Here is a 55950-nt window from a genome sequence, read left to right on the forward strand (position 1 = left end):
GGGGGCGGGGGGTGTGGGGGGGGGCGCGCGCCCGCGGGGGGGGGCCGCCCCCCGCGGGGGGGGGCCGGGCCGGGGGGGGTGCGGCGCCGCCCCCCCCCGGGACGGGGGAGGGGCCGTCGGGGGACGAGCCGCTCCCCCCGGGCGAGGACGGGGCCCGCGCGTCCGGGCCGCAGTCAGGGGGACGCGTGCGGCCCGGACCCCGCAGCGGTGTCCTGTCCCTCACCCACCGGTTTCCTGCCAGAACCGGTGGGATCGCCTCCCATCCTTTGCCGGGAACGCCTGCGCGGACAGCGGCAAAGGGCCCGGACCGGAGGGTCATTGGTCCATAAAGTCCGGGTGAGTGCCCTCGTGCGACCGGTTAGACTCACCCGACTTCGCAGGACCGGTTGGGGAGGCCGACACCGCTCATGGAGACCAAGAAGATGATCACGGGAGGGCTCGTGGTGTTCGTGCTCTTCGTGATCATCACCCAGCCGGTCAAGGCGGCCGACATCGTCAAAATAGGCTTCCAGGGCATCTCCGACGCCGCGCACGGCATAGGTGCGTTCATGACCGAACTGGTGAGCTGAACCCGTACGCTGATGCGGTTTCCGGACTAACCGGCCCCCCACTCCGACGGGTGGGGGGTTTTGCGTTCCCCGTCCTCGTGGCGCCCACATCCCGAACGCCCCATTATGCCCAACTTGCCCTCAACACGGCGATATACGGTGCTTGCACACAGTGCACATGTCTTGTGATGCTATGACCGCTTTTGACGGATGAGTTGACTTGAAGGGGTGGCGTGACCGTGTCGGCCAGTACGGCGCCTCAGGTGCCGCCCCAGCAGGACGCCCCCGAGGAGCCCCCTGCGCCCGCGAGACCGCAGAGCCGGGGCGCGGACACCCGGGCCCTCACCCAAGTCCTGTTCGGGCAGCTGAAGGGCCTGCAGCCCGGCAGCAGCGAGTACGACCGGGTGCGCGGGGCCCTCATCGAGGCCAACCTCCCGCTCGTGCGGTACGCGGCCGCCCGCTTCCGCAGCCGCAACGAGCCCATGGAGGACGTGGTCCAGGTCGGCACCATCGGTCTGATCAACGCGATCGACCGGTTCGACCCGGACCGGGGCGTGCAGTTCCCCACCTTCGCCATGCCGACCGTGGTCGGCGAGATCAAACGGTACTTCCGCGACAACGTGCGCACCGTCCACGTGCCGCGCCGGCTCCACGAGCTGTGGGTCCAGGTGAACGCGGCCACCGAGGACCTCACCACCCTGCACGGCCGCACCCCGACCACGCCCGAGATCGCCGAGCGGCTCCGGATCAGCGAGGAGGAGGTGCTGTCCTGCATCGAGGCGGGGCGCAGCTACCACGCGACCTCGCTGGAGGCCGCCCAGGAGGGCGACGGCCTGCCGGGGCTGCTGGACCGGCTCGGGTACGAGGACCCCGAGCTGGCCGGGGTCGAGCACCGCGACCTCGTACGCCATCTCCTCGTACAGCTGCCGGAGCGCGAACAGCGGATCCTCCTCCTGCGGTACTACAGCAATCTGACGCAGTCGCAGATCAGTGCCGAGCTCGGCGTCTCCCAGATGCACGTGTCGCGGCTGCTCGCCCGCAGCTTCGCCCGACTCCGATCCGCAAACAGGATCGAGGCGTAACCGGATCGGGTGGAGATCGGCGGACGGTTTCCCGACAGAACCGGCTCATTCCGCTCTATCGCTGGAGTTATATGTCGACTTGGCGCTACAGCGCGTTGCCGACATGTGACATTCTGCTGGAAGCGCGTTTGCCGCAGCCCCGGCGCCGGTATTCAGGTGGAGGCTGCGTTCCTCCGACGGACGCGCCGTACGCGACCGTCCGCGACCTCAAGGGGGTGGCATGTCCGCAGACCAGGGCAGCTCCAAGGTGCTCACGCTCGTCAAGAGCGAGGCACCGGCCGTGTCCGAGCACTCGGAAGCCATCGACACCCGCACCCTCTCCCGCTCCCTCTTCCAGCGCCTCGCCGCCCTGGACGCGGACAGCCCCGAACGGGCGTACGTGCGCGACACCCTGATCGAGCTGAACCTGCCCCTGGTGCGGTACGCAGCCGCCCGCTTCCGCAGCCGCAACGAGCCCATGGAGGACATCGTCCAGGTCGGCACGATCGGCCTGATCAAGGCGATCGACCGGTTCGACTGCGACCGCGGCGTAGAGTTCCCCACCTTCGCGATGCCGACCGTCGTCGGCGAGATCAAGCGGTTCTTCCGGGACACCTCCTGGTCCGTGCGCGTCCCGCGGCGCCTCCAGGAGCTGCGCCTCGCGCTCACCAAGGCCAGCGACGAGCTCGCCCAGAAGCTCGACCGCTCGCCGACCGTGTCCGAACTCGCCGCGGTGCTCGGAGTGTCGGAGGAGGACGTGGTCGACGGGCTCGCCGTCGGCAACGCCTACACCGCCTCCTCGCTCGACTCCCCCTCGCCCGAGGACGAGGGCGGCGACGGCTCCCTCGCGGACCGCCTCGGCTACGAGGACAGCGCGCTCGAAGGCGTCGAGTACCGCGAGTCGTTGAAGCCCCTGCTCGCCAAACTCCCTGCGCGCGAACGGCAGATCATCATGCTGCGGTTCTTCGCCAACATGACGCAGTCGCAGATCGGCGAAGAGGTCGGCATCTCCCAGATGCACGTCTCCCGCCTGTTGACCCGCACCCTCGCACAGCTGCGCGTCGGCCTGATCGGCGACTAGGCCAGCCGATCGGCGACCCGGTCGCTCCCTCGGCGACCTGACCGGCGGGACGGCACGACGGCCCTGCGCCGCAGGGGTTCCGATTTGACGTATCGTCAGCAACACTGCGGCGATGCGCCCGGGACACCGCCGCAGGGCCGCGCTGCTCGCCGCCCTGTCCTTCTGTACGGCCGCCGCAGCCCTGACCGGCTGCGGCGGTGCGCCACGCGACGGCCACACGGCCGCAGGGCCCGTGGCCCCGGGCCCCGAGCGGCGCCCCGGCGACCACGTGCCCCCGCAGGGGCCGGTGGAGTTCCAGCAGCTCGGCGGCCCGGCAGTGGCGGCCGGATCCGCCCCCTCCGCCGGTACGCCGCCCACCACCCCGGATGCTCAGACCCCGGCCGGCTCCGGCCGGAGCGGAGCCACGGCCCCCTCGGGCGGCGTCCCGCCCTCGGGCCCGAACCCCCGGCCGGGCGGCCACGACCCCACCGCCCCCGGCACCCCCGACGGCTCGGGCACACCGGGCACACCCGGATCGCCCGGTCCCGCGCCGGGCACCACCCCAGGAGCCCCGGCGACTCCGACGCCCGGGATCCCACCCGCGTCCACCCCCGCTCAGCTGGTGCTGAGCGCCCCCGTGCGGGCGCCGGCGGCGGACCGCTGGTGCGAGCGCGTGACCGTGGGCATCGCCAACACCGGTACGACAGCGGCGCGTTCGGGTGCGATCACCTTCGAGACGCACGTCATCGGCGCCCTCGGCATCGACTGGGCCACCCTCACCACCAGCCAGCCGCTACCGACGCCCCTGACCGGCGGAACGGCGCGGACGCAGACCTACACGGTGTGCGTCGAGTCCTGGCGGGTCCCGCTGGGGATGCACGTGGAGACCCGCAAGGTCACCGCCACCTGGAGCTGACCGGCAACGAAGGCGGTCCACGCGCTCGCCCTCCACGGGCCGGCGACCCGCCCCTGCGTGCAGCGGCCGGGTCCCGGTCCCGGGACCCTGGCGGGTTTTCCGATTCCTTTACCGCCCTCCCCCGTCGATTCATTTGCCTGTAGCAACCAACCTCTCCTACGGTTGCCTGAGGCAACGAGATGAGGGGGATCCCGGTGACCACGCAGCCGGCCGCGGACCGCGACACCCGCTACGAGGAACTGGCCCGCCGGCTCACCGGCGTCGGCGCGGTCAAACGGGAACTCGCCCGCCACCTCCCCCCGGACTGCCCACCGGGGTCCGCGGCCGTCCTCACCCTGATCGACCGCCACGGCGACATGCGGCTCAGCCGGCTCGCCGACCTCATGGCGATCGACATCTCGGTCACCAGCCGCCACGTCGCCCACGTCGCCGACCGCGGGTGGATCACCCGCGACGCCGACCCGGGAGACGGCCGCTGCCGCATCCTGCGGCTCACCCCGGCCGGCTCCGCTTTCCTGGCCCAGGCCTCCGCCCGGTACACCGACGCGCTCGAACGGGCCCTGGCCGACTGGTCCGCGCACGACATCGACGTACTCAACGGCCTGCTGGCCCGGCTCCGGTCGAGCTTCCGGACAGTCGAGCTCCCAGACGAAGGGACCCCATGACCACCACCACACCCTCCGGGGTGCGGGGAGGCGACCCGCCGCAGACCTCCTCCGGCGGCGCTCCCCCGCCCGCCCCCTCGCCCTCCCCGGCGCCCGCGCCCGCGTCCGCGTCCCCAGCCGCGCCCATGACCCACCCGCAGATCATGAAGGCGCTGTCCGGGCTGATGCTCGGCATGTTCGTGGCGATCCTGTCGTCCACGATCGTCTCCAACGCCCTACCCCAGATCATCAGCGACCTCGGCGGCACCCAGTCCTCGTACACCTGGGTCATCACCGCGGCCCTGCTGTCGATGACCGCGGCCACCCCGCTGTGGGGCAAGCTGTCCGACCTCTTCAGCAAGAAGCTGCTGGTCCAGGTCTCCCTGGTCATCTACGTGCTCGGGTCCGTCGTCGCGGGTCTGGCGCAGAACACCGGCACGCTCATCGCTTGCCGCGTGGTCCAGGGCATCGGCGTCGGCGGCCTGTCCGCGCTCGCCCAGATCGTGATGGCCGCGATGATCTCCCCGCGCGAACGCGGCCGCTACAGCGGCTACCTCGGCGCGGTCTTCGCCGTCGCCACCGTCGGCGGCCCCCTGCTCGGCGGTGTCATCACCGACACCGAGTGGCTGGGCTGGCGCTGGTGCTTCTACGTGGGCGTGCCCTTCGCCGTCATCGCCCTGGTCGTCCTGCAGAAGACGCTCCGCCTCCCGGTGGTCCGCCGCGACGTCGAGGTCGACTGGCTCGGCGCCTTCCTGATCAGCGGCGCCGTCTCGCTGCTGCTGATCTGGGTCACGCAGGCCGGCGACTCCTACGCCTGGGTCTCCTGGACGACCCTGGCCATGACCGGCGGCGCCGTCGTCCTGGGCCTGCTCTTCCTCCTCGTCGAGTCCCGGGCGAGCGACCCGATCATCCCGCTGCACCTGTTCCGCAACACGACCATCAGCCTCGCCTCCGCGGCCTCGTTGTTCGTCGGCATCGCGATGTTCTCGGGCACGGTCTTCTTCGGCCAGTTCTTCCAGCTGGCCCGCGGCGAGTCCCCCACGATGTCCGGGATCCTCACCATTCCGATGATCGGCGGCCTCTTCGTCTCCTCCACCGTTTCCGGCCGGGTGATCACCAGGACCGGCCGGTGGAAGGCCTGGCTCGTCTCCGGCGGCGTGCTCCTGACCGCCGGCATGGGGCTGCTGGGCTCCCTGCGGTACGACACTCCGTACTGGCGGATCGCCGTCTGCATGGCGCTGACCGGTCTCGGCCTCGGCATGATGATGCAGAACCTGGTCCTCGCCACGCAGAACCAGGTGGCCCCCGAGGACCTCGGCGCGGCCAGCTCCGTCGTCACCTTCTTCCGCTCGCTCGGCGGTGCCGTGGGCGTCTCGGCCCTCGGCGCGCTGATGGCCCACCGCGTCACCCACTACGTTCAGGACGGCCTGGCCCCGCTCGGCCCGAAGGCGGCCGCGCTGGGCCACGGCGGCACCGCCGGGCGCGCGATCCCCGACCTCGGCGGACTGCCTGCGCCGCTGCGCGAAGTCATCGAGTCCGCGTACGGGCACGGCGTCGGCGACGTCTTCCTCTATGCTGCGCCCTCCGCGCTCCTCGCACTGCTGCTGGTGGTCCGCATCAAGGAGGTCGCCCTGAAGTCGAAGCCGTCGGCACACACCCCGCCGGCCTCCTCCGCGCAGTAGCCGGGCCGCACCCCGGTACCCTGCCCGGCCCCCCTACGGGGCCGGCTCGGCGACGGCCTTCGCCTCGATCCCCGCGATCAGTACGTCGAGGGCGAGGCCGAAGTCCCCGTCGGGCACCCGCCGGGCCGTGCCCCCGCAGCCGTGCAGGAACTGCCACACCGCCAGATGGGCCCCGGTGCGGCCCGAATCGGCGAGGCCGGTGGCGTCGAGCAGGCGCTGCAGGGCCGCGTCGAAGGCGCGGGCGTGCGGCCCGATGTTCGGGTACGCGGCCGCCAGCGGCGCCACCCACGGGTGCTCCGCGAGCAGCCGGCGGTACCCGCAGGCCAGCAGCCGCAGCCGGCCGGACCAACCCTCGCGCGCCGTGTCCGCGGGCCCGCCGGTAGGGAGCGGGAGTTCGCCCAGGGCCCGGTCCAGGGCGAGTTCGAGGAGGTCGTGCTTGGTGTCGACGTACCAGTACAGGGACATCGCGGTGACCCCGAGATCGGCCGCGAGCCGCCGCATGGAGAACCGGGCCAGCCCCTCGGTGTCGAGCAGCCGCACGGTGGCCCCGGTGATCCGCTCCCGGTCGAGCCCGAACGCACCCTCACCACCACTACGGCGTCTGCCGGGTGCGGCAGGACGGGCGGACAGCCACACGCTGGTCCGGGCATTGCCGGCATCGGCCGCGGTCGCCATGGAGGCACCCTCCTCACAACAGCTGGATCAGCCCGGAATGCCCGGTCCGCCCCCTTGATGCTAGAGGGTGCCCCTCGTGTTCGGGCACGTTCGGCCGCGTTGGCCGCGGTCGGACACGGTCAGGACGTGGCGGACGGGGCACTCAGGGGAGCGGTCAGGTCGTAGAAGACGGCCCCGGTGATGGTGACGGGCCGGAAGTTCTCCTTCACCCAGGTTTCGATCGCGCTGCTGGTGGAGCCGCCCGGGCCGCCGCGCACGCCCGTACCGCCGCGCATGCCCGGGCCGCCGCGCATGCCCGGGCCCTCGCCGCCCGCGCCTTCGCCCGATGCGATGAAGTAGTGCACCTTACCGGCCTTCACGTACTCCTGGAACGCGGCGAGCGTCGGCGACGGATCGCTGCCGTTGAACCCGCCGATCGGCATCACCGGCTCCCCCGAGGCGAGTTGGTAGCTCGCCGCGTTCTGCGCGCCGATGGCCGCCGCCGCCCACGTGTACCGGTCCGCGTCCTTGCGCAGGGCGGCCGTGGCCTCCTGGCTCACCTTGGTGCCGCCCAGCAGGCCGCCCATGCCGCCGCCCCCACCGGGCGCGCCCGGTGCACCCGGGGCGCCACCGGTGTTCCGCCCGCCGCGGGCGTCCCGCCCGTCGCTGCCGCCGCCGCTCCCGCCGCGTTGACCGTCCTGACCGTCCTGACCGTCCTGACCGCCCGGGCCGCCCGGGCCGCCGGGGAAGGCCTGGCCGCCGCCCGGCATGCCCTGCGGCACGGCGCCCTGCGGGCCGCCGCGGAGTCCGCCGCCCATCGGGCCGGCGCCCGGCGGGAGTTCACCGCCCCCGAAGGGCCGCATGCCCGCCCCCGCCCGGGCACCCTGCACCGCAGGACCGGCCGTCACGATCGAGCCGGCGTGCCCGGCGTCCACCGTGGTCAGGCAGTAGGCGAGGGGGCCGGCCAGGGCCGCGCCCAGGCCCAGCGCCGCCGCGCCGAGCGCCGTCCGGCGGCCGAGCCGCGCCCCGAGGAGCAGCCCCGCCGCCGCGGCCAGACCGGCCCCGAGTACGGCCCAGCGCAGCCACGGCAGGTAGTCGGGGGAGCGCCCGAGCAGGACGTACGACCACCAGGCGGTCAGGGCGAGGGTCCCGGACAAGGTGAGCGCGGCGGGCGTGCCGCCCCGCTCCTCCCACAGCACGGCCACGCCCATGCCGACCAGCGCGGCCACGAACGGTGCCAGCGCCACCGTGTAGTACTCGTGGAAGATGCCCTGCATCCAGCTGAACACCGCGGCGGTGATCAGCAGTGCGCCGCCCCAGGCCAGGAACGCCGCGCGGGCCATGCCGTCGATCGTGTCCGCCGCCCGGCCCGCACGCCAGGTGATCACCAGCCCGGCGATCAGCATGATCAGGGCCGCCGGGAGCAGCCAGGAGATCTGTCCGCCGACGGTGGCGGAGAACAGCCGGTCGATGCCGGTCTCCCCCCAGCCGCCCCCGCCGCCGGGGCGTCCGCCGACGCTGCCCGTCTCGTTGCCGTTGATCCGGCCGAGGCCGTTGTAGCCGAGGGTCAGCTCCAGGAAGGAGTTGTTCTGCGAGCCGCCGATGTACGGGCGGGAGGACGCCGGCCACAGCTCGACGATGGCCACCCACCAACCACCGGCCGCGACCATGGCGGCCCCGGCGAGCAGCAGCTGGCCCAGCCGGCGGCGCAGCCGGGTGGGCGCGCAGACGGCGTACACGAGGACGAGAGGCGGCAGGATCACGAAGGCCTGCAGCGTCTTCGTCAGGAAGGCGAGGCCGATCACCGTACCTGCGGCGACCAGCCAGGTGGTGCGTGCGCCGTCGAGGGCGCGCAGGACGCAGTAGACGGTGACGGTGAGCAGCAGGGTCAGCAGTGCATCCGGGTTGTTGAAGCGGAACATCAGCGCCGCGACCGGGGTGAGGGCGAAGACCGAGCCGGCGATGAGTGCTGCTGCGGGGCCGAAGTGGCGGCGTACCGCGGCGTACAGCACGGCGGTCGTGGCGACGCCCATCACGGCCTGGGGTACGAGGATCTGCCAGCTGCCCAGCCCGAACAGGCGCACGGACAGGGCCATCGGCCACAGGGCGGCCGGCGGCTTGTCCACGGTGATGGAGTTCCCGGCGTCGGAGGAGCCGAAGAAGAAGGCCTTCCAGCTTTCGCTGCCCGCCTGGACGGCCGCGGAGTAGAAGGAGTTGGCGTACCCGGAGGCGCCGAGGTTCCACAGCAGCAGGACGGCGGTGGCCAGCAGCAGGGCGGTGAGGGCGGGAAGCTCCCAGCGCGGGCGGGGCAAGGCCCCGGGGCGGGCGCCGGATCCGGGTTCGGAGCCGGTCGCCGGGGCGGTGCGGGGCGGGGCGGGGGCCCGCTCGGGGAACGGGGAGCCCATGGGCGGTACGGCGGTGGTCATCGGATGTCGTCCTTGGCAGCAGGGGTGCGCCGTTCGGGGAAGACCCAGGCGCGGAAGAGCAGGAACCGCAGTACGGTCGCGGCGAGGTTGGCCGTGATCAGAACGGCCAGTTCGGTGCCGTGGCCGGGATCGGCAGTCGCCGCCCCGAGGGCGGCCAGGGAGCCGCTGGTCAGGGCGAGGCCGACGGCGAACACCACCAGGCCCTGGGCTTGGTGGCGCACGGCCCGCGCCCGCCCGCGGACGCCGAAGGTGAGACGGCGGTTGGCGGCGGTGTTGGCGACGGCGGACAGCAGCAGCGCCGCCGCGTTGGCGAGCTGCGGCCCGGCCCCGAGCCGGAACAGGGAGTACAGCGCGAGGTAGCAGAGGGTGGACAGCACCCCGACGGTGCAGAAGCCCAGCAGCTGGCGGGCCAGCCCGCGCGGTACCCCGGGCAGGGCGCTGCGGTCGCGCGGGTCGTCGCCGAAGGGCCGGGCGAGCCGGTCGAGCGGCAGCGCGCCGAGGGCCAGGGCCCGGCCCACCCGCCAGACGCCCTTGAGGTCCTGCACCGCGGTCCGGACGATGTGGACCGTGGAGTCCGGGTCGTCCACCCAGTCGACCGGCACCTCGTGGATCCGCAGCCCCGCCCGTTCGGCGAGGACCAGCATCTCGGTGTCGAAGAACCAGTCCGTGTCCTGCACGAGCGGCAGCAGCCGCTCGGCGACCTCCCTGCGGATCGCCTTGAAACCGCACTGGGCGTCGCTGAAGCGGGCCGCGAGGGAGGAGCGCAGCAGCAGGTTGTAGGCGCGGGAGACGAACTCCCGTTTGGCGCCGCGCACCACGCGGGAGGAGCGGGCCAGCCGGGTGCCGATGGCGAGGTCGGAGTGGCCCGAGATCAGTGGGGCGACCAGCGGCAGCACCGCATTGAGGTCGGTGGACAGGTCGACGTCCATGTACGCGAGGACGGGGGCCTCGGAGCGGGACCAGACGGTGCGCAGGGCGCGGCCGCGGCCCTTCTCCTCCAGCCGGGTGCTGCGCACCCCGTCCAGGCCGCCGGCCAGACCGGACGCCACCTCAGGGGTGCGGTCGGTGCTGGCGTTGTCGGCGATCGTAATGCGGAAGGGGTACGGGAAGGTGCGGGTGAGGTGGTCGTGGAGTCGGCGCACGCACGGCCCCAGGTCCTCCTCCTCGTTGAAGACCGGGATCACCACGTCTAGTACGGGCTCGCCGGGCACGGGCGCGAGGTGCGCCCGTGCCGGGAGGGCGCCGGTGGAGGTGTCGGTTGGCATGGTCCGAGCCTCGCGGCGCGGGCTGTCACCGCTGTGTGGTGAGCCTGTGCCCTGTCTGTGAATGCGTCGGGCGGTCCGCGGCGGAGCCCGCCGGGCCATGAGCCGAGAGGTCCGCCGGGACGGAGGCCGCCGGGACGAACGCCGAGGAGTCGGCCCCGATGCCTGCGGGGGACGCCTCCCGGGCGAGCGGGAGCCGGACCTCGAAGCAGGTCCGTCCCGGCTCGCTCCGCACGCCGACGTGGCCGCCGTGCGCGGCGACGACGGCTTCGACGATGGCGAGCCCCAGGCCGGTGGAGCCTGCCGCCCGCGAGCGGGAGGCGTCGCCGCGTGCGAACCGCTCGAAGACGTGGGGGAGCAGTGCGGGCGGGATCCCGGGGCCGTCGTCCGTGATGCTCAGCCGGACGGCGGATGTTTCACGTGAAACACGGGCGGTGACGGTGGTGCCCGGCGGGGTGTGGGTGCGGGCGTTGGCGAGCAGGTTGACCAGCACCTGCTGGAGCCGAGCCGCGTCGGCGCGGACGGGTGCGGGCTCGTCGGGGAGGTCCAGTCGCCAGTGGTGCCCGGGGCCGGCCGCCCGCGCGTCGCTGACGGCGTCGACGACGAGCGGGGCCAGGTCGGTGTCGGCCAGGGACAGGGGCCGACCGGCGTCGAGCCGGGCGAGGAGCAGCAGGTCCTCGACGAGGCCGGTCATGCGCGTGGCCTCGGATTCGATGCGGCCCAGGGCGTGCCGGGTGTCGGGGCCGGGCTCTTCCCGTCCCCGACGGGTGAGTTCGGCGTATCCGCGGATGGAGGCCAGCGGGGTGCGCAGTTCGTGGCTGGCGTCGGCGACGAACTGCCGGACGCGCATCTCGCTCTGCTGGCGGGCGGTGAGGGCGGAGGAGACGTGCCCCAGCATCCGGTTGAGGGCGGCGCCGACCTGGCCCACCTCGGTCCTCGGATCGGCCTCGGCTTCGGGCACGCGCTCGTGCAGGACGGGTTCACCGCTGTGCAGGGGCAGTTCGGAGACCCGGGTCGCGGTGGCCGCGACCCGGCGGAGCGGGCGCAGGGCCACTCCGACGAGGGCTTGCCCGGCGAGGGAGGCAGCGATCAGCCCGGCCACGGTGACACAGACCTCGACAGCGATCAGGGTGCTCACGGTGTCGTCGACTTCGGCGAGCGGGTAGCCGAGGGCCAGGGATCCGTCGGGGGAGGCCAGGACCCGGTAGGTGCCGAGGCCCGGTAGCTCCAGGTCGGCGGGGCCGGTCCGGCCGCGGCCGGCGGCCTTGCGGGCGGCCCCGGCGAGGGCCTCGGACTGGGCCGGGGCCAGCTGCTGGCGGTGGTCGTACCCGGGGCCGCCGAGCGCGACGAGGCGGCAGCCGGTGACCGTGCCGTCGGCCGCGATCCGGATCCCCACGGCGTCCAGGGGGTTGCCGGGGGCGACGACGAAGCCGAGGCCGTTCTCGGCGGCGGGCTTCCCGACGGGGCCCCGCTGGTTGGCCATGTCGACGGAGACCCTCAGCTGCTGGTCGACCTTGTCGACCAGGTACTGGCGCAGGGCGAGGGTGGTGACGGTGCCGATGGCCGCGCCCACGACGGCGATCAGCAGCACCGCGGAGGCCACCAGGCGGGCCCGCAGGGACCAGGAGCGGGGGCGCCGGAGCCGCTGCGGGCGGAGGGACGACAGCGCCACTAGTCAGCCGGCTTGATCAGGTAGCCGGCGCCGCGCCGGGTGTGGATCATCGGCGGCAGGCCGGGGCGGCTCTCCAGCTTCCGCCGCAGGTAGGAGATGTACAGCTCCACGACGTTGGCCTGGCCGCCGAAGTCGTACGACCACACCCGGTCCAGGATCTGGGCCTTGCTCAGCACCCGCCGCGGGTTGCGCATCAGGTAGCGCAGCAGCTCGAATTCGGTGGCGGTGAGGTGGATCTCCCGACCGTTCCGGGACACCTCGTGGCTGTCCTCGTCGAGCAGTAGGTCGCCCACGGCGAGGACGGACCCCCCGCGCGCGGCCTGCGCCGCCCCCGAGCGGCGGACCAAGCCGCGCAGCCGGGCCACGACCTCCTCCAGGCTGAACGGCTTGGTGACGTAGTCGTCGCCGCCCGCCGTCAGCCCGGCGATCCGGTCCTCGACCGAGTCCTTGGCCGTCAGGAACAGCACCGGGATCTGCGGGATGGCGCGGCGCAGCTGCCCGAGGACGGCGAGGCCGTCCATGTCGGGCAGCATGACGTCGAGCACCACCACGTCGGGGCGGAACTCCCGGGCGGCCCGCACTGCGCCCGCCCCGTCGCCGGCGGTGCGGACCTCGCAGCCCTCGTAGCGCAGGGCCATGGAGAGCAGCTCGGAGAGCGCGGCCTCGTCGTCGACGACGAGCACCCTGCAGGACCCGCCGTCGGGGCGGACGAGGGCGGCGGGGCTGCCGGTGGACGTGGACGCGGGAGAGGCGGTCGTCGCAGTCATGCGACCACGCTGGCCGCGGCCCCTGAGAGCGTTCTTGCGCCTGTCTGTGAATTTCCTGAGAAACGGACCGCCCCTGAGGAACGGGCCGTCCCTCAGGAGCGCGCTGCTCGGTCCAGGCCGAACAGCCGGGCCCCGTTGTCGTGGCAGACGGCGCGCAGCCAGTCGTCGCCCAGGTCCAGCCGTTCCAGGGCGGCGAGCTGGTGCTCGTACGGGTAGGGGATGTTCGGGAAGTCGGTCCCGAGCAGGATCCGGTCGCCGAGGTCCGCGAGACGTCCGAGCTCGCCGGCGGGGAAGGTGCCGAACCGCGCCGAGAAGTCGGTGAAGGCCATGGTGGTGTCGAGGCGCACCCGCTCGTACCGCCCGGCGAGGTCGAAGAACTCCCCGTACTCGGGCATCCCCATGTGGGCGATGACCAGCGCCAGCCGGGGATGGCGGGCGAGGACGGCGGAGATGGGCCCCGGGCCGGTGTGCTTGCCGGGGACGGGCCCCGAGCCGCAGTGCACCACGATCGGGATGCCGGCCTCGGCGAGCAGCCCCCAGACCGGGTCGAGCAGCCTGTCGCCGGGGTCGTAGCCGCCGACCTGGAGGTGTACCTTGAAGATCCGCGCGCCGGCGTCGACGGCCTGTCGGACGTACGAGGCCGCCGAGTCCTCGGGGAAGAAGGTCGCGGTGTGCAGGCAGTCGGGGGTGCGGGCGGCGAAGCCCGCGGACCATGAGTTGAGCCAGGCCGCCATCTGCGGCTTGTGCGGGTACACCATGGCGGTGAAGGCCCGGACCTCGAACTCCCGCAGGAGCGCGACCCGCCGCTCCTCCTCGTGACGGTAGGTGATGGGCCATTCGACGCCGGTCAGCGGGCCGACCGCGTCGAAGTAGTTCCACACCTTGTCCAGGACCCGCTCGGGCATGAAGTGCGTGTGGACGTCAACCAGTCCGGGCAGGCCGAGTCGCTCCCGGAAGGCGCGGACCGCCTCAACCGTTGCGCTCAAAGCCACGGCTCCGCTCCACCGTCGCGACGTGCAGGGTGTAGCTCTCGTACCACTCGGCGCGCCCCTGCTCCATGGCCGCCTGGTGTTCTAGGTCCTGCCGCCACTGGGCGAGGGCGTCGTGGTCACGGAAGTAACCAACGGTGATGCCGAGGCCGCCGGGGGTGCGGGCGGAGTCGTAGCCGAGGAAGCCGGGGATCTCGCGGACGAGCTCGTTCATCCGGGCGAGGGTTTCCGGGTAGCCGCTGTCCTCAGCGGTGCGGACGGAGCTGAAGACCGCCATCACGTACGGCGGTTCGAAGGCGGGCATGGGCTTGATGGTCATGAGCACACCCTCCGTGGCGGCCCGACGCGCTGTCCACCGGAATGCGGCCCGGGCGGCAAAGGGGATCCAAGATTTGACCTCGGGACGCGAAGGGCCGGGGCGGGGCACCAGAACCGGGGCGCCAGAACCGGGGCGGGGCTCAGAACAGCCCCTCCTGGTCCGCTGCGGCGCCGGCGGTGAGGACGGCGGCCGTCGGCACGTCGGTCGTCCGCCCGGCGACGGGGGTGACGAACTCCCACCCGGCCAGCAGGCGGGTGTCCACGACGAGCCCGTCGGTCAGGTGCAGATCGGGGCCGGCCGCTCCGGCGAGCCGGCCGACGACGGACCCGCCGGGCAACATCGCGGTGGTCACCCGCACCGGCGCGGGCAGCCCGACCAGCCCGAACCGCCCGGCGTGGTCCGTGACTTCGCAGGCCAGCGGCTCCAGCGAGGACGGCCATCCCGGCAGGCCGACCGCCCGGTCGTGCAGGGCGGTGACCTCTAGGGCCCGGTCGGCCGTGGGGGGCAGGGCGGCCCGGGCCGCGCGCTTGCGGGCGTACGGGATCCGGTCGGGCACGCCGAGCGCGGCGCGCAGCAGCTCCTCGGTGCGCCGGCCGGCCATCAGCGGACCGCGGCCGAGCCAGGCCCAGGTCACCGCTCCCTGCTCCAGGAGCCGGGCGGAACCGCGCTCCTCGGCGGTGATGCCGACCTTGACCATGCCGGGCCCGAACCAGGCCAGGTAGACGCGATAGGTGCGCGGGTCCGCGGCGTTGGTGTCGGCGGCCACGGAGAACGAGCGGTCCAGGCGTGCGCACTCGGGGCACTGCGCGCTCGTGGCCCGACCCGGGACGCGGGCGCCCGCCGGGCAGGGGGTCCGCTTCCCGGCGCGGTACACGCCGAGGCAGATCCGCTCCCCCTGCGCGGCGAAGGCGAGGGGGCCGCCGTACCCGAGGGGGCTGCTCCGCTCGCCGCGCCCCTGGGCGTACCAGCCGATGGCCGGGCGGCCGCTGCTCCACCGGATCCCGGTGCACCTCCAGGTCACAGCGGGAGGGGCCGCTCGAAGAAGGTCTCCAGGACGACGGTGGCGTGCGTGCCGCTGACCCCGTCAATGGCGTACAGCCGGCGCAGCACGTCCTGGAGCTGCTCGGTGGTGCTGGTGCGCACTTTCACGAGGACCGAGGCGCTGCCGGCGATGACGTGGGCCTCCTGGATCTCGGCGATCGCCTGGAAGGCGCCGGCGGAGTCCCCCATCCAGGCGTTGGCGTCGACCATCACGTAGGCGAGCACCCCGCTGCCCACTGCGGCCGGGTCAACGTCGACGGTGGTCCGTCGGATGACCCCGCGCTCGCGGAGCTTGCGCACCCGCTCGTGGGCGGCCCCGGCGGAGAGCCCGACGGATGCGCCGAGGGCGGCGTACGACTGGCCCGCGTCCTGCTGGAGGCACCGGACGAGTGCCCGGTCGATGTCGTCCACGTGCTCTTCCTCCCCTCTGTCAGCGATCCCTTGCATCGACGGTACATGATCATGCAATCTGCCGAAGGACCGAACAGAATTCAGCATTTCACTCCCCAGGGGGAATGATGTCATCCATTGCCGACCTCAACTTGTACGAGGTTTTGGACGAGCGCTTCCGTACGGGCCGCTGCGCCAACGGCGACGCGCGCCTGGAACGGCTCCACGACGACTGCCGCTGGGCGGAGGGCCCGCTGTACCTGCCGGCGTGGCGGCAGCTGGTGTGGAGCGACATCCCCAACGACCGGATGCTGCGTTGGGACGGGGCGACGGGCGCGGTCTCGGTCTTCCGCTCCCCGGCGGGGCACCCGAACGGCAACACCCTGGACCGCGAAGGCCGACTGATCACCTGCGAGCAGGGCAACCGGCGCGTCACCCGGACCGAACCGGACGGCAGCATCACCGTCATCGCGGACCGCTTCGAGGGCAAGCGGCTCAACAGCCCGAACGACGCCGTGGTGCGCTCGGACGGCTCGATCTGGTTCTCGGACCCGGACTTCGGCATCACCAGCGACTACGAAGGCGTCCGCGCACCGTCCGAGATCGGCGCCTGCAACCTCTACCGCGCGGATCCGGCGACCGGCGAGGTGCGGATCGTCGCCGACGGGTTCCGCGGCCCGAACGGCGTGGTGTTCTCGCCCGACGAGAGCGAGCTGTACGCGGCGGACACCGTGGCCGGCCACATCCGCGCGTTCAAGGTCGGTGAGGACGGGACCCTCAACGGCGACCGCGTGTTCGCCGCATGCCGCCCGGTGGACAACATCCGCTTCGACGACGAGGGCCGGCTGTGGGTGGCGGCCATGGAGGAGGGCGTGCGTTGCTACGCCCAGGACGGCACCCTGATCGGCCGGATCCGCGTCCCCGAACCCGTGTCGAACATCGCGTTCGGCGGCCCGAAGAACAACCGCCTCTTCATCACCGCCACGACCTCGCTCTACTCGCTGGTCCTGTCGGTGACGGGCCTCCCCCGCGTCCGCTAGCCCACCGTCCCCACGAGCGGGTGCACGCCCAACGCAAGAGGCCCCCCGGCGAACCGGGGGGCCTCTTCGGCTGTGCACTCGGCAGGATTCGAACCTGCAACCTTCTGATCCGTAGTCAGATGCTCTATCCGTTAAGCTACGAGTGCTTGGGCTTCCCGGGGTTTTTCGCCCCGTTGGCCTTGCGAGAACAACAATACATGGACCTTGCCGGGACGCGAAATCCGTTAACCAAACCGGCTCTGACCTGCGAAAACGCTCCGGACGGTGATCGTCCGGAGCGATCCGCGCCCGGGGCGGGCGCGTACGTGCCCCGAACGCAGGCACCGGTTCGGACGGGCGGCGAGGGCGCGGAGCGCGAGCCGGAACGCGGACGCCCCCCGGGAGCACGCCGCGCGAGTGCCGCGAGTACCGCGAGTACCGCGAGTACCGCGAGCGAGGCGGGCCAGGAGGCCGAGGAGCCGGGCGGTCGGGAAAGCTCGGGAGCGTGCGGCGGCGGATACGCAGCGAAGCCCCGGTCCGTGGGGACCGGGGCTTCGGCTGACTGCGGAGGCGGAGGGATTTGAACCCTCGATGGGGGGTAAGCCCCAAACCGCATTAGCAGTGCGGCGCCATAGACCGGACTAGGCGACGCCTCCAGCTACACCCCCGTGTGTGAGGGTGCGTGCAGATGATGACACAGCCGCAGGGCCGGTCACCAATCCGCTCCCAACGGTACTAGGCGAGCCGGCCACAGAGCAAAGGCTTAATCACTCGCGGCACACGGGTCCGGGGCGACCGTCACGCAGCGCGGGCGCGCGTCGTTGGTCCGGCGTACGACGTACGGACGACCTGGAGTGCCCCATGCTGCGACTCGCCGCCTTCGCCGTCACCTCCTTCCTGGCCACTGCCGCCGCGGGCCCGCTGCCCCCGCTGACGCCGCTGCCCCTCGACCGGCTGCTGTCCTCCCCCGACCGCCTCACGATCTCCGTCTCCCACACCGGCAATCCCCGGGCGGACGGGGAGTACCTGCTCGCATGCAACCCCGTCGGCGGGGACCACCCCCGGGCCGAGCAGGCGTGCGCCCGCCTCGACCGGCTCGCCAGGGCGGGCGAGGACCCCTTCGCCACCGAGACGGGGCGTCGGATGTGCACCCAGCAGGACGGCGGGCCGGCCCGGGCGCACATCACCGGCACATGGCAGGGCCGCAAGGTGAACGCCTCATTCCGTCGGACCAACGGGTGTGAGATCGCCCGGTGGCGCAACCTGGAACCTGTGCTTCCGGCCGGGCGCTCCTGACCTGGGAATATGTGGCGGATGCCCGGAGTACCCGGAACATCCGCCACCTCAGGCCGGGGCCGTGCCCTTAGACTCCTCCCGTGACATGCCGGTAGTCGTGGTCAGGGAGGAAGCTCGTCGTGAGCAGCAGGCCATCCCGAGGCGCTGCTCGCCTCGCAGCAATACTCGACGCGCTTCCGGACGCGCTGCTGCTCGTCAACGCCAACGGCACGGTCGTCAACGCGAATTCGATCGCCCTCGAGGTCATGGAGAGCCCCGGCACCGGCCTGGTCGGCCGCGGCGTGCTGGACCTGTTCCCCGACTTCGACTCCAAGCTGATCCCCGGCTCGATGCGCCGCCCCGGCGACGACGACGGCGGCCGGGCCAAGCCCAAGAGGATGGTCGCGCGGCGCACCGACGGCAGCGAGTTCCCGGTCGAGGTCACCCACGCCCATCTGGACGGCCGGGACGCCTACCGCGAACCGCAGCCCTCCTACACCGGGGACGAGCTCCTGATGCTCGTCGTACGCGATCTCTCCGAGACCGTGGACACCGAGGCCGAGCTGGCCCGCTCGCAGCGGCAGACCGAGATGATCCTGCGCGCCGCCGCCGAGGGCGTCGTCGGCACGGACACCGACGGCCGCGTCGTCCTCGTCAACCCGGCGGCCGCGCAGATCCTCGGCTACCGCGCCACCGACCTCGGCAACCGCGAACTGCACGCGCTGATCCAGCACTCCCGCGCCGACGGCTCCCCGTTCCCCTTCGAGGAGTCCCCGCTCGCCGACACGCTGCGCAGCGGCCGCAAGCACCGGGTGCGCGGGCAGGTGCTGTGGAACAAGGCCGGGCAGCCGGTCTCCGTGGACCTGACCACCTCCCCCGTGCGCGACGGGGACGTGCTCGTCGGTGCCGTCATGACCTTCACCGACCGGCGTCCGTTCGACGCACTGGTCGCACGGCACGCCCAGCTCGTGGCGGTCCTCGGCGGTTCCCTGCGCGGGCCGTTGGAGGAGCTGCGCGGCGAGCTGGCCACGCTGGCCGCCGACGACGGCGGCCAGCTGTGGCCCGAGGCCAACCAGCTGCTGCACCACCTGGCCGCCGGGTACTCCCGGATGACCACACTCGTCGACAACGTGCTCGCCTACCAGCGTCTGGACGCGGGCAGCGAGAAGCTGAAGAAGAAGAACGTCCTGATGGACGGGGTGGTCAAGGACGGCGTCGACGGCGCGGTCGAGCTGATCGGCCCCGGACGGGCCCAGTTCGCCGTGCACGCGCCGACCATCGAGGCCGAGGTGGATCCGGAACGGATCGCCACGGCGCTCGCGCACCTGGTCGCGGACGTCGCCGGGGTGGACGCCACCGGCAAGACCCCCCAGGGCAGCGGGTACGCCGACTCCACGATCGTGGTGGCCGCCGCGCAGCGCGGCAAGGTCGTACGCATCGAGGTGCGCGGGCCCTACCAGGGCGGAGACCCCGTGCACGAGCCGATCGTGCGCGGCATCGTGACCGCGCACGGGGGCATGCTGCAGACCGTGGAGGTGCCCGGCGCGCCCGGCGGTGCCTACGTGCTGGAACTCCCCCTGGGCTCGGGCGCCGGGACGGTGACCCTGCCCGAACCGGAACCCGAGCCCGAGCCCGAACCCGAGCCCGATCCGGAGCCGGAGCCGGGTGCGCAGGACGCCGGGGCGGCGGCCGGCGCGACCGGAGCCGCCGGCAAGGGCACCGGGCGCCGCGGCCGGCGCGGGGTGGACGCCTTCCTGGAGGACTCCCCGGACGAGGCGGGCGCCCAGGGCGGGGCCGCGGCCGCGGGCGCGCTGGCGCTGCCGTCCGGGCGGCGGCGGGCCGGCGAGGCCCCCGCGGACGCGGCGGCTCCCGCGCTCGCCCAGTCCCCGGTGAACCCCGCCGGCCTGGGCACCGGCCGCCGCCGCGGCCGGGACGGCGACGGTGCCGAGGGCGGTGCCGGCCGGCCCGTGCCCCCGCAGGGCACCGCCGTGCCCGCACTGCCGCCCGTGCCGTCCGTGCCCTCCGTGCCGGTGACCGAGCATCCCGCCGGGCGACGGCGTGCGCTGGGCCAGGCCGGTGCGGCCCGACCCGGCGGACCGGTGCCCGCCGCAGGACTCGCGCCCGCCGGACCCGCCGGTGGTCCGGCTCCCGCCCGGCCGATCGCCCCGGAGGGCGGCTTCGCGCTGCCCGCCGGTCCGACGCCCGCTGCGGTCCAGGTCCCGGTTCCGGCCTCGGCCCCGGTTCCGGTTCCGGCCTCGGCTGCGGTCGCTGCCCCCGTCCCTCCGGCTCCTGGTGCTGCCGCCGGGCCGTTCCCGGCCGCGCCCGGGTCCCCGGGCTCGCCGGGCTCGCCGGGGTCCGCTCCTGCCGGTGCCCCGGTTCCCGGCTCCGCCGCCGTGCCCGACGCCACTCCGGCCGCGGGTGCCGTTCCCGGCGCCCCCTCCGCGGGCGAAGCTCCGGTCGGGCGGCGTGCCCGGCGCGCGCTGGGTACGCCCGGAGCGGAGTCCGCGGCTCCTGCGGCACCTGCGGACGCGGGTGACGGGGAGGCCGTACCGCCGACCGGACGGCGGCGGGCCCTACCGCCCACTCCTGCCTGGCCGGTTCCGGCGGCCCGGACCGCCCCCGAGGACGACGAGCCCGCCGGGCGTGCCTCCGTGCCCGGAGCCCGACAGCCGCAGGACGGCCCGGCCGAACCGGGACAGCCGATCAGCGTCCGCGCCCTCGGCACCCTCGGCCAGGGCATCTCCGTCGACCCGGCCGCCGCATCCGGCAACGGCGCCGGCACCGGAGGCTCCGGACGCCGCCGCCGGCTCGCCGAACCCGCGCCGCAGGGCCGCGCCTTCGTGATCGGCGCCCCGGAGGCGGGCGCCGCCGAGGGGCCGGAGCCGCTGGACGGGCCGGGAGGCGCCGTCGAGGTGATCAGCCGGCCCGTGCCGCCGCCGGTCGACGACGAGCTGCCGCCGGAACCGCTGGACAACCCGCGACGGCTCCTGGTGTGGCCCGCGCCCGACCCCCAGACGCAGCAGGCGCTCAGCGACAACGGCTACCGCCCGGTGGTCGTGCACTCCCGCGAGGAAGTGGACGCGCAGATCGCCGCGTTCCCGGCGGCCCTGTTCGTGGACCCGCTGACGGGACCGATCACCCGTACCGCCCTGCAGTCGCTGCGCGCGGCCGCGGTGGCCGCGGAGGTGCCCGTACTGGTCACGGCCGGACTCGGCCATGCCTCGCGCGAAGCGGCGTACGGCGCGGACCCCGCCGTGCTCCTCAAGGCGCTCGCGCCGCGCGACAGCGAGCAGCACCCGTCGCGGGTCCTGCTGATCGAGGAGCGCGACGGCATCGCCACCGCGCTCACGGCCGCGCTCGAACGGCGCGGGCTCCAGGTCGCCCGGGCGGGCGCCGACACCGATGCCGCGGAACTGGCGTCGCGGATGCGGCCGAACCTGGTGGTCATGGACCTCATGCAGGTACGCCGCCGCCGGGCCGGCATCGTCGACTGGCTGCGCGCCAACGGCCAGCTCAACCGGACCCCGCTCGTGGTCTACACGGCCACCGGCATCGACGACGCCGTGCTGCCGCGGCTCACGTCCGGGGAGAACGTGCTCTTCCTCGCCGAGCGGGCCACCACCGCGGACGTCCAGGGCCGCATCGTGGACCTCCTCGCCAAGATCGGCACCAACTAGCCATCCTGGCCCGATGGCCATCACCGACACGTCCGAGCACGCCGTCCCCGCAGACAACGGGGAGGTGAGCCTGCTCATCGCCCGACAGGTCGAACCTGGCTACGAGGAGGTGTTCGAGAGCTGGGCGCGCGGGATCCTGGAGACGGCCGCGTCCTTCCCGGACCACCTCGGCTACGGACTGTTCCGCCCGGCGCGGGAGGGCGCGCCCTGGTTCCTCGTGCACCGCTTCCGCGACCAGGCAGCGCTGCGGCGCTGGCAGGATTCCCCGGAGCGGGCCGGGTTCTTCGCGAACTGCGAGGGCCACCACCACACCGAGATAGCCCGGCGCGAACTGCACGGCATGGAGACCTGGTTCGCCGAGCCCGGTACGGCCCGGCCCGCACCGCCGCGGTGGAAGATGGCGATCAGCTCGGGGCTGGCCATCTTCCCGATCTCGCTGGTGGGCAATGCGGTGCTCGGGCCGGTCCTGGTGGACCTGCACTTCGTGCTGCGGACGGCGGCCTTCGCCGCCGTCTTCAGCACCCTGATGACCTACGTGGCCATGCCCGCCGTCAGCAGGCTGCTGCGGCCCTGGCTGACGAGCGGCTGACGACAGCTCAGTCGAGCAGGGTGACGTCGAGCTCGCCGTCCGCGTACTGCCGGCGGATGACCTTCTTGTCGAACTTGCCGACGCTGGTCTTGGGCACCGCCGCGATGAACGTCCAGCGCTCGGGCAGCTGCCACTTGGCCATGGACTGACCGAGGAAGGCGCGCAGCGCCGCGTAGTCCACGGTCCCGCCCTCCTTGAGGACGACGGTGGCCAGGGGCCGCTCGCCCCACTTCTCGTCCGGAACGGCGACGACCGCGGCCTCGGCGACCTCCGGGTGCGCCATCAGCGCGTTCTCCAGCTCCACGCTGGAGATCCACTCGCCACCGGACTTGATCACGTCCTTGGCCCGGTCGGTGAGCGTGAGGAAGCCGTCCGGGGTGATCACGCCGACGTCGCCGGTCTTGAGCCAGCCGTCGGTGCTGAACTTGTCCTCGGGGCGCATCGGTTCGCCGGAGCTGCCGCCGTAGTAGGCGCCCGCGATCCAAGGACCGCGGACCTCCAACTCGCCCGCCGAGTTCCCGTCCCAGGGCAGGACGTCGCCGCCCGGGCCGACCAGGCGGGGTTCGACGCCCGCGGGGAAGCGGCCCTGGGTGATCCGGTACGGCCACTCCTCATCGGCGCTGAGGCCGGCCGGAGGGTGCGCCATGGTGCCCAGCGGCGAGGTCTCGGTCATGCCCCAGGCGTGGCAGAGGCGGACGCCGAGCTTGTCGTACGCCTCCATCAGCGAGGGCGGGCAGGCCGCGCCACCGATGGTGACCTGCCGCATGGAGGCCAGGTCGCGCGGACGGGCGGTGACTTCGGCGAGGAGCCCCTGCCAGATGGTGGGGACGGCCGCGGCGTGCGTGGGCCGCTCCCGCTCGATCATCTCGGCGAGCGGGGCGGGCTGCAGGAACCGGTCCGGCATCAGCATGTTGATGCCGGTCATGAAGGTGGCGTGGGGCAGACCCCAGGCGTTCACGTGGAACTGCGGGACGACGATGAGACTGGTGTCCTTGTCGCTCAGCCCCATCGACTCGGCCATGTTGACCTGCATGGAGTGCAGGTAGATGGAGCGGTGCGAGTAGACGACGCCCTTCGGGTCCCCGGTGGTGCCGGAGGTGTAGCACATGGCGGCGGCCTGGCGCTCGTCCAGCTCCGGCCAGTCGTAGTGGTCGGAGCGGCCCGCGATCAACTCCTCGTACTCGTGGACGCGGACGCCCAGTCCGTCGAGTGCGGAGCGGTCGCCGATGCCGGAGACGACCACGTGCTCGACGGTGGGCAGGTGCGGCAGCAGCGGGGCGAGCAGCGGCAGCAGGCTCCCGTTGACCAGTACGACGCGGTCAGCGGCGTGGTTGACGATGAAGACGAGCTGCTCGGGGGGAAGCCGCAGGTTGAGGGTGTGCAGGACCGCGCCCATGGAGGGGATCGCGAAGTACGCCTCGACGTGCTCCGCGTTGTTCCACATCAGCGTGGCCACCCGGTCGTCCTGCTGGACGCCGAGCTCGTCACGCAGGGCGTGGGCCAGGCGCCCGGCCCGGGCACCGACCTCGGCGAAGCTGCGCCGGTCCGGCTCCGACTCCCCGGTCCAGGTGGTGACCTGGGAGTTCCCGTGGATCGTCATCCCGTGTCGGAGTATCCGGCTGACGAGGAGCGGTACGTCCTGCATGGTGCTCAGCAAAGCGTCCTCCCGTGGGCGCTGCGGCGCTGCGGCGGCTTGGAATGCTGCCGATTCTGCGCGCATACCCGTCGGCATGTCACTACCCGGAGGTACAAACGCGGCGTGCAATCGCTGTGGGAGGGCGCGGCGTGGCGGCGCGCACAGGATCGGGGGGCGCGTACGGTGCACGGCGCACAGGCCGTGTCGCGGGAGCAGGTTGATCCAGGTGAAACGAGGGCGTCGGTTTCACGTGAAACGGGCAGCGTGAAAAGGACGGTTGGGTTTCACGTGAAACATCCCGGGGCTCGGCGGAGCGGGGAGGCTTCGCTCAGCGGACCGGGCTGAGCTCCGGATCCTCGCGAAGCTTGACCAGCGCGCGGGAGACGGCGCTTTTGACCGTGCCGACCGAAACCCCCATGAGAGCGGCGGTCTGGGCCTCGGTCAGATCCTCGTAGTAGCGCAGGACGACCATGGCGCGCTGCCGATCGGGCAGCCGGGTCACCGCCCGCCACATCGCGTCGCGCAGTGCCTGCGCCTCGGCGGGGTCGGTGCTCGGCGGCGCCTCGGTCTCCGGGATCTCGTCACAGACGAACTCGTCGACCTTCCGCTTGCGCCACTGGGAAGTGCGGGTGTTGACCAAGGCCCTCCGGACGTAGCCGTCCAGGGCCCGGTGGTCCTCGATGCGGTCCCAGGCGGCGTAGGTCTTGGCCAGCGCAGTCTGCAGCAGGTCCTCGGCGTCGCAGGGGTTGGGAGTGAGCGAGCGCGCGGTGCGCAGCAGGCCCGCGCCCCGGGTCCGGACGTACGCCGAGAACGACGGGTACGGGGTCGGCTGCGAGGCGAGCGTGCACACGGGCGTGGTCATGGCTCCACGCTAGAAGCGCGGGGCTGGGCTGGGGATCGGCCGCAGGTGCCGAAGCAGGGTCCCCCTCAGGTTGTAGGAATGGGGCGTGTCCCACCTCCTGAAGGTGGAGGGGGCGGGAGCGGCGTGCGGCCCCCCGGCACGGGGACTCAGCCGTCCGCCCCGAGGACCAGCCCGGACGTCGGCACCCCGGTCCCGGCCGTGACCAGGACGTGGGCGGCCCCGCGGACCTGGTTGACGGAGGTGCCGCGCAGCTGGCGCACGGCTTCGGCGATGCCGTTCATGCCGTGCAGGTACGCCTCCCCGAGCTGGCCGCCGTGGGTGTTGACGGGCAGCCCGTCCGCGGCCACGAAGTCGGCGGCCTCGCCGGGCTTGCAGAAGCCGAACTCCTCCAGTTGCATCAGCACGAACGGCGTGAAGTGGTCGTAGAGGATGCCGACGTCGATGTCCGAGGGGCGCAGACCGCTGGTACGCCACAATTGGCGGGCCACCACGTCCATCTCGGGCAGCCCGGTGAGGTCGTCGCGGTAGAAGGACGTCATGCCCTCCTGGCGGCGGCCCGCGCCCTGTGCCGCGGCAGTGATCACGGCGGGCGGGTGGCGGAGGTCCCGGGCGCGCCGGGTACTGGTGACGACGATCGCCTGGCCGCCGTCGGTCTCCTGGCAGCAGTCCAGCAGTCGCAGGGGCTCGACGATCCAGCGCGAGGCGGCGTGCTCGGCGAGGGTGATGGGCCGGCCGTGGAACCAGGCGGCGGGGTTGCTGGCGGCGTACCGGCGGCCGCTGACGGCGACATGGCCGAAGACCTCGGGGGTGAGGTGGTAGGCGTACAGGTACCGCTGGGCGGCCATGGCCACCCAGGAGGCCGGGGTGAGCAGCCCCCAGGGCAGCGACCAGCCCAGGGCGGCTCCCTCCGCCGAGGGTTCGCGCTGCTGCACGCCGGAGCCGAAGCGGCGGCCCGAGCGCTCGTTGAAGGCGCGGTAGCAGACCACGACCTCGGCGACGCCGGTGGCGACGGCGAGGGCGGCCTGCTGGACGGTGGCGCAGGCCGCGCCGCCGCCGTAGTGGATGCGCGAGAAGAAGGAGAGGTCCCCCATCCCGGCGGCCTGCGCGACCGTGATCTCGGGGCTGGTGTCCATGGTGAAGGTGACCATGCCGTCGACGTCGGCGGGGGTGAGCCCGGCGTCGTCGAGGGCCGCGTGCACGGCCTCGACGGCGAGCCGCAGCTCGCTGCGGCCGGAGTCCTTGGAGAACTCCGTCGCACCGATGCCGGCGATGGCGGCGCGGCCGCCCAGCCCGTCCCGGTTCCGCACGCTCATGCCGTGCCTCCCGGGGCGGGCAGGGTCACGGTGACGGTGCCGGTGACGTGGTGGCCGATGCCGTTGGCCCCGGCCACGCGGATCTCGGCCGTGTCCCCGTCCAGGGCGGTGACGGTGCCGGTGAGGGTCATGGTGTCGCCCGGGTGGTTCGGCGCACCCAGCCGGATGGCCACCCTGCGCAGGACGGCCCGGGGGCCCAGGTGGTCGGTGATGTACCGGCCGACCAGCCCGTTCGTGGTGAGGATGTTCATGAAGATGTCCGGGGAGCCCTTCTCGCGCGCGAGCTCCGCATCGTGGTGCACGTCCTGGTAGTCCCGGGAGGCGATCGCACCCGCGACGATGAGCGTGCGGGTGATCGGGATCTTCAGCGGCGGCAATCTGTCGCCCACGTTCATGCGTCTTCCCCCTCGGGTGGTGTGGACGGCCGGGACACGAGCGCACCGAGCTCGGCCAGCAGCTCGCTGCCGCAACCGAGATGGGCGTCGAGCTGGCGACCCCACAGGAAGTGCCGGTGGACGGGATGGTCCAGGTCGGCGCCGGTCCCGCCGTGCAGGTGCTGGCCCGCGTGGACGACCCGCTTGCCCGCCTCCGAGGCCCACCAGGCCGCTGTCAGGGCGTGCTCGTGCGCCGGGAGCCCTTGGTCGATGCGCCAGGCCGCCTCGTAGGCGGTGACACGGATCGCCTCCGTGTCCATGTGCGCGTCGGCCGCGCGCAGCATCACCCCCTGGTTCGTGGAGAGCGGCCGGCCGAACTGTTCGCGGCTGGAGGTGTACTCGGCCGCGCGGGCCACGGCACCTGCGCAGACGCCCGCCTGCAGGCCCGCGAATGCGGTGCGGGCGGTGGCGAGGACCGCCTCGTAGGGCTGCCCTCCCGCAGCGGGGGACGGCCCGAGCGGTTCGGCCTCGGCCCCGGCCAGGCAGAGCCGCCCGGCGGCCCAGGGGGCAGTCGTTTCCACGGGCGCGGTCTCCACACCGGGCACGTCCGTCCGCACCAGCCACAGGGTCCGGGCCGCATCGGGGACCAGCACGTGGGTGGCATCGCGCAGCCACGGCACGACCGGAGCGGTGCCGGTCAGCCGGCCGTCCGCCGAGGCGGTGAACCACCCCCGGTCCGGGAAGGCTCCGGTGGCCACCGCTTCGCCCGTACCCAGCGCGGGCAGCAGGCGGGCCCGCTGCTCGGCGCTGCCGTGGGCGGCGACGGGGAGGACCCCGTACACGCAGGTGGCGGCGTACGGGACCTGTGCGGTGGTACGGCCCTGCTCCTCCAGCAGCAGCACCAGCCCGAGCAGGCCGATGTCCTCCACCGCGCCGATCAGGCCTGATCCGACGAGGGCCTTCCAGAGTTCGGCGTCGGTTCCCGTGCCGGCCGCGGCGAGGCGTTCGTGGGTGGCGAGGTCGCGGAAGATGCGGGCGGCGAGCGCGACGGCGGCGGCCTGCTCCTCGGTGGGGTGGAAGTCCATCAGTCCTCCGTCCCGCCGCGGAAGACCGGCAGTTCCAGGTCCTCGTCCACCTGCTGGAACTCCAGCCGGACGGGCATCCCGATGCGCACCGCGCCGTACGGGACACCGGTGATGTTGGTGATCATGCGGACTCCCTCGGCGAGTTCGACGAGCGCGACCGCGTACGGGGGGTCGAAGGCCGGGAACGGCGGATGGTGCACGACGACGTAGCTGAAGACGGTGGCCTCGCCGCAGGCTTCGACGGTGTCCCATTCCTGGCTCGCGCAGGCGTTGCAGCCGGGGAGCCACGGGAAGCGGAGGGTCGCGCAGGAGGCGCAACGCTGGATGAGCAGCCGGTGGTCCCGGACACCGTCCCAGAAGCCCTGGTTGTCGCGGTTGACCACGGGGCGGGGGCGGCGGGTCGGGGGCTGGTCGGGCCGCCGGGCCTGCGCGGCGGCCGGCGGAGGGGCGGCCCGCGGAGGGGCGGCCGGCGGAGGGGCGGCCGGCGGAGGAGCGGCCGGCGGAGGAGCGGCCGGCGGAGGAGCGGCCGGCCTGGATGCAGTGGGCCGGGATCGGACGGCGGGCGCGTACTTGAGGATCCGGAAGCGGTGGGTGCCGGCGAGTTCACCCCCGACGCGGATGTCCATGCGGGTGGTCACGAAATGGCCGGGGCCCAGCCTGGTCGTCTTGCGCGGCGACACGGACTCGATCACGGCGTCGAAGGTGACGGCGTCGCCGGGCCGCAGAGGGCGCAGGTACTCCTGTTCGCAGTCGGTGGCGACGACGGAGGTGCAGCCTGCGCCGTCGAGGAGGGCGAGCAGTTCGTCGTAGGCGCAGGCTCGGTCGGTGTGCCCGGACAACCCGCCCATCGTCCAGGCCTGGAGCATGGTGGGCGGGGCGATGGCGTCCGGCCCCGTGTAGGCGGGGTTGGCGTCGCCCATCGCCTCGCACCAGTGACGGATCATCGCCTCGTTGACGGGGTCCTTGCCCTGCCCGGCGGTGGCGGCCGGCCGGCCCTCGTAGGCCAGGAGCTGCGCGTGGAACCGCTGTGCTGCGGCCTCCTCCGCCCCTCCGGGCGCCGTGGCGGTCATCGCTTCCTCCCCTTCATGCCGAGCCGCATCATGGCGACGATCTCCCGCTGGACCTCGCTGACCCCGCCGCCGAAGGTGTTGATCTGGGCGGCCCGGTTCATCCGCTCCAGCTCGCCGTCCTCGAAGGATCCGGGCCCCGCCCCCCGTACGAGGGCCCTCTCGCCCACGACCTCCTGGCACATCCGGTACACCTCGACGGCGGTCTCGGTGCCGAAGAACTTCACGCCGCTGGCGTCACCGGGGGCCAGGGTGCCCGCACCGACGTCCTGGACGAGGCGCCAGTTGAGGAGGCGTACGGCGGCCAGCCGGGCGTGGGCCTCGGCGAGCCGGGCCTGGACCCAGGGCCGGTCGGCAGGGCGTTGCCCGGTCACCGGGTCAGGGGTGCGGGCGTGCCGCAGCGCGGCGCCGTAGAACTCCTCGGCCTGCATGCCGATGGCGGCCAGGGCGACCCGCTCGTGGTTGAGCTGGTTGGTGATCAGGCCCCAGCCGCCGTGCTCGGGGCCGACGAGGTTGCCCGCGGGCACGCGGACCGAGTCGTAGTACGTGGAGGTGGTCGTCAGGCCGCCGACCGTCTCGATCGGGGTCCACGAGAAGCCGGCGGCGACGGTCGGCACGAGGATGATCGAGATGCCCTTGTGCTTGGGGGCCGCGGGATCGGTGCGGCAGGCCAGCCATATCCAGTCGGCGTTCTGGGCGTTGGACGTGAAGACCTTCTGGCCGTCGACGACCCAGTCGGCTCCGTCGCGTACGGCGCGGGTGCGCAGGGAGGCCAGGTCCGTGCCGGCGGCGGGCTCGGAGTAGCCGACGGCGAAGACGATCTCGCCGCGGAGGATGCGCGGCAGGAAGTAGTCCTTCTGCTGCGGTGTTCCGTACTTCATCAGGGTCGGGCCCACGGTGTTGAGGGTGACCATCGAAACGGGGGCGCCGGCCCGGTAGGCCTCGTCGAAGAACACGAACTGCTCGTCGGCGCCGCGGCCCCGGCCGCCGTATTCGACGGGCCAGCCGAGGCCGAGGAGGCCGTCGGCGCCGATCCGGCACAGCAGGGCGCGCTGGGCGCCCGGGTCGGCGGGTACACCGTCCGGCAGGAGGTCGTGGAAGTACGCGCGCAGTTCGGCGCGGAGCCGCAACTGGCCTTCGGTCGGGGCGAGGTGCACGGCGCAGGCCTCCCGGCGTCACATCGTCGATGTGAATCTGACTGTCCGTCAGTTATGCGCGGGATGTCAAGGTCGTCGACGGCAGCGGCCGCCCGCCAGGACCCCGACGGGCACCGGCACGGAGAAGAGGGCGTCCGCACGACCGGGGACCCCGGCCGGTCCGGTCGTACGGGCGCCCCCAGTGCGCGGAACGGGTGCGTGCAGCAGCTACGGCATCGGGAGGAAGTAGACCGCCACGTTGGAGTTGGCCTGCTGGATTCCGGCCGGGACCGAGCCGTTGACCTGCACGGAATTGCTCTGATTGGAGGCGCCGGAGCCGGTGGCGACCTGCTGGGACGTGGACGAGTTGCCGAGGTTGCTCCCGCCCGCACCGCTGCCGACGATGCCGGCGACACCCGCGTTGGATCCGTCGTTCCCGAAGGCGCCGCTGTCGGCCGATGCCACCCCGCCGCAGAGCGCGGCGACGAGCGGGAACGAGGCGACGGCGGCGAGGACGCGGGCGGTACGGGTGCTTGCCATGTTCGTGATTCCCCCTGGTACCTGGGTCGGAGGTGCTCCGCGGCAGTTGGCCGACCGCCTCGGACGTTGTGCATGGTGCGGACGTCGCGAGACCACAGTTGCCCACCGGATTCCCGGCGAACCACCCCGGAGCCCCCGATTCCCCCGCAGGCATGAGCAGCAGCGGATAAACCCCCTGCGCGCCCCTCACCCGCCCTCGGCACGCCACTCGACGTGGCGGCCCGCCTAAGCGGCGAGCGCGAGCCGAGTCCGCGCCTCACCCGCGGCAACAGCATCTGCCTCGGCGGCAGCACCACGGGCAGCAGACCCGGCGCGGACGCCCTCACCGCTCCCGGCGGTGACACCGGCAGCCGAGCGGCGGACGGACGGGGTACTCCCGTGCGCCTCGGCGCGGATCCGCTGCTTGATGGTCGGCGGCAGCGCCCCGCTCCGCACCACCGCCCGCCGACCCCACGCGGCCGGTCGGCACACCTCCACGGGCCTGCACCAGGAGGGAGCCTCACCGACGGAAACGGCCGGCGCGGCGGCCTTGGCGCGGAGCCCGAGGACGGCGAACAGCGCGGCGAGCGCGGTGACCACAACGGTCCAGACGGAGGTGAAGGTGATGCGCTGAGCCATGACGAACTGCCTCGCTTCGCACTGTTCCGACGGGCGGATCTGCATACATTCGTCATGATGTGTCCGCAACCGCAGGGCTCCCGCGGCCCGCGCCGATCGTCCGACAAACACCACCCGAAGGACCCAATGGGAAAGGGGCGCCCCGGAAACCCGGGACGCCCCTTCTGATCAGCGCGTTGTCTGACCTGGTGCGGTGGGTGTGGGATTTGAACCCACGGTGACTTGCGCCACGACGGTTTTCAAGACCGTTCCCTTAGGCCGCTCGGGCAACCCACCTGGCCGGTACAGAGTACCGGGAGGTGGGAGGCGGTGGCGTCAGGAATTCTGCGCCTTGTCGTAGGCGGCCTTCGCCTCGTTGCCGAAGTACGGGCCGAACATCCGGTTCGGGAGGAAGACGTAGCCGAAGCTGTTCACCGAGACCTGGGTGCCCAGGCCCGTGGTCTCGTTGAAGTCCTGGAACCAGGGGCCACCGCTGGAACCGCCGGTCATGTTGCAGGCCAGGCTGTGGTCCTTGGTCAGCAGGAAGTCCCTGCCACTGTTGCCGCTGCAGTAGACCAGCTTGCTGCCGTCGTACGGCGATGCGGCCGGGAAGCCGAAGGAGTACATCCGCTTGTTGTACCCGCCGTTGAAGAGGATGCCCTGGGCGCCGACGACCTGGCTGAGCTTCTGGCCGTTCTGCGGGGCGACGACCGCGAGGCCGACGTCCATGTTCATGTCCTCGCTGGCGGCCCACTGGTCCGTCGCGAAGGTCTTGGTGGCCGGCCACTGGCCGTAGGGCGCGTTGCCGTTGTCGTACGCCGGCACGAAGACCCAGTTGGTGTGCCAGGCGCCCTGGTACTTCACGCAGTGGCCGGCGGTCATCACCGTGCTGCCGTTGGCGCTGGTGACGGAGTCACCGGAGCAGGATGCGGTCCGGTCGCCGAGGGTGAAGAAGACACGGCCGGAGGTCTTCACCACGGCGCCGCCGCCCGTCCAGGCACCTCCCGCCTGCGGGAAGGCCGTCGGGGACACCGCGGTGGAGGCGGGGACGGAAACCGGGGCGGAGGCGGAGGCGGGGGTCGGAGCGATCAGCGTGGGCCGGTCCGCGGTCGTGACCGGCGTCCGGCCGGCCCCCGGCACCGCCGCCACGTCCAGCGGGACGGCGCTGCGCATCCGCTCGGCGGTCCAGAAGCCCGGGGTGTGCTGCTGCCGGAACGAGGCCGGGGATTCGGCGGCGGCGGAGGGGGTGGCCGCCGTCAGGGCGCCTGCGATCAGGGCGCCTGCCGCCAGGAGGACCGATGCTGCCGTGCGATGACGATTCACGCATGACTCCTTCTGCCGTGCCCGGTCCCGTCGAACCGGACAGGGTGGGGGTGAAGAGCTGTCGGTGCGGATCGGCCGCAGGGTCGCACGCGCGGCACGAGAAGTCAGGAGACGGCTGGAACGTTCGGTCGGTTCAGGCCAGGATTTGGCCAACTCCCGCCCCTGGGGCCGCTCGTCCGCACCTCCCGCCCCTCACCATCCCTTCCCTCATACGGTCATCAGCACGCCCGCGTACGAAACCCCGGCCACTACCAGCCACGCCCCGAGCCCCAACACGGCGGCCCGCCCGCCGGTCCGGGCCATGGAGCGGAGGTCCACCGCGCTGCCGAGCCCGAACAGGGCGGTGGCCAGCAGGAGTTCCTGCAGCGTGTGCGCCCACTCCAGGGCAGCCTCGGGCAGCACACCAGTGGCGCGCAGGGCGACCGCGGCCAGGAAACCGGCTACGAACAGCGGCACGGGAGCCGGGCGGCGCCCGGAAGCCGTGCGCTCGCCCCGACGCCGGGCCCGCAGCGCGAAGGCCACGGCCGCCACCAGCGGAGCGAGCAGCGCCACCCGCATCAGCTTGACCACGACGGCTTCCCCGAGCGAGCCGGGTCCCGCGGTCTGCGCGGTCGCCACCACCTGTCCGACGTCGTGGACGCTCGCGCCGACCCAACGCCCGAACGCCACGTCGGAGAGCCCGAGCGGATCCTGGAGCAGCGGGAGGACGGCGATGGCCAGCGTGCCGCACAGGGTCACCAGCGCGGCCGAGGCGGCCACGTCCTCCTCGTCGCTGCCGGACACCTGGCTCACTGCACCGATCGCCGAGGCACCGCAGATCGAGTAGCCGGTGGCGATCAGCAGCGGCTGGTCGCCCGGCAGGCCGAGCCGCCGGCCCAGCCAGAGCGTTCCGACGAAGGTCGCCGCGACCACGCCCGCCACCATGGCCACGGTGGCCCAGCCCAGTCCGAGGACCTGTTCCAGGCCCAGGCCCAGGCCGAGCAGCACGATGCCGATCCGCATCAGCCGCCGCCCGGCCAACGAGAGGCCCGGGCGGGCGACCCCGCGCACGGTGTCCCGCAGGCCGGGGAGGTGGGCCGCCCCGATGCCCAGCACCACCGATGCGGTCAGCATCGGGATCCCGGGCAGCAGCCGGTGTATGCACCACGCCAGGGCGACGCCGACGGCCGCCAGCCCCAATCCCGGCCAGGAAGAAGATGTTTCACGTGAAACCGGGCGCGCCGGTGCGCTTCCCGCCGGGCGCACCGGGCGGTTGAGCAGCGCCATCAGTCGGCGGGGAGCGTGTAGACGCGGCGCACGCTGCTGCCCAGTCGGACGACGTCGGCTCCGTAGACGTGGATCGATATCGCCTTGGTGGTACAGGAGTTGCGCACCTTGTGGATGTCGCCGGGCGGGGCGAACCCGCAGACGTCACCGACCCCGTTGACCACGGCCTCGGTGGCCACCAGCCGGGCGCCGGACGTCGCGGTGGCGGGTGCGAGCCGGTAGCGGAGCTCGCTCTCCTCACCCTCGTGCACGCCGGCCACGCACCAGGAGACGTGGTCGTGGATCGCGGTCTCCTGACCGGGCAGCCACACCAGCGCCACCACGGAGAAGCTGCCGTCCGGCTCCGCGTGCAGGACGTGCTGCCGATACCGGTCGGGGCTGCCCTCGCACTGCTCGGGCATGAGCAGGTCGGGCGTGCTCAGGTGCGGGGCGAGTCGTTCGCCGACGAGGTAGGCGGTCAGGTCGGGGGCGAGCCCCCGGTCCACGACCGTGCGGATCTCCTGGACGAGGGCGGCCATCCTCGCAGTCGTACGGGCCGGCGTCGTGGTGGTCATAGGGGCAGCGTCGAACAGCTCACCCATCACGTCCAACGACAGTTTTCACCTGAAACTGCAAGCAGCGCTTATGGATTGCAGTGGTGGAGATCAGCAGGGTCAGCAGCCGACACGGTTCGAGGCCACCAGCTTGAGCGCGTCCAGCACCACGGCCGTCGCCGGTATTCGCAGGTGGTCGCGGTACACGTACGCCGAGATGTGCCGGCGCGCGTCCGGCTGGAGCGGCCGCCCACAGACCCGGGTCAGGGAGAGGGAGGGCAGCACCAAGGCGGGCATCATCGCCACGCCGAGCCCCTGCCCGACCATGCTCTGCACCACCAGGTTGTCGTCCGAGGCGAACCTGATGTCGGGGACGAAGCCCAGCTCGGAGCACTCGTGCAGCAGGTTGGCACGGCAGCGCGGGCAGCCCGCGATCCACCGCTCCTCTGCGAGATCGGCCAGGTGCACGGCCCGGCGCCGGGCTAGTTGGTGCCCGTTCGGGAGCAGGACGGTGAGCTGGTCCTCCAGCAGCCTGACCTCGACGACCTCCTCGGGAACCTCCTCGTGCAGCCCCGGGTAGGTGAAAGCCAGGGTGATGTCGCACTGCCCGCGTTCCAGCCGCTGCAGCGATTCCGGGGGCTCCCCGTCCAGCAGCTCGACCTGGATGCCCGGGTGGTCCTTGGCCAGGCTGCTCAGGGCCTCGGGAACGAGGGTGGCGTTGGCGCTGGGGAAGCCGCACAGGCGTACCCGCCCGGTGCGCAGACGGGCGTGCGCCTTCATCTGGGCTTCGGCGGCGGAGAGACTGCCGAGGATGGACTCGGCGTGCCGGGCCAGGGATTTTCCGGCCTCGGTGAGCTGCATCCGGCGGCCGACCCGGGTGAACAGTGGCGTGCCGACGGCGCGTTCGAGCGCCTTCATCTGTTGGGTGATCGCGGGCTGCGTGTACCCGAGGGCGCGCGCGGCCGCCGAGTAGGAACCGGAGGCCACGACTTCGTGGAATGTACGTATGTGCCGCGAATCGAACACACCGGAAGCATAAGCGGACGTTGGGAGGGGCCGTAGGCGGAATCCCGCCCGCGGCCCCTCGCCGTTCCAGCCAGCAGACCTGACCGGCGGCCCGGCCGTGCGGCTGCCGGCCGTAGCTGCCGGCCGTGGCTGCCGGCCGTGGCTGCCGGCCGTGGCTGCCGGCCGTGGCTGCCGGCCGTGGCTGCCGGTGCTACTTGTCGCCGACGCGCGAGCCGAGGGTGATGTCCACGGTGTTCGGCTTGCCGTTGCGCAGGTAGGTCAGTTTCACGACGTCGCCCGGCTTGTGCGTCCAAATCTCGCTGATGAGGGTCGGGCCGCTGTCGATCGGTCGGTCGCCGAAGCGGGTGATGATGTCACCGGGCTGGAGGCCGGCCTTGCCTGCCGGGCCGTTGGGGTCGACCAGCTCGTTGGCCGGCGCGCCCTGCTCGGAAATCTTGGCGCCGTCGACCTTGGACTGGAGGTCCACGGAGACGGAGATGACCGGGTAGACCGGCTTGCCCGTCTTGATCAGCGACTCGGCGACGTTCTTCGCCTGGTTGATCGGAATGGCGAAGCCGAGGCCGATCGAACCGGCCTGGCCGCCGCCGAAACCGCCGCCGCCGGCGGACTGGATGGCGGAGTTGATGCCGATGACCGCGCCACGACCGTCGAGCAGCGGACCGCCCGAGTTGCCGGGGTTGATCGAGGCGTCCGTCTGCAGGGCGCTCATGTACGAGTTCTTGCTGCCGGAGCCGTCACCCGAGGCCACCGGGCGGTCCTTGGCGCTGACGATGCCGGTGGTGACCGTGTTGGACAGGCCGAAGGGGGCGCCGATCGCAATGGTCGGGTCACCGACCGCGACCTTGTCGGAGTCGCCGAGCGGCAGCGGCTTGAGGCCGGACGGCGGGTTCTTCAGCTTGAGCACGGCCACGTCGTAGCCCTGGGCCCGGCCCACGACCTCGGCCTCGAACTTCTTGCCGTCGGAGAACGTCGCGGAGACCTTGCCGCCGTTCGCGGCGGAGGCCACCACGTGGTTGTTGGTGAGGATGTGCCCCTGCTGGTCGTAGACGAATCCGGTGCCGGTGCCGCCCTCGCCGTCGCCCGCGGAGGCCTGGATGGTGACGACGCTGGGCAGCGCGGTCGCGGCCAAACCGGCGATGGAGCCGGGTTCGCGCTTGAGGTCCTTCGGCGTGTTGCCGGCGGTGATCGTCGTCGAGCCGAAACCGTCGCTCTTGCGCTCCGCCGCCCAGTAGCCGAGGCCGCCGCCGACGCCGCCCGCGAGCAGGGCCGCCACGAGCACGGCGGCGATCAAGCCGCCGCGGCCCTTCGGCTTGGCCGGGGGGACGCCGTCGGCCAGGGGGGCGCCCCAGCCGGTGCCGTGGCCGCCGCCCGCGCCGTACGCCGGGACCGCCGGCGGCGCGGGAGGCCAGCCCTCGGCGCCGTACGCAGCGGCGGCGGGAGCCGGGGCGGGGTGCGGTGCGCCGTGCGGCGCGGCGGGCTGTGCGTACCCCGGCGCCGGAGCCTGGTGTGGGGCGGGCGGGATGTGCTGGGGGGGCTCGGTGCCGGGCGCCGGCGTCGGCGGCAGCTGCTGGGTCACGGGCTCGGCGGGGAAGGCGGCGGGCGCCGCGGCCGCGGCGCGCTCGGTCGCGGCCGGAGCCGGGGCCGGGGCCGGGGCGGTCGCCGGAACCGGAGGGACGGTGGCCGTAGGAGCGTCCGCGCCGGCGCTGGCGGGGGCCTGGGGCGGGGCCGGCGCAGCCGCCGGCTCCGAGTGGGCAGCGGAACCGGGAGCGGCCACCGGGTGTGCCGACGGGGCCGCGGGGGGCGTCGGGGCCGCGGTTCCCTCGTTCTCGGTGCTCACAGCGCTCTCTCCTCGTCACACACGGCTACACACAACTGACGTTCCGGCCCGACTGAACGTTCGACGTGCCGTACAAGTTCCTGGGGAAAGCGTTCCCCATCACCCGTCAGAGCACTGTAAGCCGGACCTGTGCGTCACCCCATTCTTTATGTCTGGCATTTCGGTCACACCCCCGCGGCCGAAGCCCTCCGTCCAGAGCCTCCCCGGTGGCACCATGACCCGGTGACCCACGTTACGCCGCACCCGATCCAGGTCGTCGCCCACCGCGGCGCTTCGGAAGATGCCCCCGAGCACACGCTGGCCGCCTACCGCAGGGCCATCGAGGACGGCGCGGACGCCCTGGAATGCGACGTCCGGCTCACCGCCGACGGCCATCTGGTGCTGGTCCACGACCGCCGGGTCAACCGCACCTCCAACGGCCGCGGCGCCGTCTCCGCCCTGGAACTGGCCGATCTCGCGGCCCTCGACTTCGGCTCGTGGAAGGACCGCGAGGAGTCCCCCGACTGGGACGCCGACCCCGAGCGGACCGCGGTCCTCACCCTGGAGCGACTGCTGGAGCTGGTCTCCGACGCCGGGCGACCCATACCGCTCGCGGTCGAGACGAAGCACCCGACCCGCTGGGCCGGACAGGTGGAGGAGCGCCTCCTCTTCCTCCTCAAGCGGTTCGGCCTGGACACGCCGCCCGCAGAGGGTCCGCACCCGGTCCGCGTCATGAGCTTCTCCGCCCGTTCCCTGCACCGGGTGCGGGCCGCCGCGCCGACGATCCCGACCGTCTACCTGATGCAGTTCGTGTCCCCGCGGATGCGCGACGGGCGGCTCCCGGCCGGCGTGCGGATCGCGGGCCCGGGCATGAGGATCGTGCGCAACAACCCCGGCTACATCCGCAGGCTGCAGGATGCGGGCCACTCCGTGCACGTGTGGACCGTAAACGAACCCGAGGACGTTCAGCTCTGCGCTGATCTGGGTGTGGAAGCGATCATCACGAACAGACCGCGACAGGTTCTGTCACAACTCGGACGCTGACGTCCCCTTTTGCCCAGCCGCCCCGCGGGACCCGTTGGTGACAGGGTGTGCCCCGGCGCATTCGCTCCGGAGTCGATGGTCATGAATGCGTCAGAGGGCTCCGGTTCGTCGGTTTCCGGTCCGGGCCGTTGGGGCATCCAGACGATGGCGTGGGGCTAAGGAGGTTCCGGGGGTGGCGTTGGTGGTGGCACAAGAAGTGCCCACGTCGTCGTGCATGGACGTACGCCATGGTCCTGCGGGCGTAGGCGAGGCGCGGCACCGGATGCGCGAGCAGTTGCGCATCAGCGGGGTGTCCGAATCGGTCGTGGACGACGCCGTATTGATCCTTTCCGAACTGCTCAGCAACGCCTGCCGGCACGGCAGACCGCTGGGCGCGGGGGAGATCGGCGACGGAGAGGTACGCGCCGCGTGGCGCATCGACATGGCGGGGCGACTGACGGTCGAGGTCACGGACGGGGGCGGTCCCACCCGCCCGGTTCCGGCCACGCCCTCCGTCACCGCGCACGGCGGTCGGGGGCTGAACATCATCAGCGCCCTCGCACAGGACTGGGGGGTCCGGGACGGAGCGGCGGGCGAGGTCACCGTCTGGGTGATCGTCGCATGCGGGCCCCGTCATGCGGATTTTGCTACGCGCGTTGCGCCCCCGGTCCTCGACTTCAGCGCCGCCTTCGACGATTTCGAGCCCTGACTCCGGGCTCCGTGACCCGGGGAACCGTGAACCCGGATCCCGGACACGGATCCCGGACACCGATCCCGGACACGGATCCTGACCGACCTCGACCGACCCGACCGCGGCGACCGTTCCGACTGCGGCGCTCGCATCAGCAGCCATCGGTACGACCATCAGAACAGCATCCCTACGCGCGACCGACGCGGAACGCACACCGCCCGCGCTCCCGGCCGCACTCCACCGGTTGCGGCGATAGGAACGGCTAGGCTCGGCCCAGACGCAACAGCCGTACCGCCGCAAACGGGAGACACCCACGATGGCCAAGAAGCGCCCCGCAGCCAAGACTGCAAAGCCGCAGCTCCAGAACGGGGAGATCCCGGTGGTGGGCGCGCGGGAGCCCTGCCCCTGCGGATCCGGGCGCCGCTACAAGGCCTGCCACGGCGCGGCCGCCGCGCACGCCGCCACCGCGCACGTGCAGCGCCCCTTCGAGGGCCTGCCCGGCGAATGCGACTGGGTGGCTCTGCGCGAGCTCGTGCCGGCGGCCACCATCCCGCTGACGCTCAGGGGCGGCCTGCCCGAGGGCGTCCCCTCCGTCACCCTGGTGACCGTACTGCCCATGGCCTGGCCGGCGCTGCGCCGCGAGGACGGCTCCGTCCTGCTCGCCCTGCAGAACGACTCGACCACCGGGGACCTCGCCCGGGACATGGCCGACACCCTGGAGCGCGCCCTGACCACGGAACCGGGCAATCCGGTCCCGGCCCGCCGGGTCCCCGCCGAGGGTCCGCGACTTCAGGATCTCCTGGACACGGACGGCGTTTTCGAGCCGGTTGTGCACAGCGGCTTCGAATTCTGGATTCCGGATGCGGAGACGGCCCAGAACGCATCCCCGGAGATCGCCGCCTCGCTGGAGCGCGCCAACGCCGCCGCCATCCCCACGGTCAAGCTGGCGAGCGTGGAAGCGGCCTACTGGTGCGAGACCCCGGACAAGAACCACCTGCGCTGGGTCATGCCGCACGCCGAGGAGAAGCTGCTCGACGCCCTGGCCCGGCTGCACGCGGCGGGCGCCTCCTCACTCGGCGAGGGCACCAAGCTGGTCGGCTCCTTCCGGGCGCACGGCCTGGTGGTCCCGGTCTGGGACCTGCCCACCGGCATGACCGCCGACGACGTGGAGAAGCCGGCCGCCGAATTCGCAGAGCGCCTGGCCACGGCGCTGGCGTCGGACGTGCCGCTGACCACGGAGGAGCGCCGGGCCCGTGGCGGGCTCACCAACCGCCAGATCACGCTCAGCTGATCGTCGCGGCGCCCGCAGGAGCGGTGACCGCGGTCACAACTCCCGCTAATCGTCTGCAAATCGGTGTCTGAATATCAGAGATCGAATTTGCGAACAGGCGATCTCTTGTTACCGTTCTTGTAGCCCGGTCGCTGGTGCATCCCCCGTCGCCAGCGACCGGGCCCTTCCATTTCCCGGGCGGCTCAACCCTTGTCCGCTGTCGGTGAGTTGCTCCCGGACCGCAGCAGCAGCCGCCCTTCCTCACCCGGAACTGCAAACTCCGCAACGGCCGAGTAGCCGTCCTGGGGTCCGGCCGAGGCCTCCCGCGGCGTCTCGCACAGGCCGGGCTCGTCCCCCGCGCCGACCACGCAGCGGATCTGCACCGTCCGCCCGGCGGGCCCCATGAGCGTCAGCACGGCGTCCAGAGCGCGGCCGCCGGTGTTGCGGAAGTAGCTGCGGCCCCAGGTCCGCCCGTCGGCGCTCAGGACACAGGTCTGCGCCTCCAGCCCCTGGGCCGACGAGAGTTCGGGGCCGCACCGGGAGTCCGTACGCGGCTGCTGCGACGGACCCGGCCGGGCCGATGCGCCCTGCCCCGACCCGCCTTCGCCCGCCGCACCGGACCGTGCGGTCGAGGGCGACGGCGTACGGGACGGGCCCGACGGCGGATCGGCAAACCCGAGGGCGGAGAGGAGCCCGCCGCCTTTTCCGTCGTCCTGACCGGCGAAATCCGGTCCGGCGATCGCTCCGGCCAGCGGGAGTGACAAGATGATCAGCACACCGGCGCCGATACCGATCAAGCGGAGATTCATTCGGCGAAGATAGCGACGTGGGAATGGGCCCCGGAGATCCCCGCGCCCAATTCCCTTGGAAACGCGTCGCATCGACACCCGTACGAGTGAAGGGCCGTGCCGGTGGAACCGCCCCCGCCCGGGCCCCGGCAGGAGCCCGGCTGCCGGACCTCGGCTACCGGACCTCAACTACGGCTGACGGAGTCCGTTCCCCGACAGCCCGCCGTCAATAGGCGAGCCGGCTGCCGCCGCCGGAGGCCCCGCTGCTCGCCTCGACCAACGCGTCCACCACGGCCTCGACCTCCGGCAGCCACGGGCTCCCGGAGCCTGCGGGCTCCCGCTCCCACCACACCTGTACGCCGCCGCACGAGGGGGAGGGCGGGAGCAGGAGATAGCCGCCCTCGCCGTGGAAGCGCAGCGCGGAAGGGACGTGGTCCTTGGCGTAGAGGAGTTCGCCGAGCCGTTCCAGCGAGTACGGCGCCACCAGCAGCGACCAGCGCGTGGGCGTGGCCACGATCGGGCCGAGCCGCAGCCCCTGCGCCTCCAGCCGTACGACGGCCTGCGCGGCCGCGGCGGCGGGCAGGCTCACCGCGCACGGCGCGGAGCCGCCGGTGGCGAGCAGGACGGGGGCGGCGGGGCGGACGGTCCACCACCAGGCCACCATCCGGGGGTCGGTGGTGGCCGCGAGCAGTCCCGGGTCGAAGGGGTGGGCGCCGGGGACGGGGCAGTCGGGATCGGGGCAGGCACAGCGGTCGGCGGCGTCGGGTCCGCAGCGGCCGATGCCCGGGAGGACGGGCCACCGCCGCCCGGTGGCACAGGCCAGCGCCGCGTCGCGCAGTGCCGGGTCGGGGAGCGTCGTGTCGGGGAGCGTCGCGCCGGGGAGCGTCGCGCCGGGAAATGCCTGGTCGCCGCTCTGGGCCGGGGCGGGCCGGAGGGTTTTCAGGCGGTTGCGGAGCCGCTGGAGACGCCTTCCGAGGATCTCGCGCATGAGCGCTCGTTCCTTTCCTTGAACGCCGAGGGCCACATCACACCATGTAAGCGGTGCCTCACCACACGTACACGTTTCGCGTCACTGTCCGCCAGAAGCAGGTTCACACGGTTCGTGCAGTTTTCTTACGGGTCCATGAAACGTCCGGCGGGGCGGAACGCGACCCGCGCCGGCACCGAGACCGGCTGCCGCCGCTAAGGACGACGGCCCCTGCCGGGCGGTTCCCGGCGGATGCCGGGCTGCACCAACTGCCCCCGGGCATCACTGAGTACGTACCCGAGGCCACTTCGGCGCCCGCTCAGTCGATCGCAAAAACCGTCCGCTTCCCGCTTTTTCCAGCCAAGTTCTAGCCCTGGCTGGACCGTGAGTTGCCGTCTCACGGACACCAGGATTCCCAGCCGGACAATGCTGGACATCGATCCTCGTGTGCGTGTAGATGTGGATTCATTGATGGCGGCGCAGCACGATCTGGGGGTTTGCGATGCTATATGGCGAATCGCACCAGGTGGAAAGGCGGACGCCATGAGCGCCCCGCATCTGCCGAAAGTGGCTGGAATGGATCCAGCAGTTGCAGCGGTCCCGCACACTACGGCATCCACACCCGTCCTGACCTCCCCCGTCCCCGCCGAGGCCCCCGCGCCCAACACCCTCATCCAGGACCGCCTCGCAGGCATGGTCTCCGACCTGACCACCCTCCACGAACTCACCGAACGCCTCGCCCGCGCCAGTGAGCTGGAGTCCTCCCTCCAGGAATTCCTGCGCGCCGGAGCCGCACTCGTCGGTGCCCGCCGCGGCCTGATCGTCCTGGAACCCTCCGACGGACTCGGTCCCACGACCACCATCGGCCTCGGCCTCGGCCGCGCCGACCTCGGGCACATCGAGACCGTCCCGCGCTCCGCGACCTCGTACGGCCGCATCCTGGACGGGCTCCCCGACGCACGCGGCGGCTCCGAGGTCCTTCCCGATCCCGACGCCGCCCCCGGCATCGGCGGGTACGGAGCTCCCGTCGACCCCCGGCACCGCGAGGTCGCCACCCGGCTCGGCTACGCCGCCAGCTACGCCCTGCCCCTCACCGCCGAGGCCACCGGTCGACTCGGCGCCGCCGTCTGGCTGTACGACGAGCCCGCCGAGCCGAGCGACCGCCAGCGCGACGTCGTCGGCCTCTACGTCCGCCACGCCGCCGAGCACCTGGCCCGGATGCTGGAGGTGGAACGGTCCCGCAGCCGCCTCGCCACGGTCGCCGAGGAACTGCTGCCCAGCAGGCTCCCCCGGATCCCCGGCGTCCAGCTCGCCGCCCGCCACCACCCCGGGCCGCGCGGCGGCGGCGAGTGGTACGACGCGCTCCCGCTGCCGGAGGGCGCCCTGGGGCTGGCGGTCGGCTCCGTCACCGGCGCGGGCCCCAGCGCCCTCGCCGCCATGGGCCGGCTGCGGGCTTCCCTGCGGGCGTACGCCGTGATGGAGGGCGAGGATCCGGTCGCGGTCCTGTCCGACCTCGAACTGTTGCTGCGCCTCACCGAGCCGGCGCGCTGCGCGACCGCGCTCTTCGCCTACTGCGAGCCCGCCCGGCGCAAGATCCTCCTGGCGGGGGCGGGGCACACGCCGCCACTGGTGACCGGGGAGCGGCGCACCGAGTACGTGGAGACCTCGCTCTCCGCACCCCTCGGAATGCTGTCCTGTTGGGAGGCGCCCAGCGTGGAGATCGAGCCTGCACCAGGAGAAACGGTGCTGCTGTACACCGACGGGCTGCTGCGCCGCATCGGCGAGCCGATGGACCGGGCCTACGCACGGCTGCACGCCGCTGCGGCGGGAGCCCCCCGCGGAGTCCGCGACGACCCTGCGGCGTTGTGCGACCACGTCCTGCGCGCGGTCCTGCCCGAAGGGGACCCGGCGCTGGGCGGCCCGGTACCCGCGGCGTCCCCCGCGCGCACCTCGGCCGCCGCACCCTCCGCCGCCGGGGGCCGCAAGTCGGAAGAAAGGGAGGACCTAGTCCTCCTCGCTGCCCGATTTGACTGATTCATCACAGCCGTCCCCGGGCGTCTTCCCCTCGCACATACGATGGATACGGTCCTTACCCGGTCCTGTCGTAGCTGTCGTAGCTGAGGAGAAGACGTGGCTGACGAGCTCACCCCGGAGACCCCGGAAGAAGAGCAGCCCAAGAAGACGCCCAAGCAGCGCAAGAACGGGCTGTACCCGGCCGTCAGCGACGAGCTCGCCGAGAGCATGCGCACCGGCTGGGCCGACACCGAGCTCCACGGCCTCGAGCCCATCGCCCAAGCCGCGCACACCGCAGCCCGCCGCGAGACCCTGTCCGCGCGCTTCCCGGGCGAGCGCCTCGTCGTGCCCGCCGGCCGGCTGAAGATCCGCTCGAACGACACCGAGTACCCCTTCCGGGCCGCGACCGAGTACGTGTACCTCACCGGCGACCAGACCGAGAACGGCGTCCTGGTCCTGGAGCCGGCCGGCGAGGGCGGCCACACGGCCACCCTCTACCTGCTGCCCCGCTCCAACCGTGAGAACGGCGAGTTCTGGCTCTCCGGCCAGGGCGAGCTGTGGGTGGGCCGGCGTCACTCCCTCGCCGAGGCCGAGCAGCTCCTGGGCATTCCGGTCAAGGACGTCCGCGAGCTCCCCGACGCCCTCACCGAGGCCACCGGCCCGGTGCGCGTCGTGCGCGGTCACGACCCCGTCATCGAGAAGGCCCTGACCGACAAGATCACCGCCGAGCGCGACGAGGAGCTGCGCGTCCACCTCTCCGAGGCCCGCGTGGTGAAGGACGAGTTCGAGATCGGCGAGCTGCAGAAGGCCGTCGACTCCACCGTCCGCGGCTTCGAGGACGTCGTGAAGGTCCTCGACAAGGCCGAGGCCACCTCCGAGCGCTACATCGAGGGCACCTTCTTCCTGCGCGCCCGGGTCGAGGGCAACGACGTCGGCTACGGCTCCATCTGCGCCGCCGGCCCGCACGCCTGCACCCTCCACTGGGTCCGCAACGACGGCCCCGTCCGCTCCGGCGACCTGCTCCTGCTCGACGCCGGTGTGGAGACCCACTCCCTCTACACCGCCGACGTCACCCGCACGCTGCCGATCAGCGGCACGTACACGGACATCCAGCGCAAGATCTACGACGCGGTGTACGAGTCCCAGGAGGCCGGCATCGCCGCGGTCAAGCCGGGCGCGAAGTTCCGCGACTTCCACGACGCCGCCCAGCACGTGCTGGCCGAGAAGCTCGTGGAGTGGGGCCTGCTGGAAGGCCCGGTCGAGCGCGTCCTGGAGCTGGGCCTGCAGCGCCGCTGGACCCTGCACGGCACCGGCCACATGCTCGGCATGGACGTCCACGACTGCGCCGCCGCACGCACCGAGGCGTACGTCGACGGCACGCTGGAGCCGGGCATGTGCCTGACCGTCGAGCCGGGCCTGTACTTCCAGGCCGACGACCTGACGGTGCCCGAGGAGTACCGGGGCATCGGCGTCCGCATCGAGGACGACATCCTGGTCACCGAGGACGGCAACCGGAACCTGTCGGACGGCCTGCCGCGCGCCTCCGCCGACGTCGAGGCCTGGATGGCCCGGCTGAAGGGCTGACGGCCGCCGAAAGGCCACCGGCCACCGGCCACCGGCGTGCCCCGGATGGGCGGGACCTCCGTACGTACACGTACGGAGGTCCCGCCCGTCGGCGTATCACGAGGCCTGCAGCAGGGCCGCCCCCTCGCGCCACTTCAGGATCTTGTCGAAGCTGACCACCGCGCCGCTGCCCGGACGGTTGCGGAAGCGGACGTGGTCGGCGAGCTCCTCGATCAGCCACAGGCCGCGGCCGCTCTCGCACTCCGCGGGCAACGGATCCGGATCCCCCTGCAAGGCCGGGGGCCCCGCGGCCTCCGGGAACCCCGGGCCCGAGTCGGTCACCTCGATGCGGCAGCAGTCCCCGTCCAGGTACGCCGTGACGCGGTAACCCCCGCACGCCTCCGCGGCCGACTGCCCGTCGCGACCGGCAGCCGGTGCGGGCCCGCCGTGCTCCACCGCATTGGCGCAGGCCTCGCTCAGGGCCACCGACAGGTCGAAGGAGATGTCCGGATCCACCCCCGCGGTCTCCATCGTCCTCAGCAGCAGTCGCCTGGCGAGCGGCACGCTCGCGGCTTCGCGCCTCAACTGGAGAGACCACCAGATGCTCATACGGTTACCTATTGCCACCCCCGGCGCACCGTAAGCACCCGACGACCCCCACGGCCCTCATTCGGCCGATGCGGCACGCCGGGGCCGCCGTGTATGGCAGTGCGATGGACGCATGAGATGAACAGGCCGCAGAGCGGGCACTCGCGACCTTCCGGACCTGCCGTATGCGCGGTTACGGCGCAGTGCGATGATGACCCGGCCATGACTGTCCCCCATGCGACGTCCGCCGGAGTCGGCCTCCGGCTGATCCGGGCCGCGGTGTTCACCGCGGTCTGCGTCGTGCTGTCCGCGGCCGGTCATGCGCTGGCGTCCTGCGCCCCCGTGCCCTGGTGGGCTCTGGTCATCGGCTTCCTGACCGTGTTCGCGGTCACCGCCCTGCTCGCGGGGCGGCGGCGCTCGCTGCGCGGCCTCGCCGCCGGGCTCGCCGCCGGCCAGCTCGGACTGCACACGGTGTTCGGCCTCGCCCAGCACCACACCGCCGCCGCCACCGAGGCGCGCAACGCAGCCGACACCTCGCTCGCGGAACTCGCCGCGCAGCTCGTGTGCGGGGGCAACTCCGTCCCGCCCGGGCCGGCCGACGCCCGGCGGATCCTGGAGGCCGCCGGACTGGATCCGGCCGCCCTCGCCGCCCAGGCCGAGGCGCAGGCCCACACCGGCCACGCCCACCTGGTCCGGGCCGCCACCGAGCCGGCCACCGGCCTGCTCAGCCCCGGCATGTTCGCCGGCCACCTGCTGGCGGCACTCGCCGCGGCCTGGCTGCTCGGCCGCGGCGACGCCGCCCTGTTCCGGCTCGTCGAGCTGTCCCGCAGCTCCGCCGAAGCCGGGCCGGTACGCCCGCTGCTTGCCGCGCTGGCCTTCGTGCGCGCATTCGGCGCCGGGCTCGCCCCGGCCCCCGCGGGCGGGCCGCAGCTCCCGCGTACCGCCGCCGAGCCCGCGGCGCCCACGGGCCGGGAAGCACTCCAGCACACGGTGATCAGGCGCGGGCCGCCCACGGCGCTCGCCCTCGCAGCCTGACGCGGCACCCTCCACCCCGGAGCACCGAGCACGGAGCACCCGGGCGGCGGTGCCGTGGAACCCGCGCGCCGGCGCGCGCGGCCACCGTCACCCCTGCCCTCTGGAGTTCCTCCCGCCATGAAGACCTCGCGCGTCTCCCTCGCCGCCGCCCTCGCCACCGGCTCCGTCCTCCTCCTGTCCGGCCCGGCCTCCGCCCACGTCAGCGTGCAGCCCGGCGAGGCGACCAAGGGCGGCTACGCCACCCTCGACTTCAAGGTGCCGAACGAGCGCGACAATGCCTCGACGACGCAGCTGGAGGTCAACTTCCCGACCGACCAGCCCCTGACGTCCGTCATGCCGCAGGACGTGCCGGGTTGGACCGTGACCGTCGAGAAGACCAAGCTCGACAAGCCGCTCACCGTCCACGGCAAGCAGATCAACGAGGCCGTCACCAAGGTCACCTGGAGCGGCGGCAAGATCGAGCCCGGCAAGTTCCAGCAGTTCCCCGTCTCCGTCGGCAAGCTGCCGGAGAACGCCGACCGGATGGTCTTCAAGGCGATCCAGACGTACGACAACAACGAGGTCGTCCGCTGGATCGAGGAGCCCAAGGAGGGGGCGGCCGAGCCGCAGACCCCGGCTCCCGTCCTGAAGCTGACCGCGGCCAAGGCCGGCGCCGCGCACCACGACGACGCCCAGAAGCCCGCCGACGCCGCGCACTCCGCCCAGGACGACCACACCGGGGCCGCTGCCGGAGGCGGCACCGACACGACCGCGCGTTCCCTCGGCGTCGCCGGGATCGTCATCGGCCTCGCCGGCGTCGCGTTCGGCATCTCCTCGCGCCGCCGCGCCTCCTGACCTGCCGCCCTCCAGGGGCGTATCCACACACCACAGCACCCGCGCGGCCGGACACCCCGTCCGGCAGCGCGTCAGCAACCAACCCGATTCCAGGGACACAACGCCATGCGCACCACACGTGTGACGGTCGCCGCCCTCGTGGCGGCGGCTGCGCTCACCCTCACCGCCTGCGACGGTGGGGACCACGCGAAGACCGACGGGGTCACGCAGATCACCGGCCAGTCCAAGGCCGGGGCCGCAACGGTCCTCGACCGCCCCTTCGACAAGCCGGAGCTCGTCCTCACGGACACCGGCGGCAAGCCGTGGAACCTGCGCGAGCAGACCCAGGGCAAGCCGACGCTCATCTACTTCGGCTACACCAACTGCCCCGACGTGTGCCCGCTGACGATGAGCAACATCGCCGTCGCCAGGAAGGCGCTCCCGAAGGCCGACCAGGAGAACCTCCGGGTCGTCTTCGTCACCACCGACCCCGAACGGGACACTCCCGAATCCCTCGGCGCGTGGCTCAAGGCCCAGGACCCGTCCTTCATCGGACTGACCGGGGACTTCGCCACCATCCAGGCCGCCGCGCGCACGCTCGGCATCGGCATCGACCCCGCCAAGAAGGAGGCCGACGGCAGCGTCGTCTCCATGCACGGCGCCCAGGTCATCGCGTTCTCGCCCAAGTCGAACGAGGGTTACCTCCTCTACGGCGAGAACACGACCGTCGACACCTACACCAAGGACCTGCCGAAGATCATCAAGGGAGAGAACCCGTGAACACCCGCACCACCCGCACCCTCGCCGCCGCGCTCTCCCTGACGGCAGCACTGGCCATATCCGGCTGCTCTTCCGACTCCGACGCCACCGGCGGCAAGCCGAAGATGACCGTCAGCGGCGGGTTCATGCCCGAACCGGTCAACGAGAAGATGGCCGGCGCCTTCATGGTCATCAAGAACGACTCCAAGACCGCCGACAAGCTCGTCGCCGTCACCAGCCCGCTCTCGGACGACATGCAGATCCACGAGACCAAGGACCAGAAGATGCAACAGGTCCCGTCCATGGACGTGCCGGCGAACGGTGAGCTCAAGCTGGTGCGCGGCGGCAACCACATCATGTTCATGGGGCTCAAGAACAAGCCGAAGGTCGGCGAGAAGGTCACCATCGAGCTGCGTTTCGAGAAGGCCGACCCGGTCAAGGTCGAACTGGATGTGAAGGACCGGACCCACCAGGCCCAGCACACCGAATCCCACTGACGCACTGACGGACCGAGGGACTGACACGCCATGACGGCCACCGCCCCCGCCCCCTCCACGGCCCGCGACCGGGCCGCGGCACTCCTGCCGCGGCTCGCGCTGGTCCTCGCAGCCCTGCTGGCGACCCTGTTCACCGCGGCCGCCCCGGCCACGGCACACGCCGCACTCACCGCGAGCGACCCCGAGGAAGGGGCGGTGGTCGCCACGGCTCCCGCCCAGGTCACCCTGTCCTTCTCGGAGCAGGTCGCCATGGGCGACGACTCGATCCGCGTCCTGGACCCGCAGGGCAAGCGCGTGGACACCGGCGAACTGCGCGACATGTGCAGCGGATCCACCGTCCGCTACGGCACCGCCCTGCACTCCGGCCTGCCCGACGGCACGTACACCGTCGCCTGGCAGGCCGTCTCCGCCGACAGCCATCCCATCTCCGGGGCCTTCACCTTCTCCGTCGGCGCCCCGTCGGCCACCAACGTCACCCTGCCCGAGCGGCAGGCCGGGGGCGGCCCCGTCGGCCTCGTGTACGGCATTGCCCGCTACGCCGCCTACGCGGGCTTCACGGTGCTGGTGGGCGGCTGTGCCTTCGTCCTGGCGTGCTGGCGGCGGGGCGCTGCACAGCGGCCGCTCCAGAAGCTCGTCCTGCGGGCCTGGGTGACGCTCACCGCGGCCACGCTGGTGATGCTGGTGCTGCGCACCCCGTACACCGGCTCCGGGGAGTTCGCCGACGCGTTCGACCTGGGCGGCCTCAAGGCCGTGCTGGAGACCAAGACCGGCGCCGCCCTGGTGTCGCGGCTGCTGCTGCTCGGAGCAGCCGCGCTCTTCATCGCCGTGCTCTTCGGCGCCTATGCGCGCCGACAGGCCGGCAGCAAGGTCGACGCGGAGGGCACGGAGGGCACGGAGGGGGCCGACGGCACGGGGGGCGCCGACGGCACGGACAAGGACACCGCCGACCTGTTCTTCGGCCTGTGCATCGGCGGCAGTGTGGTCGCCGCAGGCATCGCCGCAACGTGGGCCCTGTCGGAGCACGCGTCCACGGGCATCCAGACCGGTATCGCCATGCCCGTCGACATCCTGCACCTGCTGGCCGCGGCCGCCTGGCTCGGCGGACTGGCCGCCCTGCTCGTCGCCCTCCACAAGGTTCCCGGCATCGAGCGCGACGCCGTCCGGCGCTTCTCCCGGCTCGCGTTCGGCGCGGTCCTGGTCCTCGCCGTCTCGGGCACGTACCAGTCCTGGCGCCAGCTCGGCAGCTGGTCGGCTCTCACTGGGACCGAGTACGGACGGCTGCTGCTGCTGAAGGTCGGGCTCGTCGCCGTCCTGATCGGCATCGCCTACTTCTCCCGGGGCTGGACCGCGCGAATGGCCGAGGCGCCCGCCACTGAGCCCGCCAAGGCCGCTGCGGCTAGCGGCGTTCCCCGTGAGGCGCCGGGCGGTGTTTCACGTGAAACACCGGAGCCCGTTTCACGTGAAACACCGGCCTCCCCGGCCGAGGACCCGGAGGTCCCCGAGGACCGGGAGCGCGTCGCGCAGCTCGCCCGGCAACGGGCGGCCGTGCAGAACGCCCGCGAGCGTCAAGCCCGCGACGCCGACCCCCACCGGGCCGGCTTGCGCCGCTCCGTGCTCGCCGAGGCGGGCGTGGCCGTCGCGCTCCTCGCTGTGACCACCCTCCTGACCAGTACCGAGCCCGGACGCGCGGTCGCGCAGGAGACCGGTCGCGCAGCGGGCGCCACCACGGCGGTACCCGACCGCGCCGTCAAGATCACCTTGCCGTTCGACACCGGCGGTACGAAAGGCAAGGGCTCCGTCCGGCTCCAACTCGACCCCGGCCGGGTCGGGGCCAACACCCTCCACCTCTGGGTCGAGTCCCCCGACGGCAACCCCCTCGACATCCCTGAGATCAAGGTCGCGTTCACCCTGCCCGCCAAGGACATCGGCCCCCTGCCGCTCGTTCCCGAGCGCGCGGGCGCCGGACATTGGAGCGCCTCCGGTGTCCAGCTGCCGCTCGCCGGGGAGTGGCGGATCGACGTGACCGTCCGTACCTCCGAGATCGACCAGACGACCGTGCAGAAGACCGTGAAGATCGGCTGACCAGCGTGACCGAGAGCAACACCGACATCGCAATCTCCCGCCGCAAGCTGCTGGGCACCGTCGGCGCCGCCGGCGCCACAGGACTCGCCCTCGGCGGCACCGGCGGCGCGCTCGTGCAGTCCGCCCTGGCCGAGGGGCCGCCCGGGGCGGCCGGCGCGTCCAGCGGCGGCACCAGGCTGTCCGCGGTGGGCGCCACCCAGGTCGCGTTCCACGCCGACCGCCAGGCAGGCATCACGACACCACTCCAGGCCAAGGGCCATGTCCTCGCCTTCGACCTGGCCCCCGGCGCCGGCCGCAAGGAAGCCGCCGCCCTGATGCGCCGCTGGTCCGACACCGCCCGGCGGCTCATGGCGGGGGAGACCGCGCCGACGGCCGACACCGGCATCGCTCTGGACGCCGGGCCGTCCTCCCTGACGGTGACCTTCGGCTTCGGCCATTCCTTCTTCGAGCGCACCGGGCTCGCCGATCGCCGCCCCACCGCGCTGGACCCACTGCCGGAGTTTTCCGCCGACCGGCTCGACCCACAGCGCAGCAACGGCGACCTGTGGGTGCAGATCGGCGCCGACGACGGCCTCGTCGCCTTCCACGCGCTGCGCTCCCTCCAGAAGGACGCCGGGGAGGCCGCCCGCGTGCGCTGGCAGATGAACGGCTTCAACCGGTCCCCCGGCGCCACCGCCGCCCCGATGACCGCCCGCAACCTGATGGGCCAGGTCGACGGCACGAACAACCCGAAGCCCTCACAGCCCGACTTCGACAAGCGGATCTTCGTGCCCGCCGGCGGGCCGGGGCCAGCCGAGCACGCATGGATGGGCGGGGGCTCGTACGCCGTCGTCCGGCGCATCCGGATGCTCCTGGACGAGTGGGACAAGCGGTCCCTCGCCCAGCAGGAGCAGGTCATAGGCCGGACCAAGGCCACGGGCGCACCACTCACGGGCGGCACGGAGACCAGCCGGATGGAGCTCGACAAGCTGGGCCCGGACGGCAAGCCCGTCATCCCGGCCAACGCCCACGCCCGGATCTCCGCCCCCGAACAGAACGGCGGGGCGGCCATGCTGCGGCGCCCCTTCTCGTTCCACGACGGGATCTCCGCCGATGGAGCCCCGGACGCCGGGCTGCTGTTCATCTGCTGGCAGGCCGATCCGTTGCGCGGCTTCGTACCCGTACAACGCAAGTTGGACCGGGGGGACGCCTTGTCGGAGTTCATCCGGCACGAGTCCAGTGGCCTGTACGCCGTGCCGCCCGGCCCGCGCGCCGGGGAGTACGTGGGGCAGCGCCTGCTCGAAGGGTGAACAACGCCCCTTGCGGCGGGTGCCCGGCATTAGGCTGATCGCATGTCGGCCACCCGCTTCACCTATCTCGGTCCCGAGGGCACGTTCACCGAAGCCGCCCTCCGCACACTGCCGGAAGCCGCGACCCGGGAGCTCGTCCCGATGGTGTCGGTGCCGGCCGCCCTGGACGCCGTGCGCAACGGGGAAGCGGCAGCCGCGCTGGTGCCGATCGAGAACTCGGTGGAGGGCGGTGTCACGGCCACCCTGGACGAGCTGGCCTCCGGTGAGCCGCTGATGATCTACCGCGAGGTCCTGCTGCCGATCTCCTTCGCACTGCTCGTGCGGCCCGGAACCGAGCTGTCGGACGTCAAGACCGTGACCGGGCACCCCGTCGCCCAGCCGCAGGTGCGGAACTGGCTGCGGGCGAACCTGCCCGACGCGGTGTGGGAATCGGCCGCGTCGAACGCCGATGGGGCCCGGCTGGTTCAGGAGGGCCGCTTCGACGCCGCCTTCGCGGGCGAGTTCGCGGCCGCCACCTACGGGCTCGTCCCGCTGGTCACCGAGATCCACGATGCGCAGAACGCCGAGACGCGGTTCGTGCTGGTCGGCCGGCCGGCCCGGCCCGCCGCGCCGACCGGCGCCGACAAGACCTCGGTCGTGCTGTGGCTCGGCGACGACCACCCCGGCGCACTGCTGGAGCTGCTCCAGGAGTTCGCCGTGCGGGGGGTCAACCTGATGCTGATCCAGTCCCGACCCACCGGTGAGGGCATCGGCAACTACTGCTTCGCGGTCGATGCCGAGGGCCATGTGTCCGACCGGCGGGTGAGCGAGGCTCTGATGGGGCTCAAGCGGACCTGCCCCCAGGTGCGGTTCCTCGGCTCGTACCCGCGGGCGGGGGTCACCCGCAGTGACGTGCGTCCTCCGCGGCCCGGGACGTCGGACGGCGACTTCACGGCTGCTTCCGACTGGCTGACCCGCTGCCTCGACGGCCGGCCGTAGGCCGCAGCGGCCGCGTCGGCGCCGTCCACCGCCCACAGAGTTATCCACAGGGTGAGGAGAAAACCTGTGGACTAGTCGACAGTCGGGAGCCGTCAGGTCGACAAATCGGCTCGCGACTCAGGTTTCGCGCGGAAGAGCGGACGGTGAACGGCGTCACCCGCGTATCACCGCCCAACTCTTTGGAGCGAGCCATTCCCACCCGAATGAGTGTGTGAGGGTGGTTTGAACCTTGAATCGCGATGGCCACCCAGTGGACGGGATTGATCTAATTCCGTGTCCACAGAGGCGGCGCACAGCCTGTGGACAACTCTGCGGGCTGGGCAATTCCTGTGGACAAGGCGGGGCTACCGGACCGCTGCCCGGCTGTCCGCATGCTGGGACCGCTGCCGCCCCGGGGAATCGCCGCTTTTTATCGCGGCGGGCGCCGCGGATGACTTCCGGCCAGCCGAGCAGAGTTTTCCATTCATGGCAATTGGGACAAAGCGACACGCAGCGTGATATCGGTGTGAGTCGCGGAAGCCCAGACCGGTAGCCTGGAGGAGTGATTGACCTTCGGCTGCTCCGTGAAGACCCTGACCGTGTCCGCGCCTCGCAGCGCGCCCGTGGAGAGGACGTCGAGCTCGTCGACGCCGTGCTCTCCGCCGACGAGCGCCGCAGGTCCTCCGGGATGCGTTTCGACGAACTGCGCAATGAGCAGAAGTCGCTCGGCAAGCTCATCCCCAAGGCCTCCCCGGAGGAGCGCGCGGAGCTGCTGAAGAAGGCCGAGCAGCTCAAGACCGACGTCAAGGCCGCCGAGGCCGAGCAGAACGAGGCTGACGAGGCCGCGCGGACCCTGCTCCTCAAGCTCGGCAACGTCGTCCACCCGGACGTCCCCGTCGGCGGCGAGGAGGACTTCACCGTCCTCGAGACGCACGGCACGATCCGCGACTTCGCCGCCGAGGGCTTCGAGCCCAAGGACCACCTGGAGCTCGGCGAGGCGCTGGGCGCCATCGACGTCGAGCGCGGCGCCAAGGTGTCGGGCTCCCGCTTCTACTACCTGACCGGCGTCGGCGCCCTGCTGGAGCTGGCCCTGGTCAACGCGGCGATCGCGCAGGCCACCGAGGCCGGGTTCATCCCGATGCTGACCCCGGCGCTGGTGCGCCCCCGGGCCATGGAGGGCACCGGCTTCCTCGGCCAGGCCGCCGAGAACGTCTACCACCTGGAGAAGGACGACTACTACCTGGTCGGCACCTCCGAGGTCCCGCTCGCCGCGTACCACATGGACGAGATCATCGACGCCGAGAAGCTGCCGCTGCGGTATGCCGGCTTCTCCCCGTGCTTCCGCCGCGAGGCCGGCACCTACGGCAAGGACACCCGCGGCATCTTCCGGGTCCACCAGTTCGACAAGGTCGAGATGTTCTCGTACGTCGCGCCGGAGGACGCCGAGGCCGAGCACGCCCGCCTCCTCGCCTGGGAGAAGCAGTGGTTGACCAGCCTGGAGCTGCCGTTCCAGGTGATCGACGTCGCGACCGGTGACCTGGGAGCCTCCGCCTCGCGCAAGTTCGACTGCGAGGCCTGGATCCCGACACAGGGCAAGTACCGCGAGCTCACCTCCGCCTCGAACTGCGACGGCTTCCAGGCCCGCCGTCTGTCGATCCGCTTCCGCGACGGCAAGAAGACCCAGCCGCTCGCGACGCTGAACGGCACGCTGTGCGCCGTGCCGCGCACGATCGTCGCGATCCTGGAGAACCACCAGCAGGCCGACGGCTCGGTCCGGGTCCCCGCCGCGCTCCGTCCGTACCTGGGCGGCCGCGAGGTCCTGGAGCCGGTCGCCAGGTGAGCCCGGCCCCGTTCCCGTACAAGCTCGTCGCGACCGATCTCGACGGCACGCTGCTGCGCAGCGACGACACCGTCTCGGAACGCACCCGGGAAGCGCTCACCGCGGCCACCGCGGCGGGCGCCGTCCACATCATCGTCACCGGCCGGGGCGTGCCCTGGACCCGGCGCGTGCTGGACGCCCTCGACTACCGGGGGATAGCGGTGTGCGGCCAGGGCGCGCAGGTCTACGACGCGGGAGCCCACCGGCTGCTGACCTCGGTGACGCTGGACCGGCAGTTGGCCGGCCTGGCGCTGTCGAAGCTGGAGGCCGAGGTGGGCCCACTGGCGCTGGCCGCCAGCCGTGACGGTGTGGACGGTGATGTGCTGTTCGGTCCCGGCTACCGGGTGCACGAGGGCCTGCCGGCCGTCTACCTGGAGGACACCGCCGCGGTGTGGGCGGCTCCACTGAACAAGCTGTACATCCAGCACCCGGAGCTAGACGACGACGACCTGGTCAGCGTGGCGCGTCAGACCGTTGGCTCGCTGGTCGACATCGTCATGGCCGGTCCGGGGATAGTGGAGATCCTGCCGCTCGGTCTGACCAAGGCCACCGGGCTCTCCCTGGCCGCGCGCCGGCTGGGGGTGAAAGCCGCCGAAACGATCGCCTTCGGCGACATGCCCAACGACATCCCGATGTTCGGCTGGGCGGCGCACGGTGTGGCGATGGCCAACGCCCATGCGGAGCTCAAGGCGGTGGCCGACGAGGTCACGACCTCCAACGAGGAGGACGGCATCGCGGTTGTGCTGGAGCGCCTGCTGGGCGCCGCGTAAAGCGCGGCCGGCGCAGGACGCGCACGTGCGAGGGTCCGGGGCAGCCCGCGCCGAACGGCGCGCTCGAAGTGGCCGCCCCGGACCTTTTGTTCTCCCCGCACCGCCCACTCTGCCCGGGGCGGTAGTCCCATACCAGTTATTTTCGGTGCCCCGCCCCTCGGCGGCGCCCTGGCGGGCTCTGGGTCATGTTTCACGTGAAACGTGCTCAGGACGGCTGCAGGGGGCGGGGTTCGACGGCGTGGACCGTGCTGTGCTCCACACGACTGTGCCCCGCGCGGCCTACTGCCGGGCGGGGCACAGGGTTCCTGGACCGGTCCGGGCCGGCTCCGGGGTCGTCCTACTCCTCGCCGGCGAGGGTGAGACGGCGCAGCTTCTGACCTGCGTACAGGGTGGCGCCGACG

Annotated in this window: 51 protein-coding genes and 3 tRNA genes (1 of these 54 only partly in view); 24 read left to right on the top strand and 30 right to left on the bottom strand. The window is 72.6% G+C overall.

What is annotated here, in order from left to right:
- Positions 1–407 precede the first annotated feature (407 nt).
- From ACFV7Q_RS03405 to ACFV7Q_RS03430, 6 genes are all read left to right on the top strand, one after another.
- Positions 408–569, top strand: coding sequence for a hypothetical protein (locus ACFV7Q_RS03405; RefSeq protein ID WP_360621039.1), 162 nt, complete (start codon positions 408–410; stop codon positions 567–569).
- 212 nt (positions 570–781) lie between these two features.
- Positions 782–1630: an RNA polymerase sigma factor SigF gene (locus ACFV7Q_RS03410; RefSeq protein WP_385423080.1), complete on the top strand. Its 849-nt coding sequence runs from the start codon at positions 782–784 to the stop codon at positions 1628–1630.
- Positions 1631–1850: 220 nt separating this feature from the next.
- Complete coding sequence (locus ACFV7Q_RS03415) at positions 1851–2690, top strand: RNA polymerase sigma factor SigF (protein WP_385423082.1); 840 nt, start codon at positions 1851–1853, stop codon at positions 2688–2690.
- Between the two features lie 112 nt (positions 2691–2802).
- Positions 2803–3585 carry a hypothetical protein gene (locus tag ACFV7Q_RS03420; protein WP_385423084.1) on the top strand — a complete coding sequence of 261 codons (783 nt, stop codon included), beginning with the start codon at positions 2803–2805 and terminating at the stop codon, positions 3583–3585.
- 179 nt (positions 3586–3764) lie between these two features.
- On the top strand, positions 3765–4250 hold the full coding sequence (locus ACFV7Q_RS03425; RefSeq protein WP_385423086.1) for a MarR family winged helix-turn-helix transcriptional regulator: 486 nt from the start codon (positions 3765–3767) through the stop codon (positions 4248–4250).
- Positions 4247–5911: an MDR family MFS transporter gene (locus ACFV7Q_RS03430; RefSeq protein ID WP_385423088.1), complete on the top strand. Its 1665-nt coding sequence runs from the start codon at positions 4247–4249 to the stop codon at positions 5909–5911. The genes ACFV7Q_RS03425 and ACFV7Q_RS03430 overlap by 4 nt, the downstream gene beginning before the upstream one ends.
- A gap of 33 nt (positions 5912–5944) precedes the next feature.
- Here the strand turns inward: ACFV7Q_RS03430 and ACFV7Q_RS03435 are convergent, their stop codons facing one another.
- The 9 genes from ACFV7Q_RS03435 to ACFV7Q_RS03475 form a co-directional block, all read right to left on the bottom strand.
- Positions 5945–6586 carry a TetR/AcrR family transcriptional regulator gene (locus ACFV7Q_RS03435; protein WP_385423090.1) on the bottom strand — a complete coding sequence of 214 codons (642 nt, stop codon included), beginning with the start codon at positions 6584–6586 and terminating at the stop codon, positions 5945–5947.
- A gap of 119 nt (positions 6587–6705) precedes the next feature.
- Complete coding sequence (locus tag ACFV7Q_RS03440) at positions 6706–8991, bottom strand: ArnT family glycosyltransferase (RefSeq protein WP_385423092.1); 2286 nt, start codon at positions 8989–8991, stop codon at positions 6706–6708.
- Complete coding sequence (locus tag ACFV7Q_RS03445; RefSeq protein ID WP_385423094.1) at positions 8988–10256, bottom strand: glycosyltransferase; 1269 nt, start codon at positions 10254–10256, stop codon at positions 8988–8990. Before ACFV7Q_RS03445 ends, ACFV7Q_RS03440 begins: the two co-directional genes overlap by 4 nt.
- A 25-nt stretch (positions 10257–10281) precedes the next feature.
- Complete coding sequence (locus tag ACFV7Q_RS03450; protein ID WP_385423096.1) at positions 10282–11925, bottom strand: sensor histidine kinase; 1644 nt, start codon at positions 11923–11925, stop codon at positions 10282–10284.
- Complete coding sequence (locus ACFV7Q_RS03455; protein ID WP_385423098.1) at positions 11925–12692, bottom strand: response regulator transcription factor; 768 nt, start codon at positions 12690–12692, stop codon at positions 11925–11927. Before ACFV7Q_RS03455 ends, ACFV7Q_RS03450 begins: the two co-directional genes overlap by 1 nt.
- 92 nt (positions 12693–12784) lie before the next feature.
- The gene (locus tag ACFV7Q_RS03460) at positions 12785–13678 is read right to left on the bottom strand and encodes an amidohydrolase family protein (protein WP_385423100.1); all 894 of its coding nucleotides are present in this window, start codon (positions 13676–13678) and stop codon (positions 12785–12787) included.
- Positions 13662–14000 carry an antibiotic biosynthesis monooxygenase family protein gene (locus ACFV7Q_RS03465; RefSeq protein ID WP_385423102.1) on the bottom strand — a complete coding sequence of 113 codons (339 nt, stop codon included), beginning with the start codon at positions 13998–14000 and terminating at the stop codon, positions 13662–13664. Before ACFV7Q_RS03465 ends, ACFV7Q_RS03460 begins: the two co-directional genes overlap by 17 nt.
- A 139-nt stretch (positions 14001–14139) precedes the next feature.
- Positions 14140–15021: a DUF2797 domain-containing protein gene (locus tag ACFV7Q_RS03470; RefSeq protein ID WP_385423104.1), complete on the bottom strand. Its 882-nt coding sequence runs from the start codon at positions 15019–15021 to the stop codon at positions 14140–14142.
- Positions 15018–15452, bottom strand: a complete 435-nt coding sequence (locus ACFV7Q_RS03475; protein WP_385423106.1) for an Lrp/AsnC family transcriptional regulator — start codon at positions 15450–15452, stop codon at positions 15018–15020. The genes ACFV7Q_RS03470 and ACFV7Q_RS03475 overlap by 4 nt, the downstream gene beginning before the upstream one ends.
- A gap of 107 nt (positions 15453–15559) precedes the next feature.
- On the opposite strand from ACFV7Q_RS03475, the gene ACFV7Q_RS03480 reads away from it, so the two are divergent.
- A complete protein-coding gene (locus tag ACFV7Q_RS03480) occupies positions 15560–16471 on the top strand; it encodes an SMP-30/gluconolactonase/LRE family protein (RefSeq protein WP_385423260.1) in 912 nt (303 codons plus the stop codon).
- 73 nt (positions 16472–16544) lie between these two features.
- Here ACFV7Q_RS03480 and ACFV7Q_RS03485 read toward each other — a convergent pair.
- Positions 16545–16617, bottom strand: a tRNA-Arg gene (locus ACFV7Q_RS03485).
- A 398-nt stretch (positions 16618–17015) separates the two neighbouring features.
- Positions 17016–17106, bottom strand: a tRNA-Ser gene (locus ACFV7Q_RS03490).
- A 205-nt stretch (positions 17107–17311) separates the two neighbouring features.
- Here ACFV7Q_RS03490 and ACFV7Q_RS03495 point away from each other — a divergent pair.
- The 3 genes from ACFV7Q_RS03495 to ACFV7Q_RS03505 all read left to right on the top strand — a co-directional run bounded on the left by ACFV7Q_RS03495 (position 17312) and on the right by ACFV7Q_RS03505 (position 21991).
- Complete coding sequence (locus tag ACFV7Q_RS03495; RefSeq protein ID WP_385423108.1) at positions 17312–17746, top strand: SSI family serine proteinase inhibitor; 435 nt, start codon at positions 17312–17314, stop codon at positions 17744–17746.
- Positions 17747–17865: 119 nt separating this feature from the next.
- Positions 17866–21402 (top strand): PAS domain-containing protein, encoded by a 3537-nt coding sequence (locus ACFV7Q_RS03500; RefSeq protein WP_385423110.1) that lies wholly within the window; start codon positions 17866–17868, stop codon positions 21400–21402.
- A gap of 13 nt (positions 21403–21415) precedes the next feature.
- The gene (locus ACFV7Q_RS03505; protein WP_385423112.1) at positions 21416–21991 is read left to right on the top strand and encodes an antibiotic biosynthesis monooxygenase; all 576 of its coding nucleotides are present in this window, start codon (positions 21416–21418) and stop codon (positions 21989–21991) included.
- Between the two features lie 7 nt (positions 21992–21998).
- On the opposite strand, the gene ACFV7Q_RS03510 is transcribed toward ACFV7Q_RS03505, so the two are convergent.
- From ACFV7Q_RS03510 to ACFV7Q_RS03580, 15 genes are all read right to left on the bottom strand, one after another.
- Positions 21999–23648, bottom strand: a complete 1650-nt coding sequence (locus tag ACFV7Q_RS03510; protein ID WP_385423114.1) for a long-chain fatty acid--CoA ligase — start codon at positions 23646–23648, stop codon at positions 21999–22001.
- A 307-nt stretch (positions 23649–23955) separates the two neighbouring features.
- Positions 23956–24489 carry a SigE family RNA polymerase sigma factor gene (locus ACFV7Q_RS03515; RefSeq protein ID WP_385423116.1) on the bottom strand — a complete coding sequence of 178 codons (534 nt, stop codon included), beginning with the start codon at positions 24487–24489 and terminating at the stop codon, positions 23956–23958.
- A 146-nt stretch (positions 24490–24635) separates the two neighbouring features.
- On the bottom strand, positions 24636–25802 hold the full coding sequence (locus ACFV7Q_RS03520) for a lipid-transfer protein (protein WP_385423118.1): 1167 nt from the start codon (positions 25800–25802) through the stop codon (positions 24636–24638).
- Positions 25799–26197 (bottom strand): MaoC family dehydratase, encoded by a 399-nt coding sequence (locus ACFV7Q_RS03525; RefSeq protein ID WP_385423119.1) that lies wholly within the window; start codon positions 26195–26197, stop codon positions 25799–25801. Before ACFV7Q_RS03525 ends, ACFV7Q_RS03520 begins: the two co-directional genes overlap by 4 nt.
- Entirely contained in the window at positions 26194–27261 is a 1068-nt protein-coding gene (locus tag ACFV7Q_RS03530) for an acyl-CoA dehydrogenase family protein (RefSeq protein WP_385423121.1), read from the bottom strand. The genes ACFV7Q_RS03525 and ACFV7Q_RS03530 overlap by 4 nt, the downstream gene beginning before the upstream one ends.
- Positions 27261–28331, bottom strand: coding sequence for a bifunctional MaoC family dehydratase N-terminal/OB-fold nucleic acid binding domain-containing protein (locus ACFV7Q_RS03535; RefSeq protein ID WP_385423123.1), 1071 nt, complete (start codon positions 28329–28331; stop codon positions 27261–27263). Before ACFV7Q_RS03535 ends, ACFV7Q_RS03530 begins: the two co-directional genes overlap by 1 nt.
- Entirely contained in the window at positions 28328–29485 is a 1158-nt protein-coding gene (locus ACFV7Q_RS03540; protein WP_385423125.1) for an acyl-CoA dehydrogenase family protein, read from the bottom strand. Before ACFV7Q_RS03540 ends, ACFV7Q_RS03535 begins: the two co-directional genes overlap by 4 nt.
- A 207-nt stretch (positions 29486–29692) precedes the next feature.
- Positions 29693–30004 (bottom strand): hypothetical protein, encoded by a 312-nt coding sequence (locus ACFV7Q_RS03545; RefSeq protein ID WP_385423127.1) that lies wholly within the window; start codon positions 30002–30004, stop codon positions 29693–29695.
- Between the two features lie 225 nt (positions 30005–30229).
- Entirely contained in the window at positions 30230–30622 is a 393-nt protein-coding gene (locus ACFV7Q_RS03550; protein ID WP_385423129.1) for a DUF6344 domain-containing protein, read from the bottom strand.
- Between the two features lie 191 nt (positions 30623–30813).
- Positions 30814–30898: transfer RNA gene (locus tag ACFV7Q_RS03555), tRNA-Ser, on the bottom strand.
- A gap of 39 nt (positions 30899–30937) precedes the next feature.
- On the bottom strand, positions 30938–31924 hold the full coding sequence (locus ACFV7Q_RS03560) for a peptidase (protein WP_385423131.1): 987 nt from the start codon (positions 31922–31924) through the stop codon (positions 30938–30940).
- 207 nt (positions 31925–32131) lie between these two features.
- Positions 32132–33190: a YeiH family protein gene (locus tag ACFV7Q_RS03565; protein WP_385423133.1), complete on the bottom strand. Its 1059-nt coding sequence runs from the start codon at positions 33188–33190 to the stop codon at positions 32132–32134.
- On the bottom strand, positions 33190–33744 hold the full coding sequence (locus tag ACFV7Q_RS03570; RefSeq protein WP_385423135.1) for a cysteine dioxygenase: 555 nt from the start codon (positions 33742–33744) through the stop codon (positions 33190–33192). Before ACFV7Q_RS03570 ends, ACFV7Q_RS03565 begins: the two co-directional genes overlap by 1 nt.
- 99 nt (positions 33745–33843) lie before the next feature.
- Complete coding sequence (locus ACFV7Q_RS03575) at positions 33844–34749, bottom strand: LysR substrate-binding domain-containing protein (RefSeq protein ID WP_385423137.1); 906 nt, start codon at positions 34747–34749, stop codon at positions 33844–33846.
- Between the two features lie 190 nt (positions 34750–34939).
- A complete protein-coding gene (locus ACFV7Q_RS03580) occupies positions 34940–36586 on the bottom strand; it encodes a S1C family serine protease (RefSeq protein ID WP_385423139.1) in 1647 nt (548 codons plus the stop codon).
- A 222-nt stretch (positions 36587–36808) separates the two neighbouring features.
- On the opposite strand from ACFV7Q_RS03580, the gene ACFV7Q_RS03585 reads away from it, so the two are divergent.
- The 3 genes from ACFV7Q_RS03585 (at position 36809) to ACFV7Q_RS03595 (ending at position 39570) form a co-directional block, all read left to right on the top strand.
- Entirely contained in the window at positions 36809–37609 is an 801-nt protein-coding gene (locus tag ACFV7Q_RS03585) for a glycerophosphodiester phosphodiesterase (RefSeq protein ID WP_385423141.1), read from the top strand.
- Between the two features lie 85 nt (positions 37610–37694).
- Positions 37695–38297 carry an ATP-binding protein gene (locus ACFV7Q_RS03590; protein WP_385423143.1) on the top strand — a complete coding sequence of 201 codons (603 nt, stop codon included), beginning with the start codon at positions 37695–37697 and terminating at the stop codon, positions 38295–38297.
- A gap of 298 nt (positions 38298–38595) precedes the next feature.
- On the top strand, positions 38596–39570 hold the full coding sequence (locus ACFV7Q_RS03595) for a DUF5926 family protein (protein ID WP_385423145.1): 975 nt from the start codon (positions 38596–38598) through the stop codon (positions 39568–39570).
- A gap of 182 nt (positions 39571–39752) precedes the next feature.
- Here ACFV7Q_RS03595 and ACFV7Q_RS03600 read toward each other — a convergent pair whose 3' ends face one another.
- Both ACFV7Q_RS03600 and ACFV7Q_RS03605 read right to left on the bottom strand, forming a co-directional pair.
- Complete coding sequence (locus ACFV7Q_RS03600; protein ID WP_385423147.1) at positions 39753–40358, bottom strand: hypothetical protein; 606 nt, start codon at positions 40356–40358, stop codon at positions 39753–39755.
- Between the two features lie 205 nt (positions 40359–40563).
- Positions 40564–41325 (bottom strand): bifunctional DNA primase/polymerase, encoded by a 762-nt coding sequence (locus tag ACFV7Q_RS03605; RefSeq protein ID WP_385423149.1) that lies wholly within the window; start codon positions 41323–41325, stop codon positions 40564–40566.
- Between the two features lie 405 nt (positions 41326–41730).
- On the opposite strand from ACFV7Q_RS03605, the gene ACFV7Q_RS03610 reads away from it, so the two are divergent.
- Together ACFV7Q_RS03610 and ACFV7Q_RS03615 are read left to right on the top strand one after the other, a co-directional pair.
- Positions 41731–43338, top strand: coding sequence for a PP2C family protein-serine/threonine phosphatase (locus ACFV7Q_RS03610; RefSeq protein WP_385423151.1), 1608 nt, complete (start codon positions 41731–41733; stop codon positions 43336–43338).
- A gap of 96 nt (positions 43339–43434) precedes the next feature.
- Complete coding sequence (locus tag ACFV7Q_RS03615; RefSeq protein WP_385423153.1) at positions 43435–44901, top strand: aminopeptidase P family protein; 1467 nt, start codon at positions 43435–43437, stop codon at positions 44899–44901.
- 96 nt (positions 44902–44997) lie between these two features.
- On the opposite strand, the gene ACFV7Q_RS03620 is transcribed toward ACFV7Q_RS03615, so the two are convergent.
- A complete protein-coding gene (locus tag ACFV7Q_RS03620; protein ID WP_385423155.1) occupies positions 44998–45489 on the bottom strand; it encodes an ATP-binding protein in 492 nt (163 codons plus the stop codon).
- A gap of 201 nt (positions 45490–45690) precedes the next feature.
- Here ACFV7Q_RS03620 and ACFV7Q_RS03625 point away from each other — a divergent pair, with 201 nt between their 5' ends.
- From ACFV7Q_RS03625 to ACFV7Q_RS03665, 9 genes are all read left to right on the top strand, one after another.
- The gene (locus ACFV7Q_RS03625; protein ID WP_385423157.1) at positions 45691–46503 is read left to right on the top strand and encodes a hypothetical protein; all 813 of its coding nucleotides are present in this window, start codon (positions 45691–45693) and stop codon (positions 46501–46503) included.
- A 117-nt stretch (positions 46504–46620) separates the two neighbouring features.
- A complete protein-coding gene (locus ACFV7Q_RS03630; RefSeq protein WP_385423159.1) occupies positions 46621–47337 on the top strand; it encodes a YcnI family protein in 717 nt (238 codons plus the stop codon).
- 105 nt (positions 47338–47442) lie between these two features.
- Positions 47443–48096, top strand: a complete 654-nt coding sequence (locus tag ACFV7Q_RS03635; protein WP_385423160.1) for an SCO family protein — start codon at positions 47443–47445, stop codon at positions 48094–48096.
- On the top strand, positions 48093–48572 hold the full coding sequence (locus ACFV7Q_RS03640) for a copper chaperone PCu(A)C (protein ID WP_385423162.1): 480 nt from the start codon (positions 48093–48095) through the stop codon (positions 48570–48572). The genes ACFV7Q_RS03635 and ACFV7Q_RS03640 overlap by 4 nt, the downstream gene beginning before the upstream one ends.
- 30 nt (positions 48573–48602) lie before the next feature.
- Positions 48603–50654 (top strand): copper resistance protein CopC, encoded by a 2052-nt coding sequence (locus ACFV7Q_RS03645; protein WP_385423164.1) that lies wholly within the window; start codon positions 48603–48605, stop codon positions 50652–50654.
- Entirely contained in the window at positions 50651–51943 is a 1293-nt protein-coding gene (gene efeB, locus ACFV7Q_RS03650) for an iron uptake transporter deferrochelatase/peroxidase subunit (RefSeq protein ID WP_385423262.1), read from the top strand. Before ACFV7Q_RS03645 ends, efeB begins: the two co-directional genes overlap by 4 nt.
- A gap of 42 nt (positions 51944–51985) precedes the next feature.
- The gene (gene pheA / locus ACFV7Q_RS03655) at positions 51986–52921 is read left to right on the top strand and encodes a prephenate dehydratase (RefSeq protein ID WP_385423166.1); all 936 of its coding nucleotides are present in this window, start codon (positions 51986–51988) and stop codon (positions 52919–52921) included.
- 541 nt (positions 52922–53462) lie between these two features.
- On the top strand, positions 53463–54740 hold the full coding sequence (gene serS / locus ACFV7Q_RS03660) for a serine--tRNA ligase (protein ID WP_385423168.1): 1278 nt from the start codon (positions 53463–53465) through the stop codon (positions 54738–54740).
- Complete coding sequence (locus ACFV7Q_RS03665) at positions 54737–55549, top strand: HAD family hydrolase (RefSeq protein ID WP_385423170.1); 813 nt, start codon at positions 54737–54739, stop codon at positions 55547–55549. The genes serS and ACFV7Q_RS03665 overlap by 4 nt, the downstream gene beginning before the upstream one ends.
- Before the next feature lie 337 nt (positions 55550–55886).
- Here the strand turns inward: ACFV7Q_RS03665 and ACFV7Q_RS03670 are convergent, their stop codons facing one another.
- Positions 55887–55950: the end of an ABC transporter permease gene (locus tag ACFV7Q_RS03670; RefSeq protein ID WP_385423172.1), read on the bottom strand. Its footprint extends 656 nt past the window's final position; only the last 64 of its 720 coding nucleotides appear in the window; the start codon falls outside the window, past its right edge; the stop codon is at positions 55887–55889.

This window comes from Streptomyces sp. NPDC059851 (genome assembly GCF_042732005.1).
Taxonomy (GTDB): Bacteria; Actinomycetota; Actinomycetes; order Streptomycetales; family Streptomycetaceae; genus Streptomyces.

What these genes read in the sequence shown, in the direction of transcription:
- ACFV7Q_RS03405 (WP_360621039.1), top strand. Translation starts at nt 408, where the DNA reads ATGGAGACCAAGAAGATGATCACGGGAGGGCTCGTGGTGTTCGTGCTC.
- ACFV7Q_RS03415 (WP_385423082.1), top strand. Translation starts at nt 1,851, where the DNA reads ATGTCCGCAGACCAGGGCAGCTCCAAGGTGCTCACGCTCGTCAAGAGC.
- ACFV7Q_RS03420 (WP_385423084.1), top strand. Translation starts at nt 2,803, where the DNA reads ATGCGCCCGGGACACCGCCGCAGGGCCGCGCTGCTCGCCGCCCTGTCC.
- ACFV7Q_RS03425 (WP_385423086.1), top strand. Translation starts at nt 3,765, where the DNA reads ATGAGGGGGATCCCGGTGACCACGCAGCCGGCCGCGGACCGCGACACC.
- ACFV7Q_RS03430 (WP_385423088.1), top strand. Translation starts at nt 4,247, where the DNA reads ATGACCACCACCACACCCTCCGGGGTGCGGGGAGGCGACCCGCCGCAG.
- ACFV7Q_RS03435 (WP_385423090.1), bottom strand. Translation starts at nt 6,586, where the DNA reads ATGGCGACCGCGGCCGATGCCGGCAATGCCCGGACCAGCGTGTGGCTG.
- ACFV7Q_RS03440 (WP_385423092.1), bottom strand. Translation starts at nt 8,991, where the DNA reads ATGACCACCGCCGTACCGCCCATGGGCTCCCCGTTCCCCGAGCGGGCC.
- ACFV7Q_RS03445 (WP_385423094.1), bottom strand. Translation starts at nt 10,256, where the DNA reads ATGCCAACCGACACCTCCACCGGCGCCCTCCCGGCACGGGCGCACCTC.
- ACFV7Q_RS03455 (WP_385423098.1), bottom strand. Translation starts at nt 12,692, where the DNA reads ATGACTGCGACGACCGCCTCTCCCGCGTCCACGTCCACCGGCAGCCCC.
- ACFV7Q_RS03465 (WP_385423102.1), bottom strand. Translation starts at nt 14,000, where the DNA reads ATGACCATCAAGCCCATGCCCGCCTTCGAACCGCCGTACGTGATGGCG.
- ACFV7Q_RS03480 (WP_385423260.1), top strand. Translation starts at nt 15,560, where the DNA reads ATGTCATCCATTGCCGACCTCAACTTGTACGAGGTTTTGGACGAGCGC.
- ACFV7Q_RS03495 (WP_385423108.1), top strand. Translation starts at nt 17,312, where the DNA reads ATGCTGCGACTCGCCGCCTTCGCCGTCACCTCCTTCCTGGCCACTGCC.
- ACFV7Q_RS03505 (WP_385423112.1), top strand. Translation starts at nt 21,416, where the DNA reads ATGGCCATCACCGACACGTCCGAGCACGCCGTCCCCGCAGACAACGGG.
- ACFV7Q_RS03515 (WP_385423116.1), bottom strand. Translation starts at nt 24,489, where the DNA reads ATGACCACGCCCGTGTGCACGCTCGCCTCGCAGCCGACCCCGTACCCG.
- ACFV7Q_RS03520 (WP_385423118.1), bottom strand. Translation starts at nt 25,802, where the DNA reads ATGAGCGTGCGGAACCGGGACGGGCTGGGCGGCCGCGCCGCCATCGCC.
- ACFV7Q_RS03525 (WP_385423119.1), bottom strand. Translation starts at nt 26,197, where the DNA reads ATGAACGTGGGCGACAGATTGCCGCCGCTGAAGATCCCGATCACCCGC.
- ACFV7Q_RS03530 (WP_385423121.1), bottom strand. Translation starts at nt 27,261, where the DNA reads ATGGACTTCCACCCCACCGAGGAGCAGGCCGCCGCCGTCGCGCTCGCC.
- ACFV7Q_RS03535 (WP_385423123.1), bottom strand. Translation starts at nt 28,331, where the DNA reads ATGACCGCCACGGCGCCCGGAGGGGCGGAGGAGGCCGCAGCACAGCGG.
- ACFV7Q_RS03545 (WP_385423127.1), bottom strand. Translation starts at nt 30,004, where the DNA reads ATGGCAAGCACCCGTACCGCCCGCGTCCTCGCCGCCGTCGCCTCGTTC.
- ACFV7Q_RS03550 (WP_385423129.1), bottom strand. Translation starts at nt 30,622, where the DNA reads ATGGCTCAGCGCATCACCTTCACCTCCGTCTGGACCGTTGTGGTCACC.
- ACFV7Q_RS03565 (WP_385423133.1), bottom strand. Translation starts at nt 33,190, where the DNA reads ATGGCGCTGCTCAACCGCCCGGTGCGCCCGGCGGGAAGCGCACCGGCG.
- ACFV7Q_RS03570 (WP_385423135.1), bottom strand. Translation starts at nt 33,744, where the DNA reads ATGACCACCACGACGCCGGCCCGTACGACTGCGAGGATGGCCGCCCTC.
- ACFV7Q_RS03590 (WP_385423143.1), top strand. Translation starts at nt 37,695, where the DNA reads ATGCGTCAGAGGGCTCCGGTTCGTCGGTTTCCGGTCCGGGCCGTTGGG.
- ACFV7Q_RS03595 (WP_385423145.1), top strand. Translation starts at nt 38,596, where the DNA reads ATGGCCAAGAAGCGCCCCGCAGCCAAGACTGCAAAGCCGCAGCTCCAG.
- ACFV7Q_RS03600 (WP_385423147.1), bottom strand. Translation starts at nt 40,358, where the DNA reads ATGAATCTCCGCTTGATCGGTATCGGCGCCGGTGTGCTGATCATCTTG.
- ACFV7Q_RS03605 (WP_385423149.1), bottom strand. Translation starts at nt 41,325, where the DNA reads ATGCGCGAGATCCTCGGAAGGCGTCTCCAGCGGCTCCGCAACCGCCTG.
- ACFV7Q_RS03610 (WP_385423151.1), top strand. Translation starts at nt 41,731, where the DNA reads ATGCTGGACATCGATCCTCGTGTGCGTGTAGATGTGGATTCATTGATG.
- ACFV7Q_RS03620 (WP_385423155.1), bottom strand. Translation starts at nt 45,489, where the DNA reads ATGAGCATCTGGTGGTCTCTCCAGTTGAGGCGCGAAGCCGCGAGCGTG.
- ACFV7Q_RS03625 (WP_385423157.1), top strand. Translation starts at nt 45,691, where the DNA reads ATGACTGTCCCCCATGCGACGTCCGCCGGAGTCGGCCTCCGGCTGATC.
- ACFV7Q_RS03630 (WP_385423159.1), top strand. Translation starts at nt 46,621, where the DNA reads ATGAAGACCTCGCGCGTCTCCCTCGCCGCCGCCCTCGCCACCGGCTCC.
- ACFV7Q_RS03635 (WP_385423160.1), top strand. Translation starts at nt 47,443, where the DNA reads ATGCGCACCACACGTGTGACGGTCGCCGCCCTCGTGGCGGCGGCTGCG.
- ACFV7Q_RS03645 (WP_385423164.1), top strand. Translation starts at nt 48,603, where the DNA reads ATGACGGCCACCGCCCCCGCCCCCTCCACGGCCCGCGACCGGGCCGCG.
- pheA (WP_385423166.1), top strand. Translation starts at nt 51,986, where the DNA reads ATGTCGGCCACCCGCTTCACCTATCTCGGTCCCGAGGGCACGTTCACC.